This is a genomic window from Streptomyces sp. NPDC060232, from assembly GCF_042726555.1.
GTDB lineage: Bacteria > Actinomycetota > Actinomycetes > Streptomycetales > Streptomycetaceae > Streptomyces.
Map to the genome: position 1 here is coordinate 56,619 of NZ_JBHXAG010000018.1, position 53,886 is coordinate 110,504.

At 71.7% G+C, this 53,886-nt stretch carries 58 protein-coding genes and 1 riboswitch (2 of these 59 running past the window's edge); of the genes, 25 read left to right on the plus strand and 33 right to left on the minus strand.

Annotated features, from left to right (window positions below; genetic code table 11):
* The 11 genes from mpaP to ACFWFZ_RS24490 form a co-directional block, all read right to left on the minus strand.
* A protein-coding gene (mpaP, locus tag ACFWFZ_RS24440; RefSeq protein ID WP_387124977.1) for a daptide biosynthesis intramembrane metalloprotease crosses the window boundary here: on the minus strand, positions 1-552 show its beginning. The gene continues 1,170 nt to the left of window position 1, outside the view; 552 of the gene's 1,722 nt are visible here — the first part of the coding sequence; it begins with the start codon at positions 550-552; its stop codon lies off the left edge, out of view.
* Positions 549-1,292, minus strand: a complete 744-nt coding sequence (locus ACFWFZ_RS24445; protein ID WP_387124978.1) for an ABC transporter permease — start codon at positions 1,290-1,292, stop codon at positions 549-551. Before ACFWFZ_RS24445 ends, mpaP begins: the two co-directional genes overlap by 4 nt.
* Positions 1,285-2,019: an ABC transporter ATP-binding protein gene (locus tag ACFWFZ_RS24450; RefSeq protein ID WP_060180045.1), complete on the minus strand. Its 735-nt coding sequence runs from the start codon at positions 2,017-2,019 to the stop codon at positions 1,285-1,287. Before ACFWFZ_RS24450 ends, ACFWFZ_RS24445 begins: the two co-directional genes overlap by 8 nt.
* Positions 2,016-2,210 (minus strand): hypothetical protein, encoded by a 195-nt coding sequence (locus tag ACFWFZ_RS24455; RefSeq protein WP_060180046.1) that lies wholly within the window; start codon positions 2,208-2,210, stop codon positions 2,016-2,018. Before ACFWFZ_RS24455 ends, ACFWFZ_RS24450 begins: the two co-directional genes overlap by 4 nt.
* Positions 2,211-2,336: 126 nt before the next feature.
* The gene (locus ACFWFZ_RS24460) at positions 2,337-2,513 is read right to left on the minus strand and encodes a daptide-type RiPP (RefSeq protein ID WP_167389242.1); all 177 of its coding nucleotides are present in this window, start codon (positions 2,511-2,513) and stop codon (positions 2,337-2,339) included.
* Between the two features lie 56 nt (positions 2,514-2,569).
* Entirely contained in the window at positions 2,570-2,758 is a 189-nt protein-coding gene (locus tag ACFWFZ_RS24465) for a daptide-type RiPP (RefSeq protein ID WP_387124979.1), read from the minus strand.
* A 96-nt stretch (positions 2,759-2,854) separates the two neighbouring features.
* Positions 2,855-4,057 (minus strand): daptide-type RiPP biosynthesis dehydogenase, encoded by a 1,203-nt coding sequence (gene mpaC, locus ACFWFZ_RS24470; protein WP_387124980.1) that lies wholly within the window; start codon positions 4,055-4,057, stop codon positions 2,855-2,857.
* Complete coding sequence (gene mpaD, locus ACFWFZ_RS24475) at positions 4,054-5,337, minus strand: daptide-type RiPP biosynthesis aminotransferase (RefSeq protein ID WP_387124982.1); 1,284 nt, start codon at positions 5,335-5,337, stop codon at positions 4,054-4,056. The genes mpaC and mpaD overlap by 4 nt, the downstream gene beginning before the upstream one ends.
* Complete coding sequence (gene mpaM / locus ACFWFZ_RS24480; protein ID WP_387124984.1) at positions 5,334-6,155, minus strand: daptide-type RiPP biosynthesis methyltransferase; 822 nt, start codon at positions 6,153-6,155, stop codon at positions 5,334-5,336. The genes mpaD and mpaM overlap by 4 nt, the downstream gene beginning before the upstream one ends.
* Entirely contained in the window at positions 6,152-7,261 is a 1,110-nt protein-coding gene (gene mpaB, locus ACFWFZ_RS24485) for a daptide biosynthesis RiPP recognition protein (protein WP_387124986.1), read from the minus strand. The genes mpaM and mpaB overlap by 4 nt, the downstream gene beginning before the upstream one ends.
* A gap of 17 nt (positions 7,262-7,278) precedes the next feature.
* On the minus strand, positions 7,279-8,283 hold the full coding sequence (locus ACFWFZ_RS24490; protein ID WP_387125108.1) for an LLM class flavin-dependent oxidoreductase: 1,005 nt from the start codon (positions 8,281-8,283) through the stop codon (positions 7,279-7,281).
* A 465-nt stretch (positions 8,284-8,748) separates the two neighbouring features.
* On the opposite strand from ACFWFZ_RS24490, the gene ACFWFZ_RS24495 reads away from it, so the two are divergent.
* From ACFWFZ_RS24495 to ACFWFZ_RS24525, 7 genes are all read left to right on the plus strand, one after another.
* Entirely contained in the window at positions 8,749-9,795 is a 1,047-nt protein-coding gene (locus ACFWFZ_RS24495; protein WP_387124988.1) for a glycosyltransferase family 2 protein, read from the plus strand.
* The gene (locus ACFWFZ_RS24500) at positions 9,792-11,171 is read left to right on the plus strand and encodes an NDP-hexose 2,3-dehydratase family protein (protein ID WP_387124989.1); all 1,380 of its coding nucleotides are present in this window, start codon (positions 9,792-9,794) and stop codon (positions 11,169-11,171) included. Before ACFWFZ_RS24495 ends, ACFWFZ_RS24500 begins: the two co-directional genes overlap by 4 nt.
* Positions 11,171-12,202, plus strand: a complete 1,032-nt coding sequence (locus ACFWFZ_RS24505) for an NAD-dependent epimerase/dehydratase family protein (protein WP_387124991.1) — start codon at positions 11,171-11,173, stop codon at positions 12,200-12,202. Before ACFWFZ_RS24500 ends, ACFWFZ_RS24505 begins: the two co-directional genes overlap by 1 nt.
* Positions 12,199-13,311, plus strand: a complete 1,113-nt coding sequence (locus ACFWFZ_RS24510; RefSeq protein ID WP_387124992.1) for a DegT/DnrJ/EryC1/StrS family aminotransferase — start codon at positions 12,199-12,201, stop codon at positions 13,309-13,311. Before ACFWFZ_RS24505 ends, ACFWFZ_RS24510 begins: the two co-directional genes overlap by 4 nt.
* A complete protein-coding gene (locus tag ACFWFZ_RS24515) occupies positions 13,308-13,880 on the plus strand; it encodes a dTDP-4-dehydrorhamnose 3,5-epimerase family protein (RefSeq protein WP_387124993.1) in 573 nt (190 codons plus the stop codon). The genes ACFWFZ_RS24510 and ACFWFZ_RS24515 overlap by 4 nt, the downstream gene beginning before the upstream one ends.
* Positions 13,877-15,094 (plus strand): methyltransferase domain-containing protein, encoded by a 1,218-nt coding sequence (locus tag ACFWFZ_RS24520; protein WP_387124994.1) that lies wholly within the window; start codon positions 13,877-13,879, stop codon positions 15,092-15,094. Before ACFWFZ_RS24515 ends, ACFWFZ_RS24520 begins: the two co-directional genes overlap by 4 nt.
* Before the next feature lie 272 nt (positions 15,095-15,366).
* On the plus strand, positions 15,367-17,010 hold the full coding sequence (locus ACFWFZ_RS24525; RefSeq protein ID WP_387124995.1) for a DNA repair helicase XPB: 1,644 nt from the start codon (positions 15,367-15,369) through the stop codon (positions 17,008-17,010).
* On the opposite strand, the gene ACFWFZ_RS24530 is transcribed toward ACFWFZ_RS24525, so the two are convergent.
* A complete protein-coding gene (locus ACFWFZ_RS24530) occupies positions 16,976-17,749 on the minus strand; it encodes a glycosyltransferase 87 family protein (RefSeq protein WP_387124997.1) in 774 nt (257 codons plus the stop codon). The two genes, ACFWFZ_RS24525 and ACFWFZ_RS24530, sit on opposite strands and share 35 nt — an antisense overlap.
* A 54-nt stretch (positions 17,750-17,803) precedes the next feature.
* On the opposite strand from ACFWFZ_RS24530, the gene ACFWFZ_RS24535 reads away from it, so the two are divergent.
* Positions 17,804-18,244 (plus strand): serine hydrolase domain-containing protein, encoded by a 441-nt coding sequence (locus ACFWFZ_RS24535; protein ID WP_387124999.1) that lies wholly within the window; start codon positions 17,804-17,806, stop codon positions 18,242-18,244.
* Positions 18,245-18,263: 19 nt separating this feature from the next.
* Here the strand turns inward: ACFWFZ_RS24535 and ACFWFZ_RS24540 are convergent, their stop codons facing one another.
* Entirely contained in the window at positions 18,264-18,449 is a 186-nt protein-coding gene (locus ACFWFZ_RS24540; protein WP_387125000.1) for a hypothetical protein, read from the minus strand.
* A 310-nt stretch (positions 18,450-18,759) separates the two neighbouring features.
* Here ACFWFZ_RS24540 and ACFWFZ_RS24545 point away from each other — a divergent pair, with 310 nt between their 5' ends.
* Entirely contained in the window at positions 18,760-20,841 is a 2,082-nt protein-coding gene (locus ACFWFZ_RS24545; protein ID WP_387125001.1) for a HelD family protein, read from the plus strand.
* Between the two features lie 239 nt (positions 20,842-21,080).
* Here the strand turns inward: ACFWFZ_RS24545 and ACFWFZ_RS24550 are convergent, their stop codons facing one another.
* Positions 21,081-21,767, minus strand: coding sequence for a copper homeostasis protein CutC (locus ACFWFZ_RS24550; RefSeq protein ID WP_387125002.1), 687 nt, complete (start codon positions 21,765-21,767; stop codon positions 21,081-21,083).
* A gap of 110 nt (positions 21,768-21,877) precedes the next feature.
* Here ACFWFZ_RS24550 and ACFWFZ_RS24555 point away from each other — a divergent pair, with 110 nt between their 5' ends.
* Together ACFWFZ_RS24555 and ACFWFZ_RS24560 are read left to right on the plus strand one after the other, a co-directional pair.
* The gene (locus ACFWFZ_RS24555; protein WP_387125004.1) at positions 21,878-22,552 is read left to right on the plus strand and encodes a hypothetical protein; all 675 of its coding nucleotides are present in this window, start codon (positions 21,878-21,880) and stop codon (positions 22,550-22,552) included.
* A gap of 73 nt (positions 22,553-22,625) precedes the next feature.
* Positions 22,626-23,843, plus strand: coding sequence for a Cmx/CmrA family chloramphenicol efflux MFS transporter (locus ACFWFZ_RS24560; protein ID WP_387125110.1), 1,218 nt, complete (start codon positions 22,626-22,628; stop codon positions 23,841-23,843).
* Positions 23,844-23,852: 9 nt separating this feature from the next.
* On the opposite strand, the gene ACFWFZ_RS24565 is transcribed toward ACFWFZ_RS24560, so the two are convergent.
* From ACFWFZ_RS24565 to ACFWFZ_RS24575, 3 genes are all read right to left on the minus strand, one after another.
* Complete coding sequence (locus ACFWFZ_RS24565) at positions 23,853-24,116, minus strand: hypothetical protein (RefSeq protein WP_387125005.1); 264 nt, start codon at positions 24,114-24,116, stop codon at positions 23,853-23,855.
* 38 nt (positions 24,117-24,154) lie between these two features.
* On the minus strand, positions 24,155-25,027 hold the full coding sequence (locus ACFWFZ_RS24570) for a hypothetical protein (protein WP_387125006.1): 873 nt from the start codon (positions 25,025-25,027) through the stop codon (positions 24,155-24,157).
* A 153-nt stretch (positions 25,028-25,180) separates the two neighbouring features.
* Positions 25,181-26,080, minus strand: coding sequence for a helix-turn-helix domain-containing protein (locus ACFWFZ_RS24575; RefSeq protein ID WP_387125008.1), 900 nt, complete (start codon positions 26,078-26,080; stop codon positions 25,181-25,183).
* Positions 26,081-26,444: 364 nt separating this feature from the next.
* On the opposite strand from ACFWFZ_RS24575, the gene ACFWFZ_RS24580 reads away from it, so the two are divergent.
* Positions 26,445-27,671 (plus strand): serine hydrolase domain-containing protein, encoded by a 1,227-nt coding sequence (locus tag ACFWFZ_RS24580; protein WP_387125009.1) that lies wholly within the window; start codon positions 26,445-26,447, stop codon positions 27,669-27,671.
* A gap of 74 nt (positions 27,672-27,745) precedes the next feature.
* Here the strand turns inward: ACFWFZ_RS24580 and ACFWFZ_RS24585 are convergent, their stop codons facing one another.
* Both ACFWFZ_RS24585 and ACFWFZ_RS24590 read right to left on the minus strand, forming a co-directional pair.
* Positions 27,746-28,015 carry a DUF4031 domain-containing protein gene (locus ACFWFZ_RS24585; protein ID WP_030037438.1) on the minus strand — a complete coding sequence of 90 codons (270 nt, stop codon included), beginning with the start codon at positions 28,013-28,015 and terminating at the stop codon, positions 27,746-27,748.
* A gap of 7 nt (positions 28,016-28,022) precedes the next feature.
* A complete protein-coding gene (locus ACFWFZ_RS24590; RefSeq protein WP_387125010.1) occupies positions 28,023-28,397 on the minus strand; it encodes a hypothetical protein in 375 nt (124 codons plus the stop codon).
* Positions 28,398-28,896: 499 nt separating this feature from the next.
* Here ACFWFZ_RS24590 and murQ point away from each other — a divergent pair, with 499 nt between their 5' ends.
* From murQ to ACFWFZ_RS24605, 3 genes are read left to right on the plus strand one after another with little or no spacing between them, the layout of a single operon-like run.
* On the plus strand, positions 28,897-29,826 hold the full coding sequence (gene murQ / locus ACFWFZ_RS24595) for an N-acetylmuramic acid 6-phosphate etherase (protein WP_387125011.1): 930 nt from the start codon (positions 28,897-28,899) through the stop codon (positions 29,824-29,826).
* 31 nt (positions 29,827-29,857) lie between these two features.
* On the plus strand, positions 29,858-31,441 hold the full coding sequence (locus ACFWFZ_RS24600; protein ID WP_387125012.1) for a PTS transporter subunit EIIC: 1,584 nt from the start codon (positions 29,858-29,860) through the stop codon (positions 31,439-31,441).
* A gap of 60 nt (positions 31,442-31,501) precedes the next feature.
* Positions 31,502-32,086 carry a GNAT family N-acetyltransferase gene (locus tag ACFWFZ_RS24605; protein ID WP_387125013.1) on the plus strand — a complete coding sequence of 195 codons (585 nt, stop codon included), beginning with the start codon at positions 31,502-31,504 and terminating at the stop codon, positions 32,084-32,086.
* Between the two features lie 21 nt (positions 32,087-32,107).
* Here the strand turns inward: ACFWFZ_RS24605 and ACFWFZ_RS24610 are convergent, their stop codons facing one another.
* Positions 32,108-32,617 (minus strand): hypothetical protein, encoded by a 510-nt coding sequence (locus ACFWFZ_RS24610; RefSeq protein ID WP_387125015.1) that lies wholly within the window; start codon positions 32,615-32,617, stop codon positions 32,108-32,110.
* Between the two features lie 176 nt (positions 32,618-32,793).
* On the opposite strand from ACFWFZ_RS24610, the gene ACFWFZ_RS24615 reads away from it, so the two are divergent.
* Positions 32,794-33,873, plus strand: coding sequence for an ArsR/SmtB family transcription factor (locus ACFWFZ_RS24615; protein ID WP_387125016.1), 1,080 nt, complete (start codon positions 32,794-32,796; stop codon positions 33,871-33,873).
* 38 nt (positions 33,874-33,911) lie between these two features.
* Here ACFWFZ_RS24615 and ACFWFZ_RS24620 read toward each other — a convergent pair whose 3' ends face one another.
* Positions 33,912-34,436, minus strand: a complete 525-nt coding sequence (locus ACFWFZ_RS24620) for a hypothetical protein (protein WP_387125017.1) — start codon at positions 34,434-34,436, stop codon at positions 33,912-33,914.
* Positions 34,433-34,651 (minus strand): hypothetical protein, encoded by a 219-nt coding sequence (locus tag ACFWFZ_RS24625; protein WP_387125019.1) that lies wholly within the window; start codon positions 34,649-34,651, stop codon positions 34,433-34,435. The genes ACFWFZ_RS24620 and ACFWFZ_RS24625 overlap by 4 nt, the downstream gene beginning before the upstream one ends.
* 115 nt (positions 34,652-34,766) lie before the next feature.
* Between ACFWFZ_RS24625 and ACFWFZ_RS24630 the strand changes: the two genes are divergently transcribed.
* The gene (locus tag ACFWFZ_RS24630) at positions 34,767-35,603 is read left to right on the plus strand and encodes a Scr1 family TA system antitoxin-like transcriptional regulator (RefSeq protein ID WP_387125021.1); all 837 of its coding nucleotides are present in this window, start codon (positions 34,767-34,769) and stop codon (positions 35,601-35,603) included.
* A complete protein-coding gene (locus ACFWFZ_RS24635) occupies positions 35,587-35,841 on the plus strand; it encodes a DUF397 domain-containing protein (RefSeq protein WP_387125022.1) in 255 nt (84 codons plus the stop codon). Before ACFWFZ_RS24630 ends, ACFWFZ_RS24635 begins: the two co-directional genes overlap by 17 nt.
* On the opposite strand, the gene ACFWFZ_RS24640 is transcribed toward ACFWFZ_RS24635, so the two are convergent.
* A complete protein-coding gene (locus ACFWFZ_RS24640) occupies positions 35,828-37,228 on the minus strand; it encodes a PQQ-binding-like beta-propeller repeat protein (RefSeq protein WP_387125024.1) in 1,401 nt (466 codons plus the stop codon). The two genes, ACFWFZ_RS24635 and ACFWFZ_RS24640, sit on opposite strands and share 14 nt — an antisense overlap.
* A 154-nt stretch (positions 37,229-37,382) precedes the next feature.
* Between ACFWFZ_RS24640 and ACFWFZ_RS24645 the strand changes: the two genes are divergently transcribed.
* Both ACFWFZ_RS24645 and ACFWFZ_RS24650 read left to right on the plus strand, forming a co-directional pair.
* The gene (locus tag ACFWFZ_RS24645) at positions 37,383-37,748 is read left to right on the plus strand and encodes a protease inhibitor I9 family protein (RefSeq protein WP_387125025.1); all 366 of its coding nucleotides are present in this window, start codon (positions 37,383-37,385) and stop codon (positions 37,746-37,748) included.
* Between the two features lie 123 nt (positions 37,749-37,871).
* Positions 37,872-39,590, plus strand: coding sequence for a serine/threonine-protein kinase (locus ACFWFZ_RS24650; protein WP_387125026.1), 1,719 nt, complete (start codon positions 37,872-37,874; stop codon positions 39,588-39,590).
* A gap of 9 nt (positions 39,591-39,599) precedes the next feature.
* On the opposite strand, the gene ACFWFZ_RS24655 is transcribed toward ACFWFZ_RS24650, so the two are convergent.
* The 3 genes from ACFWFZ_RS24655 to ACFWFZ_RS24665 all read right to left on the minus strand — a co-directional run bounded on the left by ACFWFZ_RS24655 (position 39,600) and on the right by ACFWFZ_RS24665 (position 41,051).
* A complete protein-coding gene (locus ACFWFZ_RS24655) occupies positions 39,600-39,782 on the minus strand; it encodes a hypothetical protein (protein ID WP_051893959.1) in 183 nt (60 codons plus the stop codon).
* 142 nt (positions 39,783-39,924) lie between these two features.
* Positions 39,925-40,533: a phosphoribosylanthranilate isomerase gene (locus ACFWFZ_RS24660; RefSeq protein WP_387125027.1), complete on the minus strand. Its 609-nt coding sequence runs from the start codon at positions 40,531-40,533 to the stop codon at positions 39,925-39,927.
* Between the two features lie 38 nt (positions 40,534-40,571).
* Positions 40,572-41,051 (minus strand): hypothetical protein, encoded by a 480-nt coding sequence (locus ACFWFZ_RS24665; protein ID WP_387125028.1) that lies wholly within the window; start codon positions 41,049-41,051, stop codon positions 40,572-40,574.
* A gap of 442 nt (positions 41,052-41,493) precedes the next feature.
* On the opposite strand from ACFWFZ_RS24665, the gene ACFWFZ_RS24670 reads away from it, so the two are divergent.
* Positions 41,494-41,991: a Uma2 family endonuclease gene (locus tag ACFWFZ_RS24670; protein ID WP_387125030.1), complete on the plus strand. Its 498-nt coding sequence runs from the start codon at positions 41,494-41,496 to the stop codon at positions 41,989-41,991.
* 89 nt (positions 41,992-42,080) lie between these two features.
* Here the strand turns inward: ACFWFZ_RS24670 and groL are convergent, their stop codons facing one another.
* The 4 genes from groL to thrC form a co-directional block, all read right to left on the minus strand.
* A complete protein-coding gene (gene groL, locus ACFWFZ_RS24675) occupies positions 42,081-43,703 on the minus strand; it encodes a chaperonin GroEL (protein ID WP_030766353.1) in 1,623 nt (540 codons plus the stop codon).
* 317 nt (positions 43,704-44,020) lie between these two features.
* A complete protein-coding gene (locus ACFWFZ_RS24680) occupies positions 44,021-44,227 on the minus strand; it encodes a cold-shock protein (RefSeq protein WP_030009783.1) in 207 nt (68 codons plus the stop codon).
* A 395-nt stretch (positions 44,228-44,622) separates the two neighbouring features.
* Entirely contained in the window at positions 44,623-44,901 is a 279-nt protein-coding gene (locus ACFWFZ_RS24685; RefSeq protein ID WP_030027575.1) for a MoaD/ThiS family protein, read from the minus strand.
* Positions 44,902-44,937: 36 nt separating this feature from the next.
* The gene (gene thrC / locus ACFWFZ_RS24690; RefSeq protein WP_387125032.1) at positions 44,938-46,212 is read right to left on the minus strand and encodes a threonine synthase; all 1,275 of its coding nucleotides are present in this window, start codon (positions 46,210-46,212) and stop codon (positions 44,938-44,940) included.
* Between the two features lie 17 nt (positions 46,213-46,229).
* Positions 46,230-46,387: riboswitch (SAM riboswitch) on the minus strand.
* Positions 46,388-46,572: 185 nt separating this feature from the next.
* Between thrC and ACFWFZ_RS24695 the strand changes: the two genes are divergently transcribed.
* On the plus strand, positions 46,573-47,550 hold the full coding sequence (locus ACFWFZ_RS24695) for a glucosyl-3-phosphoglycerate synthase (RefSeq protein WP_387125112.1): 978 nt from the start codon (positions 46,573-46,575) through the stop codon (positions 47,548-47,550).
* Between the two features lie 47 nt (positions 47,551-47,597).
* Positions 47,598-49,052 carry a trehalose-6-phosphate synthase gene (locus ACFWFZ_RS24700; protein WP_387125033.1) on the plus strand — a complete coding sequence of 485 codons (1,455 nt, stop codon included), beginning with the start codon at positions 47,598-47,600 and terminating at the stop codon, positions 49,050-49,052.
* A gap of 134 nt (positions 49,053-49,186) precedes the next feature.
* Here ACFWFZ_RS24700 and otsB read toward each other — a convergent pair whose 3' ends face one another.
* From otsB to ACFWFZ_RS24715, 3 genes are all read right to left on the minus strand, one after another.
* Positions 49,187-50,035 carry a trehalose-phosphatase gene (gene otsB / locus ACFWFZ_RS24705; protein WP_387125034.1) on the minus strand — a complete coding sequence of 283 codons (849 nt, stop codon included), beginning with the start codon at positions 50,033-50,035 and terminating at the stop codon, positions 49,187-49,189.
* A 111-nt stretch (positions 50,036-50,146) separates the two neighbouring features.
* Positions 50,147-50,383, minus strand: coding sequence for a DUF3263 domain-containing protein (locus tag ACFWFZ_RS24710; RefSeq protein ID WP_387125035.1), 237 nt, complete (start codon positions 50,381-50,383; stop codon positions 50,147-50,149).
* Positions 50,384-50,426: 43 nt separating this feature from the next.
* Positions 50,427-51,725 carry an extracellular solute-binding protein gene (locus ACFWFZ_RS24715; RefSeq protein WP_387125036.1) on the minus strand — a complete coding sequence of 433 codons (1,299 nt, stop codon included), beginning with the start codon at positions 51,723-51,725 and terminating at the stop codon, positions 50,427-50,429.
* Positions 51,726-51,901: 176 nt separating this feature from the next.
* Between ACFWFZ_RS24715 and ACFWFZ_RS24720 the strand changes: the two genes are divergently transcribed.
* A complete protein-coding gene (locus ACFWFZ_RS24720; protein WP_387125114.1) occupies positions 51,902-52,834 on the plus strand; it encodes an ROK family protein in 933 nt (310 codons plus the stop codon).
* A protein-coding gene (gene nagA, locus ACFWFZ_RS24725) for an N-acetylglucosamine-6-phosphate deacetylase (protein WP_387125037.1) crosses the window boundary here: on the plus strand, positions 52,834-53,886 show its 5' portion. 99 nt of this gene lie beyond the right edge of the window; the window shows 1,053 of its 1,152 coding nt (coding positions 1-1,053); it begins with the start codon at positions 52,834-52,836; its stop codon lies beyond the right edge, outside the window. The genes ACFWFZ_RS24720 and nagA overlap by 1 nt, the downstream gene beginning before the upstream one ends.

The following is a 53,886-nucleotide window of genomic DNA, read 5'->3' on the forward strand; positions in this document are numbered from 1 at the left end:
CGGGGCCTGCACGGTGAGCGCCAGCAGTCCGCCCAGGACGAGTATCGCGGCGACCACGGCCGCGGCCCGGTTCGCCAGCAGCCTGATGAGGGGCACCAGCCGGTTCAGTAGCCGCTGCGGCTTCAGGACGGTGAACTGCAGTGTCAGGGGTGGTACGTACTTGAACCAGGTGCCGCTGTGCCGGTGGATCCTCCCGTCCTCCAGCAGCCGCATCTCCTGGAGGTTGTGGACGGCGGTGGCGACGGCGTTCTCCGTCCAGGGTCCGCCCAGCGTGCTCACCAGAGCCGCGTGGTCGCGTTCTCCGTCCATCGCCCGCATCAGCCTGGCCATGTCCGCACCGACCCGGATGTACTGCTGCCCGGACTGCACGATCCACAGGGAACCCTCTGCCGTCGGCTCGTGCACCTGGACCCGCGGGGCGAGCCGGGGCCGGCGGGTCAGTTCGGCCGTCTCGGCCGCCGAGGGTTCTGCGTCGGCCCGCTTGCGGCGACGCCGGGGCCGACCGGCCGGTCCCGGAGCGGTCGGCGCGGTCCGCTCGTCGGTCAGGGTCATTTGACGTCCCGGGTGACGAGCAGTCTGCGGGCCGTCCAACCGGCGAGGACGAGCCAGCCGGCGATGACGAGCAGGGCCAGGGGGATCGACAGCATCTCGGGCTTGGCGTCGCGGTAGACCGCACCCATGGCGATCCCCATCGTGAACTTGCCGACGGCGGGCAGCACCCGGAAGAGCGTCTCGTCGACGAAGAGTGTCACCACCAGCACGAGCGTCACGCTCGCCGCCTGGTTGCGGATGATCCAGCCGAGCAGGACCCCCCACGGCACGGCCAGCGTGACCACGGTGAGCACGCCGAGCAGCGTCAGGGTCGCTTCGCCGCTCCACTGGACGTCCATGCCGAACAGGGTGAAGAAACCCCACAGGGAGAGGGGGGCGAGGACCGCCGCCAGCAGTGCGAAGACCACTCCCATGGCCGTTCCGACGATCGTCTTGGCCGCGAGCAGCCGCGTCCGGCTGCCACACAGCAGGACGGACCGGCTGATGGCTCCGGTGTTGTACTCCCGGCTCACGAAGAGGGCGCCGAAGAGGACGGAGGCCAGGAGAACGGAGAACCAGGAGCGGATGAGCTCGGCGGTGGCCGCGGCGGCATCGGTCGCGCCGGAGTCGATCTGCTGGTCGGCCACGGCTGCGGCTCCGCTGCTGCCCAGCAGGCCCAGGAACACACCGAGTGCGCCCATGATCCACCAGGTGCGTCCGCTCCATGCCTTGAGCCATTCGGCGTTCAGCACCTCACGCATCGACGTGCCTTTCCGCTTCTGTGCCGACCAACTCGAAGAATCGTTCCTCCAGGCTGGTTCCGCTGCCTGGGACCAGCTCGGATATGGGACCGCTGTACCGCAGGGTGCGCTGAAGGATCACCACGTCGTCCACTGTCTGTTCCACCTCGGAGAGCAGGTGACTGGAGAGCAGGATGGTGCGTCCCTCGTCGGCCAGTGAGCGCAGGAAGGTCCTCAGCCACCGGATGCCGTCCGGGTCGAGCCCGTTGGCGGGCTCGTCGAGCACCAGCAGTTCCGGGTCGGCGAGCAGCGCCACCGCCAGGGCGTGCCGCTGCCGCATGCCGGTGGAGTAGCCCTTGATCTTCCGGTCGGCGCTGTCGGTCAGCCCGACCTTGTCCAGCACCTCGTCGACACGCGTCGCGGGCAGTCCGAGCATCCGGGCCCAGATCCGCAGATCGCGGCGTCCACTGGTGCCGGGCATCGGGGCGATGCCGTCCATGCTGACCCCGACCCGGCGCGCGGCGTCGGGCAGGTCGGCGTAGGGGCGCCCGAAGACGGTGGCAGTGCCGGAGCTGGGGCGTGAGAGCCCGAGCAGCATGCGCAACGAGGTGGTCTTCCCCGCGCCGTTGCGGCCGAGCAGCCCCACGATGCGGCCCGGCCGGACCTCGAACGTCACGTCCTCCACCGCGGTGACCTCACCGAACCGCTTGGTCAGGCCGCGGACGGAGACCGCTGCGGTGTCGCTCATCCCCTGCCCGCCCGCCTGTTCGCGTTCATCTGGTAGGCGCAGATGAAGATGAAGACGGTCGCGGCACCGATCAGGACCCACTGCGCGGTCCCGTCCAGCGCGGCGCCGACAGGCATGAGGATCAGTGCGAGCAGCCCCGTCATCATGGTGAGCGACTTGCTCGACGGATACCGGTTTCCGGTGTTCGACATGAGATTCTCCCTTTTTCCTTCTGCGGATGTTTACGCTCCGCACGCCCGGCCCGGGACGGCCGAGGCCGTCCCGGGCCGGGCGTCACCGCTGTTGACACCGCGAGGGGCTCGCGCCCCCGGCAGGCATCAGGTAGAGGCAGCCACGCTGAGCGCACCCACTGCGATGCTGAACATCAGGCCGTCCTTGAAACCGGTGTAGAAGCCCGGCGCCTCCATGGCTTCAAGCTCCTGCATCCCCAGCTCCAGAGCCGGACCATTATCCTTCAGGTCAAAGCCCGTCTTGGGCTCGAAGACCGCCTGCATTTCGATACCTCTTCTCGATGGTTACTCGGAGAATCCGGCGGTTGGTGCAGGCCGCTCTAGGTGATCGCCGCGCCGCTGACGGCCACGTAGACGCTGCCGTAGGCGATGGCGCTGGTGACAACAGTGCCCGTGCCGAAACCGGCCCACGTGGACCAGCCCGGGGCCTCCATGGCCTCAAGCTCCTGCATGCCGAGCTCAAGTGCCGGCACAGACAGGTCCTGCGAGAAGTCGATAACTCCCTGCATGGTGTTTCCCTCCCTCTGAAATCGGATTTTCTGTGTGTTCCCCCGTTCTCGCGCCGTGATCACGGCGCGAGAACGGAAGTCTTTGGTGACGTCGGGTCAGCTCAGGGCTGGTTCCGCGTCAAGTACGGCGCCGTCGAGCAGGCCGCGTACGTCGGCGGCCCGCAGCCCGCCGAGCATCGGCAGCCCGGCCCCCCAGGCGCGCACGGTCCGGGCCGTCACCGTGTCCAGCCGGGCGGCGTCGGCGCTGATCCGCCGGTCCACCAGCCAGGAATCGGTCAGTGCGCCGATCCCCTCCGCCGGATCCTCGGGCAGGGCGTCCGGGGCGGTGGCACGCAGCAGCGCCCAGATCCGGGACAGCCGCCGGGCCGACCCCAGCCGCTGGTCGCCGTCGGCGATGGCCCGCCACAGCGGTTCCAGCAGCGCTGCCACGGCGGTCATCTTGCGCAGCCCGAGCACGGACGACAGCTCGTTGGCGAGATACCAGCCCTTGGCCCCGTACCGGTCGCGTCCGATGTACGTCCAGCCGAGGTGGGTCAGTCCGCTCACCTTGGCGATCTCCAGCCGGATCCGGTCGTCGCTGCGCCCACCGCCCAGCCGTACGTCACGCAGCTGATGCCCGAGCTGGGCCAGCCGCGTGGCCAGGGTCTCGGCCAGCGCGTCCTCGGTCGGCAGGTCCCGGTGGTCGCCCGCGTACAGGCTCACCACCCGGAACAGGGCCTCCAGCACGCCCTCGGCGATCAGCTCGTCCGGCAGTGTGCTGGTGGCCAGCGGGTCCAGTACGGCGACCTCGGGCTGCAGCGACTCCCCCAGGATCAGCCGCCTGCCCTGTGGGAAGGCCAGGCATGCCGCCGCGCTCACCTCCGCCCCCGTACCGACGGTGGTGGGCACCGCAACCAGGGGAAGGCCGCGCTGGATCCCGGGCGGTAGCAGGATCAGCCCGCTGCGCTGCGGCAGGGTCAGCCGCGTGCGGGCGGCCGGGTTGTTCCGCGCCAGGGCCGCCAGCTTGGCCTGGTCCAGCAGGGCGCCGCCGCCGACGGCGACGATCACGTCCGTGCCGTGGAGGTTGTCCCCCAGCGCGAGGACGCCTTCCGCGTCGCCGGCCCCTTCCAGCGCCAGGACGAGCACGTCACGGCCCGATCCTGCGACCGAGGTCCGCACCCGGGAGACGATCGGGCTGTCGGCGACGGCTGCGTCGACCAGCACGGTGATGTGCCGGACGGCAGGCCGTGCGTCAAGCCATCCGGCGATCCCGTCGGCGCCGAACAGCGTCAGCGTCGGGCAGTGCCAGCTGAGGTTCATCCGGCCACCCCGGCCACCCGGGCCGTCGCCTGCCGCGTGTACGCCGTGAGTCCGGTCCGCACCCGGTCGAGCAGCTCGGCCAGTTCGGCATCACTGTAGGTCAGCGCGGGGAAGAGCTGGATGCCGTGCGGTCCGGGATGCACGATCGCACCCGCCGCTCTGATCGCCGCGACCACGGCGGGGACCTCGGTCTGCGGCAGGGGCGTCCCGTCCCGGCCGCACAGTCGCAGGGCCCGGAAGCAGCCGACGCCGCTGGTGCCGGTCACGTCGGGCCGCTCGGCGACCAGCCGGTCCAGCTCGGTGTCCAGGAGTACGGCCAGGTTCCGGCCGGCGGCGATCGCGTCGAGCCGGCGCATCTCCTCAAGGGTGGCGAGGATCGCGGCGCAGGTCGCCGGGGTTCCCGCTTGGGTCTCGCCGTGCGCAAGCACAGCTCCCGCGTCGTTGAACACCCGGGCCACCTCGGTCGAGACGACGACCGCGGCGGCGGGCATGGTGCCGTTCGTGAGCCCCTTGGAGACGACCAGCAGATCGGGCTGCCCGGCCCACCTCTGCGAGGCGAGGAAGGAACCGGTACGGCCGAAGCCGGTGGCCACCTCGTCTGCGACCAGCAGGAATCCGTGCTCGTCGCGCAACCGCAGCAGAGCGTTCACGTACTCCTCGGTGAGCGGTACCGCACCGTTGCCGAGGACGGGCTCGACGACGACGGCCGCGATCTGGCTCCCCTGCCTGCCGAGCAGCGTCACCAGCTCGGCCGGGTCGTTCGGGGCCACGTGCCGCACCAGCCTCTGATCGACGCCGTACACCGACTGGCCCAGATCATCACCGGTCAGCGCAAAGCTGCCGAAGGTCAGGCCGTGGTAGCTGCCGCGCAGACCGACCACCACCTTGCGCCGGGCGTCGCCGCGCAGCGCGTGGTGCAGCCTGGCGATCTTCATCACCAGGTCGTTGGCGGCGCCGCCGGAGGTGGAGAACAGCACCCGGCCGTAGTGGTCGGCGCCGCAGAGGTCGACGAGAGCCGACGCGGCCTTGCGGGCGTAGCTGTTCTCGTACCGGAAGACGGAGAGGTAGGAAGCGTCACGCAGGGCCGCCGCCACCGCCTCGGCGATGACGCGATTGCCGTAGCCGATGTTGGTGTTCCACAACCCGCTGGTGCCACAGAGCAGTTCACGGCCGTCGGCGAAGCGGACGCGGACGCCTTCGGCGGAGACCGCGCACAGCGTGTCGTCGCCCTGCTGCGCGGGCGGCAACAGCGAGGGCCACAGGGCCTGTCCGTCGTTCATCGGGGCTCCACCTCTGCTTCCAGCAGTACGGATTCGTGTCGGTCGCCACCGGTGCGCAGCGTGTGGCGGGTGTTCACCCGGAAACCGGCGGCGGCCAGTTCGTTCTCCAACAGGTCGGCCGGGAGGGCCGCGACCGTCGAGGTGCACACGTGGACCGGGCCCTCGGAGAGATCGGCCGCGTGGAGGGTGACGGTGCGCGTGCCCGTCTGCGGGGACCAGTGCTCGTGCAGGTGGTAGAGCCGGCCGCTGGCACCGGCCATGTCGATGCGTATCTCGTCCTGGGTGGATCCGGCGGTGGGATACGTGGTGGAGAGCAGGAACGCCCCGCCGGGAGCCAGATGGTCGCGCACCGTGCGATAGAGCGCGGCACGGCCCTCTTCGTCGAGTAGCGAGATCGAGGTCGTCCCGAGGACGACCGCCCCGAACCGGCGGTCCAGTGTGAAGGACGCCATGTCCCCCTCGACGGTGGTGCAGCGTTCACGCAGCCGCTCGGGGGCCTCCTGGAGGCGGGCCAGGAGCAGGTCCAGCATGGGGCGTGCCAGTTCGAGTGCCGTGACGTCCCTGCCGGCGGCGAGCAGCGGCATCGTCAACCGGCCCGTTCCGGCGGCGAGTTCCAGGACCGGTCCGGGGCGTCGGCGGACGAGACCGATCAGTTCACGGACCTCATGGGTGTCGTTCCTGCTCAGGTCGTCGTAGATCAGTGAGCCGACCTCGTCGTAGATCCCGCACATGACCACCCGGTCCCCGAGCTCGGCCAGCGCGCGGCCGGCCCGTCCGGGGACCGACCGCGGCGTTCCGCCGACGGCCGTCGCCGTCATCGGGCGGCCGCCGTCGGGACGGTGAGCCGGGCACCGGCGGAGGCGAAGAGGGTCTCGACCTGAGTCAGCGCGGCACGGTCCGCGTGGGCGGCGGCGGCCTCGACCGATCCGTGGACCAGCAGGGTTTCGGCCAGCTCCGCGGCAGCACGGCCGAGAGAGAAGAACCGGCCGGTTCGGGCACTGTGCACCACGGCCTGCTCCCCGGTCCACAGCAGCAGTGGAGCGTCGACGTCATCGCGGTCGGCGGCGCTGTCCCCGAGTTCCGCCAGGCCGGGCACCAGACGGGCGCCGAATCCGGAGACTTCGAGGCCGGTGATCCCCCGGGAACGGAGCTCCCGGACGGCGTCGAGTGCGGCCAGATACCGGCCGAGCCACGGCCGTGCGGTCAGCGCGTCCGTACGTGCCCGGTCGGGCACGACGAGGCCCAGGGAGACCGCGCAGGGGTGTGCGCTCCCGGAGTTGAGCCTGGTCCACTCCGCCGCCAGAGCGGCGCCGCCGTCGGCGACGGTGCCCAGGGGCAGGGACACGGGTGAGAGGGACACCTCGCCGGTGGACCGCACGTACAGGCGGGTGAACGGGCCGTCGCCGACCGGGCCCGCGCCCAGCGCGGAGAGGTCGCCGATCCGCACGGCGGGGTCGGTCGCGAAGTCGGCGAACGTGCCCTGGTTCCGGGCGCGGTCCGCGTCCGCCAGGTACCCGTCGAAGTCGGCCTCTTCGGTGATCCTGATCAGCGTGGGACCGATCACCGACATGTACTCGCTGGTGGCGTAGTCCTGGGTCTGCAGGAAGAAGGAGTCTCCGACCGACATCTCGTCGCCGGGCTCGGCCAGGGACCCTTCGTACGGGACGACGAGGGGCCCGACCGCACCCGGGGCCTGCGGATCCGCCTGGCGTACCGGGCCGCCGTCCTGGCCGTCCGGTACGAAGACGACAGTCCGGGCGCCGACGAAGTCCGAGGCCAGCACCGGAGGGAGCTGTGCGGCGCTCTCCAGTACAACGGTCGCGGTGCGGGTCCCCTGGGCCGGGCCGTCGTCCCCCGGGCCGGTGCGGCCTGTTCCCCAGGACGCCAACTGCCGCTTGGCCCGCTTGAGCTGACTGTGTTCCATGTCCCCCGTGCCCTTCATTACGCGACAGCCGCCAGAATCGTCTTGAGGTCCGCCATGGCCGCATGATGGCCGTGCAGGTTGAACACTCCGGTCGTGTTCAACACGACTTCGTCCACCCCCGCCTCCCGGTACTCGGCGAGCTGTTCGACCAGTCCGTCGATGTCCCCGTGGAGGAAACCGCGGCCTTCCACGAGTCGCCGGGCGCTCAGTGCCGTATCGCCCTCGTCCACCGCGATGCCGGCGCGCTGGAGCATGTCGATGTAGTGCGGTGCCGCGAGGTGTGGAGCGTTGCTGGCCAGCGCGACCTCTGCCGGGTCGCGGTCCGGCCGGCGCAGGGCCAGCGGCACCATGGCCACGATCCGGGGCACCGGCCTGCCTGCCGCCGCGGCACCCTCCCGCAGGGCGGGCAGCACCGTGTCGCGCAGGTACGACGCCGGGGTCAGCCAAGTGATGGCGCAGTCCGCGACCGCACCGGCGACCCGTGCCATGCCGGGACGCAGCACACCGAGTCCGAGTTCCACCGCAGGAGCCGGGCTCGGCGCGAGGGCGCCGTGGCACGAGAAGTAATCCCCCTCGGCCTGCACGGTTTCGCCGTTCAGCAGACCGCGGACGATGCCGAGGTACTCACGGGCCGCAGTCAGCGGGCTGGCGTACGGGGCGCCGACGAGACTCTGCTGGAACGAGGCACCACCGGGCCCGAACCCTGCCACCACCGGATGGCCGGTGGCCATGGCCAGCGATCTGACCTGGTGCGCCGCCTCGAAAGGATGCCTCAACGGCATGAGCGTGACACCGAACCCCACCGGGACCCGGAACCCGGACCCCGCCGCGGCGGCGAAGCCCTGGAAGGGATCGACGAGCATCGACTGGCCCTGCCACAGCCGTTCCGCCGCCGTCCAGTCCACCAGAGCGGCATACGGCAGCAGCTGTTCCGGCCTGCGCGGCAGGAACGGAACAAGAACTGAATACTTGGTCATCTGTCCCCCCGAATCGCGCACATCGACATTGCGCACAATCGACATCGCGCACATCGACGGTCGGTTCGAGTGCAACGAGAATCCTTGCGACTACGGCGACATATTATGTCTGGTCGCCGCAGAATTCTCCCGCCAAGACCCCTTGCGGGAATCTCGTCGGCGACATGGATAAACGTAGACCCGCGGGAGGGCCGACGCCCCCGTCGCGAGGCTAGTATCGCCCCCTCCGCAGACCGGGATGTCCCCCACCTGGCCTTCTTCGGGGCGCCTGCCCAGTGACGTACAGATCCACATCGCCGGGGACAGCCTGCGGGAACGCAGCGTGTTGACACCTGCCCGCCTTTCTGTTCAACCTATTCCCTGGCATTCCATTACGGCTGGTGCGGGCCGCGGAATCCTTCAAGGACCGATGGCTCGGCGCGAGGGCGGAAACAACGCCCTTCATTGCGGAAACAATGCGATCCAAAGGGCCCCTCGCGCCTGTCGACCGACGAACGGAAGGAGTCGCCGATGCCCCGCGTCTCCGTTATCTGCCCGACCTACAACCGCAGCCGGGCCATCCTGCCCACGCTGGACTCCGTCCGAGCGCAGTCGATGCGTGACTGGGAGATGATCGTCGTATCCGACGGCAGCGACGACGACACGGACGAGGTCGTGGCCGAGGTCGCGGCGCAGGACGACCGGATCCGGCTGCGGCGGGTCCCGCACTTCGGCTTCCAGGCCGGCCCCACCAACCTCGTTCTGCCCGAGGCGAAGGGCGAGTACATCGCCTACCTGGACCACGACGACCGCTGGGAGAGCGGCCATCTCGGGCTCCTGACAGCCGCCTTCGACGACGGCGCGCAGTTCGTGGCCACCCGGGCGAGGAAGGTGACCGCGTCCGGCACGGTCACCACCACCGCCGATCCGCTGACCATGTGCTGGGCACCCGAACTCCAGCTGATGAATCCCCTGTTCGAGAACTCGTGCGCCGCGCACAGGGCAGGCCTCGCGGAGTCGGTGGGCGGCTGGCGCGAGTCCCCGGTCGGCCTTGAGGACTGGGACCTGTGGCTGCGCATGACCGACGCGGGGGTCCGTTGCACGACGCTCCTCGACGTCACGGTGAACATGCTGGACGACCCCGGCACCCGGCAGCACAGCCTTCCGTGCGACTACGACCATGAGATCGCGCGGTTCGAGGATGCCCGTGCCGCCCGCGCCGCGTACCGGGCCCTCACCCATCCCCGGCACTTCCGAGCGGGGCTCGAAGCCAGCCGCGCAGATCTCCATCACTGGTACGGCTCCCTGGCCGCTTCCGGCGAGCTGGTGCTGCCCCTCGGCTGGGAAGGCGGTACCGACGCCCTGACCGACGCCGTCGACCGGCATGTGGAAGCCGTCCGGATGGTGTGGAACAACCTGATCATCGAGCCCAAGGACGGCTACGTCGCCCTCGCGATGGTGCTGGGCACCATGACCGCCGAGCACGCGGAGCGCTACAGCGCCCACTTCCGCACCACGATGGCCCACCAGCAGGCGTTTTTCGAGGACGTCCTGCCCGCGGGAAGTGTGGTGCGGTGACGTCCTCGGAGGGGTTCTACCGCGCGCTCGACGACGCCCGGGACCGCATGTTCACCACGGTTCGAAGGGTGCCGCTCGACGCCCTCGCCGGATGGACCGCGGACCCGGCCACCGGGACCATCCGCCATCACGCCGGCCGCTTCTTCACCGTGGAGGGAGTGCGCGTCGACCGCCCGGGGCGCCCGGTCGACCACTGGTCCCAGCCGATCATCGACCAGCCGGAGATCGGCATCCTGGGCATCCTGGTCAAGGAGTTCGACGGCGTTCCGCACTATCTGATGCAGCTGAAGGCCGAGCCCGGCAACTGCGACGGCATCCAGGTCTCCCCGACCGTCCAGGCGACCCGGAGCAACTATCTCCGGGTGCACGGCGGCAAACCCGTCCCCTACCTCGACTACTTCAGGGACCCGTCCCGGCACCGGGTGGTGGCCGATGTCCGCCAGTCCGAACAAGGTGCCTGGTTCCTGCGCAAGCGCAATCGCAACATGGTGGTCGAGGTCCGGGGCGAGGTGGAACTCCACGACGGGTTCCACTGGCTGTCGCTGCCCCAACTGCACCGGCTGCTGGCCCAGGACGATCTGGTCAACATGGACACCCGTTCGGTGCTGGCCTGCCTGCCCCTCACGGAGCCGGAGCAGGAGCCGGAACCCGGCGGGGAGCGGGACGAGTTCACCATGGCCCTGCTCCGGTCGTGCCGTGCGGGCTCGCCCACGCATCACACGGAGCGCAGTCTCCTCAGCTGGATCACTGACACGCGGGTGCGCGCCGACCTCGCCGTCAGCCGGGTACCGCTGACCGGACTCCCCGGATGGCGGCGGACGGAAGGCCGGATCTCCCACGAGAGCGGCCGGTTCTTCGACGTCATCGGTGTACAGGTGACAGCGGCGGGCCGCGAGGTCGCCCGCTGGGACCAGCCGATGATCGCGCCGCACGGCATGGGGGTCGTGGGCCTCCTCGTCACCCGTATCGACGGCGTCCTGCACGCTCTCGTCCAACTGCGTGCGGAGGTCGGGTACGTGGACGCCGTGGAACTCGCCCCGACCCTGCAGTGCGTGCCGGAGAACTACGACGTCCTTCCCGCCGCCGCCCGGCCGCCGCTCCTCGACGAGGTGCTGGGGGCGCCCGCCTCCGCCGTCAGGTTCGACACGGTCCAGTCGGAGGAGGGCGGCCGCTTCTACCATGCACGAACCCGACACCTCATCGTCGAGACGCCGTACCGCCCGGAGCTGGCCGAGCACCCGGACTTCCGCTGGATGACGCCTCACCAGCTGTCCGGCCTGCTGCGTCACAGCCACTACGTGAGCATGGAGACCCGCAGCCTGCTCGCCTGTCTGCGCTCCCTGGCCACGGCGCCCCGTCCCGTCGGAGTACGGTGATGGCCGGGTCCCGGACGCCGGCCGCCCGCCCTCTGGTCACCGTGCTCGGTGCGTCGGGTTACATCGGTTCGGCCGTCGTCGCACTCCTGCGCAGCCGGCCGGTCCGGTTGCGTACGGTGTCGCGCCGCCCTTGCCCCGTGACCGGTGACGGCCTCGCGGAACTGGACGTCCGCACGGCCGACCTCACCGACCCCGGCGCGGTCGCCGACGCGGTGGCGGGTTCGGACGCCGTGATCCATCTGGTCACCCACCGTTCGGCCACGGGCGACTGGCGGACACGGGACGGCGACCCGGAAGGCGAACACGCCAACGTCACCGTGACGCTCGACCTCGTCGAGAGCCTCGGGTCCGGCCGGACCGCAGGGCCGCCACCCGCGGTGATCTACGCCAGTACGGTCCTCCCGCCCGGCGGCCCGGCCCCGGCGAACACCTACGAACGGCAGAAGCTGGCCTCCGAGCGCATCCTGCGCGCGGCCTGCGCGGCGGGCTCGCTCCGTGGCGTGGTCCTGCGCCTGCCGACCGTCTACGGCCACGGCCCCGTGCCGGGAGATCTCGGCCGGGGCGTAGTGGCGGCCATGGTCCGCCGAGGCTTCGCCTGTGAGCCGCTGACCATGTGGCACGACGGCACGATCGAGCGCGACCTCCTCCACGTCGACGACGCGGCCCGCGCCTTCCTGTCGGCGCTGGACCACGCGGATGCCCTCACCGGCCGGCACTGGGACGTCGGCTGCGGCCTCGGCCACGGCCTCGGGGACGTGTTCCGGACGATCGCCGAGATCATCGGTCGGCACACCGGGCGGCCACCGGTACCTGTACTGCGAGTGGACCCGCCGGACGGTGCCACCGGTCTGGACTTCCGCAGCGTACGAGCCGATTCGTCCGCCTTCCGGTCGGTCACCGGGTGGGCGCCCAGGGCAGTTCTGCGCGACGCACTGGAGCAGGTCGTCGCCGCTCACGCCGCGTCCACGGCACACGCACCCACGCCCACACCTCACACCGGTCCATCGGCCAAGGAAGGGATCCACCTGTGACCACGTATGTCTGGGACTACCTGGAGGAGTACGCGAAGGAGCGTACGGACCTCCTGGACGCCGTCGAAACGGTCTTCGGTTCCGGGCAGCTCGTGCTCGGCAAGAGCGTGCGCGGCTTCGAGACGGAGTTCGCCGCCTACCACGGTGTGGACCACTGCGTGGGCCTGGACAACGGCACCAACGCGATCAAGCTCGCGCTCCAGGCACTGGGCGTCGGTCCGGGCGACGAGGTGATCACCGTGTCGAACACGGCAGCCCCCACCGTGCTGGCGATCGACGCGGTCGGCGCCACCCCGGTCTTCGTCGATGTGCGTGAGGAGGACTTCCTCATGGACACCGACCAGGTCGCCGCGGCGATCACCCCCCGGACGCGCTGCATCCTTCCGGTCCACCTCTACGGCCAGTGCGCCGACATGGAGGTGCTGAAGGACATCGCCACGGCACACGGCCTGGTCCTCCTTGAGGACTGTGCCCAGGCGCACGGCGCCCGACGACACGGCCGGCAGGCGGGCACCACCGGCGACGCCGCCGCGTTCTCCTTCTACCCGACGAAGGTGCTCGGGGCGTACGGCGACGGCGGCGCGGCGATCACCTCCGACGCGGCCGTGGCCGACCGGTTGCGCCGACTGCGGTACTACGGCATGGAGGAGCGGTACTACGTCGTCCAGACACCCGGGCACAACAGCCGGCTCGACGAACTCCAGGCCGAGATCCTGCGCCGCAAACTCGGTCGCCTCGACGCCTACATCGAGGGGCGTCGCGCCGTCGCCCGGCGCTACGCCGAGGGACTGAAGGACACCGGGCTGATCCTGCCGGCCACCGCCCCCGGCAACGACCACGTCTACTACGTCTACGTGGTCCGCCACCCCCAACGGGACTGCATCATCGAGGCGTTGAAGTCGCGCGGGATCTCCCTCAACATCAGCTATCCGTGGCCGGTGCACACCATGTCCGGCTTCGCCCACCTCGGCTACTCCCGCGGCGCGCTTCCGGTCACGGAGGCCCTCGCGGGCGAGATCTTCTCGCTCCCCATGTACCCCTCACTGCCGCGCGATGTGCAGGACCGGGTGATCGGCGCGCTGCTCGACGTACTGGCGGAACTGTCGTGAAGGCACGCGAGCTCTCCGTTCCCGGCGCGGTGGAGTTCACCCCCACCCGCTACCCGGACGATCGGGGCCTGTTCGTCTCCACCTTCGAGGAGCGGTCCGCGGGGCCGCTCTTCCCGGTGAGGCAGGCCAGTCAGAGTCGTTCCCGCAGGGGCGTGGTACGGGGTGTGCACTACACCGCCGTGTCCCCGGGCACCGAGAAGTACGTCCACTGCCCGCGCGGTTCGGCCCTGGACATCGTCGTCGACCTCCGCGTCGGTTCGCCGGCGTTCGGCACCTGGGACTCCGTCGTACTGGACGACCGGACCTTCCGCGCCGTATACATCCCACCCGGCGTGGGGCACGCCTTCGTGGCCCTGGAGGACGACACGGTCATGTCCTACCTGCTCTCGACCGGCTACGTCGCGGAGCACGAGCTCGCCGTGTCCGTACTGGACCCGGAACTCGGCCTACCCATTCCGCATGACATCACCCCGGTCCTCTCGGAGCGGGACCGGCTGGCGCTCACCCTCGCGGAAGCGGCCGCCGAGGGCATGCTCCCGCTCTTCGCACACCCTCAGGAGAACCGATGACCATCTGCCGCATCTGCGCGGGCCCGCTGACCGAGTTCCTCGATCTGGGAGCGCAGCCCAACTCCGACGCCTTCCCCAAGCCCGGGGAGACCGACGGCGAGTTCTTCTTCCGGCTCGCCGTCGGGCGGTGCGGTTCCTGCACGATGGTGCAGCTGATGGAGGAGGTTCCGCGCGAGCGGATGTTCCACGAGGACTACCCGTACCACTCCTCGGGATCCTCGGTGATGCGGGAGCACTTCGAGGCCACGGCCCGGGGCATTCTCGCCACCGTGGCCGACGACCCGGACCCGTTCGTCGTCGAGATCGGCTGCAACGACGGCGTCATGCTGGCCACCGTCGCCGGGGCCGGGGTGCGTCATCTGGGTGTCGACCCCTCAGCAGGCGTGGCCGACCGGGCGCGGGCCAAGGGAGTGCGGGTCCGTACCGCGTTCTTCGAGGAGGAGACGGCGCTCGCCATCGCCGCGGCCGAGGGCCGGGCGGATGTCGTCTACGCCGCCAACACCCTGTGCCATCTCCCGTACCTGGAATCGATCTTCCGCGGCTTGGACGCGCTGCTCAAGCCGGAGGGGGTGTTCGTCTTCGAGGACCCCTACCTCGGCGATATCGTCGAGCGGACCTCGTTCGACCAGATCTACGACGAGCACTTCTACTTCTTCACGGCCCGTTCGGTGCAGAGCATGGCCCACCACTACGGCTTCGAGCTGGTCGACGTCCTCCGCCTGCCCGTGCACGGCGGCGAGGTCCGCTACACCCTCGCCCGCCGGGGTACGCGGGTGCCCACGGCGTCCGTGGCCGAGCTGCTGGCCGACGAGGACAGCAAGGACCTCGCCGAGCCGGTCACGCTGGAGCGCTTCGCCGCCGAGGTCCGGCGCACCCGCGACGAGCTGACCGCTCTGCTCACCCGGTTGCGGGCGGAGGGCCGCCGGGTCGTCGCCTACGGTGCCACGGCCAAGAGCGCCACCGTCGCCAACTACTGCGGCATCGGACCCGAGCTGATCTCCTTCGTCTGCGACAGCACCCCCGCCAAGCAGGGCCGGCTCACTCCCGGCTCCCACATCCCGGTCCGGACCCCGGATGCCTTCGGCGACCCCTACCCCGAATACGCGCTGCTCTTCGCCTGGAACCACGCGGAGGAGATCATGGCGAAGGAGCAGAAGTTCCGCGAGCGGGGCGGCAAGTGGATCCTCTACACCCCGGACGTGCACATGGTCTGAACAGCTTCGACAGAGGGTGCGAGCGGACTGCGGGGTGTCAGGACGACGGCCAGGCGCACCCCCTCCACCTCCCGGCCCGGGTCGCCCCGTATCCGGGCCGCCGGAGTTCCGTCCGCCGCCGGCCGCTCGCTCACCCCGGACCGCGAGTTCCAGGGCGGCCTCGCGCTGCTCCTGGACGGGCTGGGTCGCTGACCCGCCGAAGCGCCGTGTTCCCAGCCCCCGCCCCGTACGGCACACTGGAGGTTTGACCTGAGTGAAACGGGGCGCCGCGCGTGAATGGTCCACTAATCGTCCAGAGCGACAAGACCCTCCTGCTTGAGGTCGACCACGAGCTGGCCGGCGCGGCGCGCCGCGCCATCGCTCCGTTCGCCGAGCTGGAGCGGGCGCCCGAGCACATCCACACCTACCGGATCACCCCGCTCGGGCTGTGGAACGCCCGGGCCGCCGGGCACGACGCCGAGCAGGTCGTCGACGCGCTCGTGGAGTACTCCCGCTACCCGGTGCCGCACGCGCTGCTCGTCGACGTCGCCGAGACCATGGCCCGCTACGGCCGGCTCACCCTTTCCAAGCACCCCGTGCACGGTCTGGTGCTGACCAGCACCGACCGGCCGGTGCTGGAGGAGATCCTGCGGTCGAAGAAGATCGCTCCGCTCGTCGGGGCGCGGCTCGACCCCGACACCGTGGCCGTGCACCCCTCCGAGCGCGGGCAGATCAAGCAGACGCTGCTCAAGCTGGGCTGGCCGGCCGAGGACCTCGCCGGGTACGTCGACGGCGAGGCGCACCCGATCGACCTGGCCGAGGACGGCTGGGCGCTGCGCCCGTACCAGCAGCAGGCCGTCGAGGGTTTCTGGCACGGCGGCTCCGGGGTGGTCGTGCTGCCCTGCGGCGCCGGGAAGACGCTGGTCGGCGCGGGCGCGATGGCGAAGGCCAGGGCGACCACGCTGATCCTGGTGACGAACACCGTCTCGGCCCGCCAGTGGAAGCACGAGCTGGTCAGGCGGACCTCTCTGACGGAGGACGAGATCGGCGAGTACTCCGGCACCCGCAAGGAGATCCGGCCGGTCACGATCGCCACGTACCAGGTCCTGACGACGAAGCGGAAGGGCGTCTACCCGCACCTGGAGCTGTTCGACTCCCGGGACTGGGGCCTGATCGTCTACGACGAGGTGCACCTGCTGCCCGCGCCGGTCTTCAAGTTCACCGCGGACCTGCAGGCGCGGCGCCGGCTGGGCCTGACGGCGACGCTGGTGCGTGAGGACGGCCGGGAGTCGGACGTCTTCTCGCTGATCGGGCCGAAGCGGTTCGACGCCCCGTGGAAGGAGATCGAGGCGCAGGGCTACATCGCGCCCGCCGACTGCGTGGAGGTCCGGGTCAACCTGACCGAGGCGGAGCGGCTCGCGTACGCGACCGCCGAGACGGAGGAGAAGTACCGCTTCTGCGCGACGACGGCGACGAAGCGGAAGGTCACCGAGGCGCTGGTGCGCAAGCACAAGGGTGAGCAGACCCTCGTCATCGGCCAGTACATCGACCAGCTCGACGAGCTCGGCGAGCACCTCGACGCGCCCGTCATCAAGGGCGAGACCTCCAACGCGCAGCGCGAGAAGCTCTTCGGCGCCTTCCGCGAGGGCGAGATCAGCGTGCTGGTCGTGTCGAAGGTCGCGAACTTCTCCATCGACCTGCCGGAGGCAACCGTCGCCATCCAGGTGTCGGGCACCTTCGGTTCGCGCCAGGAGGAGGCGCAGCGCCTGGGCCGTGTCCTGCGCCCGAAGGCGGACGGCCACGAGGCGCGCTTCTACTCGGTCGTCGCGCGCGACACGATCGACCAGGACTTCGCGGCCCACCGCCAGCGGTTCCTCGCCGAGCAGGGCTACGCCTACCGGATCATGGACGCCGACGAGCTGCTGGCCAACGACTGACCGACCGGCCGCTGATCGCCCGGACCCGGGCGATCAGCACGGTGAGCAGCGGGACGCACCACACCCACAGCCCGGCCCCGTCCAGTACGAGGGCGCGGCCGGTGGCGGCGAGGTGCCGGGACCAGAACGCGGCGGATTCCTCGGGGAGGACCAGCCGTCCGAGCAGGGCGGTGCCGGCGAGCGCGGCCAGCGCCGTGAGCCCGGCCACCACCCGGCGGGTGGCCAGCAGGTAGGGGACGAGGACCGCCGGGGTCAGGGTGATCCCGGCGGCGACGCCCATCGCGAAGCCCTTGCCGACGGCGGCACCGGAGCGGCCGAGGTCCCACAGGACCAGGCAGGCGAGGGCGAGGTTGATCTGGCCGGGCAGCGGGGCCTGGAAGAGCGGCTCCAGCCACAGCCCGGCGATGGTGGCGGCCAGGAGGGGCCCGGTCCTGGCGGGCAGGCCCGAGAGGCGGCAGGACAGGGCGATCAGCAGGGCGATCAGGCAGGCGTTGCCGAGGACGAGCACGGCCTTCATTAACCCGGTCGGCAGCCAGGCGGCCGGCGTGAACAGGATCGCCGCGAACGGCGGATAGCCGGCGGGCGGGTGCCATTCGGCGGCGGAGAAGCCCTCGGCGAGGGCGTCGGCCGTCGGGACGCGCAGGGCGATGCACAGGACGCCGAGCACGAGCAGCGAGCCCGTCACCAGCACCCCGGCGAGGGACGACGGCGAGCGGCTGGGGGCGGGGCTCAAGGTCACGCGCGTGACCTTAGTGGATCAGTCAATGCGCCGTCGGCGCTCACCCTCAGGTCATTGCAACGAACCCATCGCCCTCCCTTTGCATTCAGTTCCATATTCATTGCAACGCACGCGGGCCGGCCGTTCGAGACGCTCCTTCGCGAACGCGTCCTCGATCCGCTCGGGATGAAGGACACCGCCTTCCACGTGCCCGCCGGCAAGATCGACCGGCTGCCGCCCAGCCGGTCGGCCCTCGCGCGGGGCGCCGTCCACGTGTCGTTCGGCCAGGGACAGCAGGGCGGCTGGGGCTTCGGAATGGCGGTGCGCACCTACCGCGGCGACTACGCGCCCATCGGCCAGTTCGGCTGGGACGGCGGAACCGGCACCTCGGCGTACGCCGACCCGGAGAACGGGATCACCGGCATCCTGCTCACGCAGGTCGGGCTGACCACTGCGGCTCCGGCTCAGCTCATCCACGACTTCTGGACCACCGTCTACCAGGCGGTCGACGCCTGACATCGGGGGCGGGCCGGCGTCAGCGACGTATGACGCCCGCGTCCTCGGCGTACTCGCCCAGCACCACGACGCTCACGGCGGCCGCCGCGAACACCTTCACGGCGTGCAGCATGCTGCCGAGGCGGTGACGGGGAGTGGAGTCGGAGATGGCGGTGGCGCCGCTCGGGCGGCCGCCCTGAATCGGGGTGAAGGTTGCGGTGCTCATGAGTCCATGGTGCGCCGCCGCCATCCGATGCACATCGCTCTGCGGGGCCAATCCCCCGGCCCCGCGCCTCCTCCTCCCGTCGCATGCCGCCCCCGGGTACCCCTACCGGAGGTCTGACACTCCCGGGTACGACACCCGTACGGAGGTCCCGTACGGGACGGACTTCCGGCCCGGTGAATCCGTTCGCACGGGCGCGCCCCGCTGGCTACAATCTCCGCTCTTGCCGCCTCCCACCGCCTCATCGGGGAGAGCCGCCCGCCGGCCGGAAACCGGGGGCATCTGTTCCGTACCAGCAGCTGGAGGCAGACCCGTGCCCGCGCACGCCCCCGACACCACCCCCGACGCCGCGACCCCGCCCGCCGACCCGCTGGGCCGCGAACGGGCCCACCTCGCCGCCTCGCGCTCCGCCCTGCGCGCCATGCGCGAGGACGTCGAGGCCCTCGACATCCGCGACGTCACCGCGAACTGGGTCAACGCGATCGTCCTCCAGGCCCAGATCGACGACCGCATCAAGGCCCTCGCCGACCTCGCCCACACGCCCCTCTTCTTCGGCCGCCTCGACTACCTCCACGCCCCCGGAGCCGAACTCGCCGAGGGCGCGGAGGGCGAGCAGTTCTACATCGGCCGCCGCCACGTCCACGACGCCGACGGCGACCCGATGGTCATCGACTGGCGCGCACCCGTCTCCCAGCCGTTCTACCGGGCCTCCAAGAAGGACCCCCAGGACGTCTCCCTGCGCCGCCGCTTCGGCTACACCGGCGGCGAACTCACCGCGTACGAGGACGAGCACCTCTGCGACCCCGCCGAGGCGGCCGCGGTCAGCAAGCTGCTCCAGCAGGAGATCGAGCGCCCGCGCGTCGGCCCCATGCGCGACATCGTCGCGACGATCCAGCCCGAGCAGGACGAGATCGTCCGCTCCGGACTGTCCGGCTCCGTCTGCGTGCAGGGAGGCCCCGGCACCGGGAAGACGGCCGTCGGCCTGCACCGGGTGGCGTACCTGCTGTACGCGCACCGCGAGCGGCTCGCCCGCACCGGCACCCTCGTCATCGGACCGAACCGCTCCTTCCTGCACTACATCGAGCAGGTCCTGCCGGCCCTGGGTGAGCTGGAGGTCAAGCAGGCCACCGTCGACGACCTCGTCTCCCGCGAAGGCCTGGAGGTACGCGGCACCGACCCGGCCGAGACCGCCGTCGTCAAGGGCGACGCCCGCATGGCGGAGGTCCTGCGCCGCGCGGTCCGCTCGCACGTCGGCCGCCCCGCGGAGCCGCTGATGGTCGTCCGCGGCTCGCGCCGCTGGCGCGTGCCGGCGTACGAGCTGGAGGAGATGGTCGAGGAACTCCAGAAGCGCGACATCCGCTACGGCGCCGCCCGCGACGCCCTCCCCCAGCGCATCGCGCACGCCGTCCTGGTCCGGATGGAACAGGCCGGCGAGGCCCCGGACGACCGCGTACAGGACGCGGTCGCGCGCAACGCGGCCGTGAAGGCGGCGGTCAAAGAGATCTGGCCGCCCGTCGAACCGGCGAAGCTGGTCCTGCGCCTGCTCTCCGACCCGGACTTCCTCGCCGCCCACGCGCAGGACGTCCTGACGGCGGACGAACAGAAGCTCCTGCTGTGGCCCAAGCCGTTCCGGAGCGTGAAGTCGGCGAAGTGGTCGGCGGCGGACCTGGTCCTCATCGACGAGGCCGCCGACCTGGTGGAACGCACCCATTCGCTCGGCCATGTCGTCCTCGACGAGGCGCAGGACCTCTCCCCCATGCAGTACCGGGCGGTGGGACGGCGCTGCACGACCGGCTCGGCGACGGTCCTGGGCGACCTCGCGCAGGGCACCACGCCGTGGGCCACGCGCAGCTGGGACGAGGCGCTGGCGCACCTGGGCAAGCCGCAGGCGGTGCTGGAGGAACTGACGGCGGGCTTCCGCGTGCCGCGCGAGGTGATCGCCTACGCCTCCCGCCTGCTGCCGGAGATCTCCCCGGGCCTGGCCCCGGTCTCCTCGGTCCGTGAGACGCCGGGTTCCCTGCGGGTGACGCCGACGGACGACCTGACCGCATCGGTGGTGGAGGCGTGCCGCGAGTCCCTGGCCCACGAGGGCTCGATCGGCCTGATCGCGGCGGACGCCCGCATCCCGGCCCTGGCCGAGGCCCTGCTGGCGGCGGACCTGCCGTATCTGTCCCCCGGCGAGGAGACGACCGCGCGGTCCCGCCTGACGCTGGTCCCGGCGTCGCTGGCGAAGGGCCTGGAGTACGACTACGTCGTGCTCGACGAGCCGGCGGCGATCGTCGACGGCGAACCGGACGAACGGACCGGCCTGCGCCGCCTGTACGTCTGCCTCACCCGAGCCGTCTCAGGCCTGACGGCCCTCCACTCGGCCCCCCTCCCGGAAGCCCTTGCCTGACCGGCGGCCCTTGCCTGACCGGCGGCCCTGGCCTGACCCGGCGGCCCTGGCCTGACCGGCAGCCCTGGCCTGACCGGCGGCCCTGACCGAGGGAACGCCTGCGGCGCCGCTGCGCAAGCGCCCCGCGGCATCCGGTCAGCCTCCCGGGGCTCGCCCCGGACCCCCGCGCCTCGCACGCCGGCCAGGCTGGATGTTCCAGCCCGTCCGGCGTTCGAGGACCGGGTCCGGGCAGAGCCCGGTCAGTCCAGTACCGCCCGCCACTCGGCGACGGCCGCCGCCGAGACCGGCCCCGCCCAGCCGCCGGGACGCGCCGCGCCGCCGATGTGGAACGCGTCCACCCCGCCCGCGCGCAGCACCGGCAGGTGGGCGAGCGTCAGGCCGCCGCCGACCAGGATCCGCGGCCCGTACCCCGGCTCGCCGCCCCGCCCCGCCTCCGCGAGCAGCACCGCCAGCCCCTCGTCGACCCCGGCCGCCGAGCCCGCCGTCAGGTAGGTGTCCAGGCCGGGAAGGTCGGCCAGCGCCTTGCGCAGCTGGTCCCGGTCCGCCGCGCGGTCGACGGCCCGGTGGAAGGTCCACGGGCAGCCGTCCAGCTCCGCGACGACCGCCTCGACGGCGGCCAGGTCGGGGCTGCCGTCCGCGTTCAGGAAGCCGAGGACGAACTCCCGCGCCCCCTCCGCCCGCAGCTGACGCGCCGTCGCGGCCAGGACGGACACGTCCCCCGCGGCGAAGCCGTCCGCCTTGCGGATCATCACGCGCAGCGGGATGTCGACCGCCGCCCGGATCGCCGCGAACGTCTCGCGCGCCGGGGTGAGCCCGTCGGCGGCCATGTCGGTGACCAGCTCCAGTCGGTCGGCCCCACCGGCCTGGGCCGCGACCGCGTCCTCCGCGTCGAGGGCGATCACCTCCAGGAGCGCACGGTTGCTCATTCGATCCCATCCTTCGGAAGAACTCTCACAATAGGTCTAGTCCAATATCCAGGGTACGGGCTTCCGGCCGCGCTCCACCAGCACCATCACGCCACCACCACAATGTGCGCATGGACATAGGCATCCCGAGCACCGACACCACGGATCTCCGGGCCCGCTGGCGAGCCACCGTCGCCGACGCCGGCGCCCCCGCCGACCGCGATCCCGAGCCCTACGCCGACCGCCTCCTCGCCGCCTGGGCGGAGCCGCAGCGCCGCTACCACACCACCGCGCACCTGGCCGACGTACTCGCACGGATCGACGTACTGGCCCCGTACGCCGCCGACCCCGCCGCCGTCCGGCTCGCCGCCTGGTTCCACGACGCCGTCTACCGTCCCGACCGCTCCGAGAACGAGGAGCGCAGCGCCGCCCTGGCCGAGCGCGCCCTCCCCGAGCTGGGCATCGACGCCGCGCGCACCGCCGAGGTGGCCCGCCTGGTCCGGCTCACCGTCACCCACGACCCCGCCCCCGGCGACACCGACGGCGAGGTGCTCTGCGACGCCGACCTGGCCGTCCTGGCCGGCTCCGCACAGGCGTACGCCGCCTACACCGCCGCCGTCCGCGACGAGTACGGCTTCGTCCCCGACGACGCCTTCCGCACCGGCCGTGCCGCCGTACTGCGCCAGCTCCTCGACCTGCCGCGGCTCTTCCGCACGCCCTACGGCACGGCGCACTGGGAGGCCCCGGCCCGCGCGAACCTCGCCGCCGAGCTGGCCGCCCTGACGTCCGGGGATGCACACGACTGACACGCCGGGGGGAATTCGATCGCGTTCACACGGGTTGGTGACAGTCATGCCCGCAGTCGCCGTACGCCCCCGCATGCCCGTCGCCGTCTACGTCCTCGGACTGTCCGTCTTCGCACTCGGCACCAGCGAGTTCATGCTCTCCGGGCTGCTGCCGCCGATCGCCGACGACATGGGCGTCAGCATCCCGCAGGCGGGCCTGCTCATATCCGCGTTCGCGATCGGCATGGTCGTCGGCGCGCCCCTGCTGGCCGTCGCCACCCTGCGCCTGCCCCGCCGCACCACCCTCATCGCCCTGATCAGCATCTTCGGCCTCGGGCAGGTCGCGGGCGCGCTGGCCCCCTCATACGAGCTCCTCTTCGCCTCCCGCGTGGTCGCGGCCTTCGCCTGCGCCGGCTTCTGGGCCGTCGGCGCGGCCGTCGCCATCGCCATGGTCGACAAGGACCAGCGGGCCCGCGCGATGGCCGTCATGATCGGCGGCCTGTCCATCGCCAACGTCCTCGGCGTCCCGGCCGGAGCGTTCCTCGGCGAGCAGCTGGGCTGGCGCTCCGCGTTCTGGTCGGTCGCCGCGGCCTCCGCGGTCTCCCTCGTCGGCATCCTCGCCCTGATCCCCCGGATCCCGCTGCCCGCCGAGAGGCCGACGCTCCGCCGCGAGCTGCGCATCTACGGCGACCGCCAGGTGTGGCTCGCGATCGGCGTCACCGCACTGGGCGCGGGCGGCGTCTTCTGCGCGTTCAGCTACCTGTCGCCGCTGCTCACGGACGTGGCAGGGCTGGACTCGCGGTGGGTGCCGTGGGTCCTCGGCCTCTTCGGGATCGGTGCGCTCGTCGGCACGACCATCGGCGGCCGGGTCGCCGACGCGCACCTGTTCGGCGTGATGATCTGGGGCATCACCGCCTCCACCGTCTTCCTGACCGTGCTCGCCCTGCTGGCCCCGGTCGCCGTCGCGGCGATCGCGCTGTCCTTCCTGCTGGGCGTCTCGGCGTTCTTCACCGCCCCCGCGCTCAACGCCCGCATGTTCAACGTGGCCGGCGCCGCCCCGACCCTGGCCGGGGCGACCACCACGGCCGCCTTCAACCTCGGCAATACCGGCGGCCCCTGGCTGGGCGGCACCGTCATCGACGCCGGCCTGGGCTTCTCCGCGACCGCCTGGGCGGGCGCCGCCATGACGGTGACCGCCATCGCCCTCGCCGTGACCGCCCTGCGCCTGGACCGCCGTCCGCCGCCGCGCGCGACCCGCGTGGTCGCCGGGAGCGCCGCCCCCGTCCCCGCCGAGGCCCCCGCCCACGCCTGACGGCGCCCGCTATTCGCCGCCGAAGACCGCCTCGGCCGAGGGCGCGGTCACGGCCCGCCGGAGCCAGCGGCCCAGGATCTCGGCGTCACCGCAGCCGGTGATCCGCTCACGAACCGCCTCGGGAACATCGATACCCCGCTCCGCCAGAACGGCCAGAACGTCCTCGGCAGCACGCCGCGCCTCACCCTCGGCCCGGCCCTCGGCCCGGCCCTCGGCCCGGCCCTCGTCGCGGAGTTCTTCGGAGAGGGGCGACTTGTAGAAAGAGAGGTCCACGGCCGGGCGGGCCGGGGTCGGCCACATCGCCTCCAGGGCTACTCGCCCCCGAAGATCTCGTCGGCCGAGGGCGCGGTCACGGCCCGCCGGAGCCAGCGGCCCAGGATCTCGGCGTCACCGCAGCCGGTGATCCGCTCACGAACCGCCTCGGGAATATCGATACCCCGCTCCGCCAGAACGGCCAGAACGTCCTCGGCAGCACGCCGTACTGCGCCCTCGTCGCGGAGTTCTTCGGAGAGGGGCGACTTGTAGAAAGAGAGGTCCACGGCCACCAGCTTCCTCCAGAGTGCTGCGGATGGGTGCTTGCCCATGCCTTGTGCGATGAATTCGATGATCGGGTTGGCGAGCGCCGCGGGCGTGTCCCGCAGCACGTTGGTCATGGCTTTGAGTATGGCCCCGACGTCCGGATTCGTGGCATGGGTGATAGCGGCCAGGGTAGCCAGCGCCAGGTCCTTCCGGACTTCGGCGGGGCTGGTGATCAGCGGCATGTTGTGCGGACCCGCCACCAGCGGGCACAGGGTGAGCAGGGGCCACTGGGGAGGCCCGAAGCGGACCGGGCGAGCGGCCCATTCGGCGGTCGAGCGGTCCTGGCAGACGACCAGCAGCATCGGCTGCAGCCGGTACTTGGTGAGGAGGTAGGAGGCGTAGTACGCCCAACTGGCGGGCTTGTCCGGGTCCTTCTTGCCCTGGGCCTCGACGGCGAGGAGGAAGGACCCCTCGCCCTCCGTGTCGAACCGCAGCAGGGTGTCGACGCGGCGCTCCAGGGGCTGGGTCTCCGTGAGGTCGTTGGGCAGGACGGTGAACGACGTGGGCGGGGCGAAGTCGACGCCGAGCACCTCCGACACCCGGGAGAAGAGCTCCGGGTGTTCCTGGAAGATGCGGTGCATCGCCTCGTGGGGCGAGCTGACCATCGGGGTTCCTGGGGTAGGGGGCCGCACGGACAAGGGAATTGCCTCCGGCATATGCCTTGGCTGTGCCTTGCGCCGAACCTAGGGCGCGGTGCCGTGCGGAACGGGCCGGTTCGGCGATGGTTCACCCGGAGGGGTGAGACCCGGGGGGTTCGGTCAGGCGGGCGTGGCTGCCGGTCGTCCGGATTCGCGGCAGTCGCGGCAGCGGCCGGGTTCGGCCGCGCGGAAGGCGTGGTCGCAGGCGTCGCAGTTGCGGAGCGGATGTCTGACGGCCTCAGGTGCTGCCGGGGCGCTGAACGGCGGCACGGGAGGGAGCTGGGCGGCGAGGCGGTGGGCCAGGAGGGCGGCCGGGCGGTGCAGGGGCTCCCCCGGCAGGTCGGCCGTCAGGGCGTGGTGCACGGCGCTCGGCGGCAGGTCGCGCTCCAGCCAGGCCGCGACTCCGGGGGCGAGGTGCTCGACGTCCGTGACGGAGAGCAGCAGCCGGGGATCCCCGCGGCGCAGGCCGGCGAGGACCTCGGTGGCGGACCGGAGGAGGTCGGGGGCCGGGTACGCGGGCTGCGGCACGGCGGGAAGGGCGCGGCGCGGCGGCTCGCCCTCCCGGCGGGCGGGGCGCCGGGCCCTCGGCTTCGGCTCCGACTCCGGCCCGTCCGCGGCGCCGGACCGGCCCGGCTGGTTGCAGGAGACGGTGCGGGTGACGACGCGGCCGCTGCTGGTGCGTTCGCAGGTGCGGCGCAGGTAGCCGTGGGTCTCCAGTTCGCGCAGGGCCGCGGCGATCCGCGTCTTCCCCTCGGGGAACCGGGCCGCGAGGGTCCTGATGTCGATGAGCGCACCGCCGGGCAGGGACTGGATGTGGACGGCCAGGCCGATGGCCAGCAGCGACAGCTCGGCATGCTGGGCGAGGTGGTTGCCGATCACCGTGAAGCGGCTGGTGTGGCGGGAGTTGTCGTGGATGACGCCGCCGGAGCGGGTGGTCGCGCGGGTACCCCGGGAAGGGTGGTTTTCCCCGCCGTTACGGGACGGGGCGTACAGGCGCACGCTAGTGTTCTGGGTATCCATCCGGAAGGTGCTTCTTCCTCGGTGGTCAGGCCCCCGCACTGGGATTCGCAGTCCCGGCGGGGGCCGACGCATGTCAGCGGTGAAGTGGTCTGTCGCGCTGAGCGTAGATCAGGCAACCCGCCCCGAAGCCAGTCAAGTTGGCCTTTTTCACTCAAGCGAGTGAGCGTGCGCCACGGGCGGGAGGGGTGGGGCTTGGTGGGGTCCTTTCCTCTCGTGTCTTGAGTCCTGGGGCCGTCCCCGCCACCGGCGTCCCAGCGCACGGGCTCCGGTCCCGGTCGCCGCGCCCGACCCGCCTTCCTACGATGGGAAGGTCGGCTCGGGGATCCGGATACCGCTCGGGGACGTGCCTCAGAGGAGATCCCGCATGGGCCGGTACCGCACGCCCACCGTCCTGGCCGCCGCCTCCCTCCTGCTGACGGCGCTGTGCGCGGGCCAGGCCCCCGCCGCCGCCCCGCCCGGCCGGGTCGGCATCGACGACGTGATCGCCGAGAAGCTCGACGGCGCGATCACCGCGGCCATGCGCGAGGCCGGCATCCCCGGTGTGGGCGTCGGCCTGTGGATCGACGGCGACGAAGCCTACGTGCGCTCCTTCGGCACCGCCGACAAAACCACCGGCATCCCCGTCAAGACCGACATGCACACCCGCATCGGCAGCGTCACCAAGACCTTCGCCGTCACCGGCGTCCTCCAGCTCGTCGACGACGGGAAGGTACGGCTCGACGCGCCGATCTCGACGTATCTCGACGGGGTGCCCGGCGGCGACCGCATCACCGTGCGGCAGCTCGCCGAGATGCGCAGCGGCCTCTACAACTACACCGAGGACCCGCGCTGGATGGCCGCCTTCCAGGCCGACCCGTACCGCGCCTGGACCCCGCAGCAGCTGCTGGACATCGCCTTCCGGCACCCCGCCGACTTCCCGCCGGACGCGCGGTGGGAGTACTCCAACACCAACACCATCCTGCTCGGGCTGCTGGTGGAGAAGGTCAGCGGCCAGCCCCTGCACACCTACCTTGAGCAGCACGTCTTCGCCCCGGCCGGCCTGGACGCGACGTCACTGCCGACCGGGGCCGAGATCACCAGCCCGTACGTGCACGGCTACACGAACTTCACCCCGGACGGCGCGACCGTCGACGCCTCCCAGTGGAACCCGTCCTGGGGCTGGGCGGCCGGCGCGATGATCTCCACCATCGACGACCTGCGCAGCTGGGTCCCGACCCTGGTCAGCGGCCGGCTGCCGGACGGCGGCCGGCTGCTGGAACCGGGCACCCAGGCCCAGCGGCTGCGCATGCGGCCCACCGGTCACCCGGACGTGGACTACGGACTCGGCATCGCCGCCATCAAGGGCTGGATCGGCCACAACGGCGAGCTGCCCGGCTACGAGACCATCGCCGTCCGCCTCCCGCAGGACCGCGCCACCCTGGTGATCATCGTGAACTCCGACGTCGACGGGAAGTACGGCAGCCTGAGCTCCCTCATCGCCAACAGGATCACAAACATCGTGACCCCCAAGCACGTCTGGTCCCTCCCGGAGCCCGCCCAGCCGAACCCGGTCCCGCAGCCGTCCACCCCGCCCGCGTCCCCGAAGCCGTAGCGCGCCGTGGGGCGGGGGCCGCAGGGCCGGGGATCCTGCGGGCAGGGGCCCGGCCTTGATCCGCCGGACACCCCCTAAGCCGCCGGCCGGCCCTTCGGGCGGCGCAGGCCGGCCGCGGTGAGGCGGCGGACGAGTTCCTTGCTGCCGACCTCCACCGCACCCGCCCCGACGGCGTCGGCGTATCGGTACGAGGGCACGTCGTAGTGGTCCCGCTCGAAGGCCCGCGGCGGACAGCCGATGCCCGCCGCGAAGGCGTGCAGCTCCTCGTACGAGACGTCGCTGACCAGGTGCGACCACATACGGCCGTGGCCCGGCCAGGTCGGCGGGTCGATGTAGACGGTCACCGGCGGCTCACCTCAGGCCGAAGACCGGGCCGAGGCCGCCGACGGCAGCCACTCTCACGCCCGCCTCCGAGCACACCCAGTGCGGGTCGGGTCCCAGCTCCGGCTCCACGTCCAGTGCGTGCGGATCGCCGTGGGTGCAGACCGGGCACAGCGGCCAGCGCCCGTACTTCTCCAGCAGCGAGTCCTGTACGTCCTGGGCGACGAGCCCCGGCAGGTAGTCGACGCCCTCCGGCCACTGCTCCACCCACCACCGACGGTGCGTGACCGAGTCCTCGACGAGGGAGACGACATCGGCGTCGGCGACCTCACCGGCGGCGAGATCGGCGAGCACGAGTGCGCGGGCGACGTGCAGCGCCTGTTCCAGGGGGGTCGTTCGGTCCATGGGCCCATTGTGGACCTGCCGGGAGCCGCTGATGAAGGGCCTCTTCTCCTGCTCACCCGTGGGCCCAATGGCGGATTGACCCCCACCCCGCCTGAAAATAGCTTTCAGGCGTGACCAAGGAGCCGAAAGGAACTCCCGGCCGCCCGCCCGGAGGCCCACCCCGGGCTCCCTCCCACGCCCGCAGCGCCCCCGCCGACGACACTCGGTCGGGCCCGCGCGACCCCTCCTCCGGCTACCGCGGGGAGGTGCCCCCGGCCTCGGTCACCTCCGCCCCGCAATCGCAGGCCCTCCGGGCGGCCGAGGGGCCCCGCGAAGCCCCGCCGCGCACCCACGCGGCAACCGCCGCAGGCACCGGCACGGCGCCCGCCCTGCCAACCCACCCCGCTCCGCTCCGCGCCTCGCCCCTGCCCCGCCGCACTTCGTCGCCGTAGCACCACAGCAACCGAAGCCCGCACCCACTCCCGAACCCCCGAACCGCCGAACCGCCGGAGGCCGCCCCATGACCGCGTACGCCGAACTCCGCGCCCAGCTGGAGACGCTCACCACCGAGGCATTCCGTCCCGAACTCGCCGAGATCGACCGGCTGTCCACCCTCGACATCGCCCGCACCATGAACGCCGAGGACGCCACCGTCCCGGCCGCCGTCGCCGCGCAGCTGCCGCAGATCGCCGCCGCCATCGACTCGATCGCGGAGCGGATGGCCCGCGGCGGCCGCCTCGTCTACGCCGGCGCCGGCACCGCCGGCCGGATGGGCGTCCTGGACGCCAGCGAGTGCCCGCCCACCTTCAACACCGACCCGGCCGACGTCGTCGGCCTCATCGCGGGCGGCCCCTCCGCCATGGTCAAGGCCGTCGAGGGCGCCGAGGACTCCCCGGAGCTGGCCGCCGAGGACCTCGCCGCGCTGCGCATCGGGCCGGACGACACCGTCATCGGCATCTCCGCCTCCGGCCGCACCCCGTACGCGATCGGCGCCGTCGAGTCCGCCCGCGGCCGCGGCGCCCTCACCGTCGGCCTGTCCTGCAACGCCGGCTCCGCGCTCGCCGCCGCGGCCGACCACGGCATCGAGGTCGTCGTCGGCCCCGAACTCCTCACCGGCTCCACCCGCCTGAAAGCCGGCACCGCGCAGAAGCTCGTCCTCAACCTCATCTCGACGATCACCATGATCCGCCTGGGCAAGACCTACGGAAACCTCATGGTCGACATGCGCTCCTCCAACGACAAGCTGCGCGCCCGCGCCCGCCGCATCGTGGCCCTGGCCACAGGCGCACCCGACGAGGAGATCGAGGCCGCGCTGACCGCCACCGGCGGCGAGGTCAAGGACGCCATCCTCGTCGTCCTCGGCGAGGTCGACGGCCCGGCCGCCGCCGAACTCCTCGCCGCCTCCCGCGGCCACCTCCGCGCGGCCCTCGCCCACGCCCGGACCCGCTGACCCCACCCCCTACGGCAAGGCGACCACCACCATGTCCACAGATCCCACCGCGTCCACCCCGTCCACCTCGTCCACCCCGTCCACCCCGTCCACCCCGTCCACCGACAAGAACCGCGCCACGGCCGCCGCGATCCTTCCCCTGGTCGGCGGCCCGGACAACGTCACCTCGATCGCGCACTGCATGACCCGCCTGCGCATCTCGCTGCGCGACCGCTCCCTCGTACAGGACGAGGCCCTCAGGGCCCTCCCGGCGGTGCTGGGCGTCGTCGAGGACGACACGTATCAGATCGTGCTCGGCCCGGGCGCCGTCGCCCGCGTCACCCCGGAGTTCGAGGCGCTCGTCGAGGAGGGCCGCTCGGCGCCGGCCGCACCCGCCACCGTCCTCCGGCCCGTCACCGCCGACGAACTCGCCGCGCAGGGCGCGGCCCTGAAGGAAGCCCGGAAGGCGCGCAACGCCACCCCCTTCAAACTGATGCTGCGCCGCATCGCGAACATCTTCGTGCCGCTGATCCCGGCCCTCATCGGCTGCGGGATCATCGCCGGCCTCAACGGCCTGCTCACGAACCTCGGCTGGCTGCCCTCCGTCGCCCCGGCGCTCGCCGCGATCGGGTCCGGCTTCATGTCTCTGATCGCGGTGTTCGTCGGCTACAACACCGCCAAGGAGTTCGGCGGCACCCCGATCCTGGGCGGAGCGGTCGCCGCGATCATCGTCTTCCCGGGCGTCGCGAAGGTCACCGCCTTCGGGACGGAGCTCCGGCCGGGCCAGGGCGGCGTCCTCGGCGCGCTCGCGGCCGCCCTGCTCGCCGTGTACGTGGAGAAGCGCTGCCGGCGCCTGGTCCCGGAGGCCCTGGACGTCCTGGTCACCCCCACCCTCACCGTGCTGATCTCGGGCCTGGTCACCCTCTTCGGCCTGATGTTCCTCGCCGGTGAGGCCTCCGCCGCCATCGGCGCCTTCGCCGACCGGCTGCTCGCCGCCGGCGGCGCGTTCGCGGGCCTGGTCCTGGGCGGGCTCTTCCTTCCGCTGGTGATGCTCGGCCTGCACCAGGCCCTGATCCCCATCCACACCACCCTCATCGAGCAGTCCGGACACACCGTCCTGCTGCCGATCCTCGCCATGGCGGGGGCGGGCCAGGTCGGTGCGGCCATCGCCGTCCACTGCCGACTCCCGCGCAACGGCTCGCTCCGCGCCACCATCAAGTCGGCCCTCCCGGCGGGCTTCCTCGGCGTCGGCGAACCGCTGATCTACGGCGTCTCCCTGCCGCTCGGCCGCCCCTTCGTCACCGCGTGCGTCGGCGGCGCGGCCGGCGGCGCCTTCGTCGGCCTCTTCAACCAGCTGGGCACCGCCTTCGGCTCCACCGCCATCGGCCCCTCAGGCTGGGCCCTCTTCCCCCTGCTGGACGGCAGTTCGAGTCTGGGCGTGACCGTCGCGGTCTACGCGGGCGGCCTGCTGACCGGCTACCTCGTCGGCTTCGCCGCCACCTACTTCTTCGGCTTCACCCGCCAGATGCTGACCGACCTCAACACCGACCCCGACCCGGCCGCGGCGGCCCCCGCCCCCGCAGGCCCCGCCGACCCGGCCCGAGAACCGATGACCGGCGCCGTGGTATCCCGGTGACTCCGCCCACGCCCCGTACCTTCTGCCGCGTTCCCGCGAAGCGACCGGCATGATCGGAGCATGATCGAGTCCATACCGCCCGTGGTCCCGGCCGGCCGGATGCGCGCAATCGCCCAGCCGGAGCTCGCCCTCCCCGGCGGGATGCTGCTGCGCCCCTGGACCCCGTACGACGCCCCCACGCTCGTCGCGGCCCACCTCGACCCGGACATCCGGCACTGGAACCGCCCGAGCCGACTCGACCTGGCCGGGGCCGAGGCCCGGATCGCCCGCTGGCACGAGCGCTGGCAGGCCGAGAAGGCCGGGACCTGGGCCATCGCCCCCGAGGGCGGACGAGCCGTCGGCCTGATCGGCCTGGCCGACATCGACCTGGCGGGCGGCAGCGGCGAGATCCTGTACTGGCTGCTGCCCGCCGGGCGCGGCGCCGGCGTCACGGTGCAGGCCACCGACCGCCTGACCCGCTGGGCCTTCGACGACCTCGGCCTGCACCGCGTACGCATCACCCACTCCGTGGCGAACCCGGCCTCCTGCGCCGTCGCGACGAAGGCCGGGTTCCCCCTGGAGGGCACCATGCGCGGCGCCCTCCTCCACGCGGACGGCTGGCACGACGAACACCTTCACGCCCGCCTCCGCACGGACCCTTGCTGAACCCCCGTACCGGCCAGGGGGTCAGACGCGGCCGTCGATGCCGAGCCACGCGCTGAAGCGGCGCGGGACCGGATAGACGTACAGGCCCGTGTCACCGTCGTAACGGAAGGCCTCCATCCTGATCTTCTTGTCCTCGGCGAAGTCGAAGTTGCACTTCACCCACTTGTTGTGGCCCGCCTTGTTGCGGCACCCCTCGTAGCGGCCGTAGTTGGTGTGGCCGCCGCCGACCGCCGACAGGCCGTCGGCCTTGGTGTCCTTGACCCAGATGATGTCGCCGCTGTGCTCGAAGCAGACGCGGGCGCCTTCGGTCTCCACACACGGGTCCGGCTGCGCCGCAGGGTTGAAGGCCGTCCGCTTCTCGCCCTCGTCGTAGTCCGCCGTCGTGCCTTCGGCCACGATGAGCCCGCCGCCCGCCAAGGGGTACGTCTCCTCCGCTCCGGCGGGGGCCGCGAAGGCCGCGGACAGGACGACGGCCGCGGCGGTGGCGGCCATGAGCACAGCCGGCTTGCGGCGAAGGATTGTTTTGGACATGCGAGGTAAGCCCCCTCAAGTATCGAAGACTGAAACGTGGACTGTTTACGGGAGGTGGCGCGGATGCCGTGCCCGCGCATTCCCTTCAGTCCCGGACCTGGATTGAGCCAACCATGTCGCTGCGCAATGCAGCACACCTTTCGAGCAACTTCGAAACGTGCTGAACTGACCGAACGATGATTGAGATCTCTTTGACGGCAGCCTCGTTGGCCCAATGCCGCTTCTCGGTATCGCCCTCGATGCAGGCGGCCGCCGTCCTGCATCCGCACCACCCCGGCACGGCCGGCGACCGGCTCACTGCGCGCCAGGCGGTCGATTGCGCACTCAAGGACAAGCACCTGCCCGTGCTTTCCGCCATCCGTGCCGGCATCCGCACCTATGCACCCGACTTCCTCACCCCCGCCCTGGGAGGAGCGGTTGCTCCGACCCTCGACGACGAGCTCCATCGCGTCGCCTGCACGCCGACGGAGACCGTCTCGCGGCAGATGAACAGGCTGATCGCCGACCAGCGCGGGCACGCCGGGAACACGCCAGGACAGCCACTCCCGTCCTTACGGCAGTTACTCGACGGCGGCGAACGGGCATTCGCACAACGGGCCGCGGGCGAAATGGAAGTGCTCTGGAGATCCCTCATCGCCCCGCAATGGCCGTCGCTCAGTTCACGGGCCGAGGACGACCTCGATCACAGGGCACGCACTCTTGCGCGATGCGGCCTGACCACCGTCCTGAATGCGCTGCATCCGGCCATCAGTTGCGGGACCACCACCTTGAACATATCGAGCTTGCGCCAGATCGATGTCGTGGCGGACGGGAGGATCACCCTCTTCCCCTCACCGCTCGCCACGAAATGGCTCCTCAGCATCGACCCCTGGGGACAACGCGGCCCCTACCTCATCTACCCCGTTCCGGCGGAGGGCGCCGCGCCCCGCACCTCCACCGGCCCGGCCCATCCGCTGGCTGAGGTCATCGGGGCGTCGCGCTTCGTGCTGCTGACCGCCCTGGAAGCCCCTCGGACGACCACCGAGCTGGCCGAACGGCACCACTTCAGCGCATCCACCGTGTCCTACCATCTCGCCCATCTGCACCGGACGGGACTGGTCACGAGAGAGAGGGCGGGCAAGCGCGTGTACTACCGGCGCACCGCCAAGGCCGCGACGTTGCTCGATCAGGTCTTCCGGCCCGGCGCGCTACGGGAATCCGGCCGTCGCACCGTCGCCGCGTCGGCCGCCGAGCGGGAGGGCATCGTGTCGACGTGACCACCGCCGGATGCCGCAGGCGCCCGCCGGGCGGCTCCTCACGCTCCGGCATCGTCCGCTCCGCCTGCCGCCCGCAGGAAGCGGGCCAGGTCGTCCACCGAGTAGCCGACGTGCCGCCCCCGGTCGGCCGCCATCAGCAGCCGCCGCCCGACGTTCAACGCGCCCCGTTCGCCGGGGCCGTCGGCGCCCAGCCCGGACATCATCAGCCCGTGCTCGTCCCGGATCTCGGCGCACGTCGCGGCGACGACGTCCAGCAGCCGCCCGCCGGGCCGTTCGCAGTGCAGCGTGAAGCACCCGTCGGACTCGTCCACCTCGCAGCCCTGCGGCGGCCGCGCCCGGATCGCGTCGTGGCGCGGATCGTCCTCACCACTGTGGACCAGCGTGAAGCGCTGCCACCCCGGCGGCGGAGGGTCCGGCGGCCCGCCCTTCCACCCGGCGTCGGCGAAGTCCTTCTCCAGCCAGCACAGCTTCCAGGCCAGCTCGAACTCCCAGCTCTGCGCCACCTCGAAGAAGCCCTCCAGGGCGGCCTCGCACCGAGCCCGCTCCCGGTCGCACCCGCTCACGGGTGGGCCCGCTCGTGGAGTACGGCGGCCAGCCGGAGTGCGGTGTCCAGGTTGCAGCGGCCGAGGTCGACCAGCGGCAGCCCGTACGTACCGGCCGCCGAGACCTGTTCCACGCCCAGGGAGGGGAACACGACGCCCACCCCGTCGAGGGCCTCTTTCAGCTCCCGTACGGCCTCCTCGACCGCCTGCATCCGTTCCGTGGGCGTGAGCACCATGACATGTCACCATTCTACTCTGAGTAATGAGATTCTGCACACAGAGTGGCGATGGGCTGGCTAGCCTTTCAAGGAAGCACCGAGAACAACCCCACCTGTTGGCCTTGGAGTTGCCATGGCAGGTAAGAACCTCGACCCGTCCTCCTCACCCCGCGCCCTGCTCGGCGCCGAACTGCGCGTCGCGCGCGAAGCCGCGGGACTGAGCCAGGCCGAGCTCGGCGAACCGCTCTTCGTGAGCGGTTCGTTCATCGGCCAACTCGAAGCGGGCACCCGCCGGATGCACATCGAGTTCGCGCGCCAGATAGACGACATCCTCAGCACGAACGGGTTCTTCGCCCGCAACTGCGGTGCCTTGGCCAAGTCCAAGTACCCGGACCACTTCGCCGCCGCGGCCGAGGCGGAGGCTCTGGCGAAGGCCATCCGCGAGTACGCACCCCTGATCATCCCGGGGTTGCTCCAGACCGAACCGTACGCGCGCGCCGTCTTCCGGGCGTACCAGCCGACGGCCACGGAAGAGGCCATCGACGAGCTGGTCACGAACCGAATGGCTCGCGCCGCCCTGCTGGAGGATCCAACAACCCCGCTGTTGTGGACCGTCCTTGACGAGGCAGTTCTCCGGCGTGAGGTCGGCAGCCGACAGGTGATGGCAGACGCTCTGCGTCATCTCGCGGCCCTGGCGCGGTCGCACCGGATCATCCTCCAGGTGGTCCCCTTCACCGCCGGGGCACATGCCGTCCTGGGCGGCCCGCTCAGGCTGATGGCGTTCGATGACGCTCCGCCCCTGGTCTACGTTGAAGGCCTGGAGACGGGACTGTTGCTGGACGATCCAGCGACCGTCAACCAGCGCACGCTGACCTACGATCTGCTGACGGCCAGCTCGCTACCACCTCGGGAATCACTGGCCCTGATCGAGTCCGTGGCGGAGGATTACGACCATGATGAGCACGCCTGAGTACGACCTCGCAGCGGCCACCTGGCACAAATCGAGCTACAGCGCCGGGGACGGTGGCAACTGCCTGGAGATGGCAACCTGGCGGAAGTCCACCCACAGCGGCGGAAGTGGTGGCGACTGCGTCGAGGTCTGCGACGCTCACCCCGACCTCGTCCCGGTCCGGGACTCAAAGGTGCCGGACGGGCCCCACCTCACCTTCCGCGGGCCCGCCTGGAAGGCGTTCGTCACCAGCCTCTGACCCGCCTCAGGGCCACGTACGACGGCAGTTCCCCCGACGGGTCGAGGTTGACGAACGTGTAGCCCTCGGCGCCCGCCGGGTAGATCTCGAACCGTCGACCCAGCGGGACGTCCCGCAGGATCGTGGGCTCGGCCTTCCTCCGGCCCGTGGTCCCGTCCAGGTGCCACAGATGCGTCCGTGCGGCGGTCGACGTCACCACGTCGACCCCGCCCGGCGCGCGGCCCTGCGCGAGGCCGAGGACCGTGGCCCCGTCGAGCCCTGCGTGCCATACGCGGCGGCCGTCCAGCAGGGAGTACGCCGAGACCCCCGGGACCTTGCCCTTCACCGGGAGGACCAGGAGGTCACCGCTGACCAGCGGGCCCGGCTCCGTCAGGAGGTCCTCCCGTGGACCCGCCACCGGTACCGTGCCGCGCTCGCGCCCGGCGTCGTCGAACAACCGCACCGCATCCCCCGCGCGCAGCGCGATCGGTCGCGCCGACAGCATCCGCAGCTCCGCCGACGGGCCGACCCGCAGCGGGGTCTGCCAGGCCGGGGTGCCGGTCCGCGCATCCAGGGACGTCAGCCGCACCGTGCCGGCGCCGGGGCAGTTCTCCACGTACAGGACCCGGTCGGCGGCCCCGTCGAGCGCGCGGGCCCGGCAACCGGACGGGACCGGCATCCGCCAGCGTTCCTCGCCGCCGCGCAGGTCCAGGCCGAGGACGGCGCCGTCCGTGACGACGGCGGCCGTGCCGCCCACCACCGCCACCGGCGGCGAGTCCCCATCGGCGGAGGGGGTCGCCGGGAGGTCCTTGGCCCACAGTTCGTCGTACCGCCGCAGGTCGACGGCCGACACCCGCGTGCCGCAGCCGCCCGGGGCCCGCGCGGCCGCGACCAGTCCGACGTCGTGCGCGACGGTCCGGCTCAGCGCGCAGAAGGCGGTGCCCGCGGGGGCGGCCTGCCCTCCGGCCGTGCGGCCCCCACTGTCGTAGATGCGCAGGCCGTCCGTGCGGGCCCGCACGAGGCCCGACGACGGGAGCTGCCAGGCGCCGACGGGTTGGGCCGACTCCGGGTTCTCCGCCTGCCACCACGTCCACGCGTACGCCTGCGGGCCGCGCATCCACTCGTACCCCTGCCAGGCCGGCCACAACGCGGCCAGCGCGACCGTCGCCGCCAGCCAGCGGACCGGCGCGCCCCGGCTGCCGCCGCGCCCGCGCGCCAGCAGGACGTACGCGAGGACGCCCAGAGCGGGGGTGATCAGGAGCAGCCGGCCCCTGCCCCGCGTCCAGTCGACGAAGGCCATCCGGCCGAGCAGCAGCAGGTAGAGCACGGTCACGGCGGCTACGGCCGTGCCGGCGACGAACAGGGCGCGCGGCAGCCGACGCATGCCCTGAGATGTGCGGTCGTCCATGATCCCCCCTGGCGGCGAAGCCTAATCGGCCGCGCCGCCAGGGGGTGTTCAACGGGACCCGCCTCAGGGGGCGCACGGCCGGTGCGCCGCCCGTGCGCCCGCCACACCCGGGGAGGTCTTTGACCGGCCCGGCCGTGCGTGATGCCCTCCACCCATGCGCATCCTCCTGAGCCGAGCGCGCCGGGCCCTGCCCGCCGCCGTCGTCCTGCCCGCCGCCGTCACCGTCCTCGCCGCCGTCACCGCCCTGCCCGTGGCCGCGGCCACCGCCGCCGTGGCCGCGCCCGTGTCCCACACGGCCGCCGCCGACGAAGACCCGTACATCGTCACCGTCCACAAGGACGTCGATCCGGCGAGGGTCGCCCGGATGGTGGGGGCCTCCCCGGACTACGTCTTCAGCACCGCCCTGCACGGCTTCTCCGCCCGGCTGAGCCCCGGCCAGGTCATGGCCCTGCGCGTCATCCCCGGGGTGGAGTCCGTCCACGAGGACGGCGGCGTGTCCTCCTTCGACACGGCCGGCTGACCCGTACGCGACGTGGGCCGGGGCTCGCCCCCCGGCTCCCCGGCATCGCCCCGTACCCGCCCGGCGCTTAGGGTTACGTGGATCAACTCATCGGTTGGTCCGGTAGGGATCGGGGGGAGACCGATGAACAGCGCGACCGAGGCGTTCCAGCCGCTGCGGGCTGACGATCCGCAGACCGTGGGCGGATACCGCCTCGCCGCCCGGCTCGGGTCGGGGGGCATGGGCCGGGTCTACCTGTCGCACACCCAGGGCGGCCGCCCCGTCGCACTCAAGGTGGTACATCCCGAGCTGGCCGAGGACCCGACCTTCCGGCGGCGCTTCCGCCGGGAGGTGGAGGCCGCGCGGCGGGTCCGGGGGGCGTACACCGCCGAGCTGATCGACGCCGACGCGGAGGCGACACCGCCCTGGCTGGCCACCGTGTACGTGCCCGGCCCCTCGCTGTCGGAGGCCGTCGCCCGGCGCGGGCCGCTGCCGGACGCAGCGGTGGTGTGGCTGATGGCGGGCGTGGCCGAGGCCCTCGTGGCCGTCCACGGTGCGGGCGTCGTGCACCGCGACCTGAAACCGTCGAACGTACTGCTGGCCGCCGACGGGCCCCGCGTCATCGACTTCGGCATCTCGCAGGCCTCCGGCCTCACGGCCACCGCGACGGGCAGCACCATAGGCACGCCTCAGTACATGGCCCCCGAGCAGGGGCTGGCGGGCGAGACCACGCCGGCCACCGACGTCTTCGCGCTGGGCCAGACGGCGGCGTTCGCGGCGCTCGGCAAGCCGCTGTACGGGGACGGCCCTTCCATGACCGTGCTGTTCCGGATCGTGCACTCCCAACCCGACCTGACCCGACTGCCGCAGCCGCTGCGGCCGCTGTTCGCGCTGTGCCTGGCCACCGCCCCCGAGGAGCGGGCCACTCCGGCGGAGGTCCTGGCGTGGTGCCGCGAGTACCTGGGCGAGGAGGCCATCGCGGGCGGCGGACCGGCCGTCTGGCGGGAGGTCGCGGGCCCGGAGGCGCAGACACCGGGTCCGGTGGCACGGCCTGGCGCGGCGGAGACGGCCTCGCCGGACGGGGCGCCGGAGAGTGACGGGGCGCCGGAGGGCGGCGAGGGCCAGGTGACGGCCGCCCCGGCGGGAGCCGCGGCACGGGAGCCGGGGCACGTGACGTCCGCAGCGGCGGGAGCGCCGGCCGGGGCCGGGGCGGCGCGCTCGGACGCGCAGGCGGGGGCGGACGCTCCGGTGGCGTCGGCGGCGGTGCGCAAGCGGCGGCGGGCCGCGCGGGTCGCGGGCGTGGTGGCGATGACCGGAGCGCTGACACTGGCGGGCCTGGGCTGGAAGCTCATGGACGGGAGGGACCGGGCGGCCGGACGGGAGGCCGCCGCGGACACGTCGTCCGGCCCGACGACGACGCCGACCGGCACCACCCCCACCCCCACTCCGACGCCGAGCGCGTCACAGCCGCCCAAGCCCGTCCCGTACCCCGGGCTGAAGCTGAACGAGAAGAACTCGATCAGCTTCAAGGAGCCCGTCCAGCACGAGGACGGCGACCGCACCGGGGACATCCGCATGAAGTGCGGGCTGGCCAGCGGCTGCGAGATGGAGAGCGACACAAGCGTGTTCTCCATGCCACGCAAAGCCGGCACCGGCAACCTCGAAACGTGCCGCGAACAGCTGAAGAACGCGCGGGAACACGACCTGACGCTCCACGTCATGGCGGCCGGCAGCGAGGTCTGCGTCCGGCACGCCTCCGGGGACATCGCGCTGTTCGTCATCGGAATCAAGTCGGCGCCGGGCCTGTCGAAGGACCCCAGCTGGCTCAGGGCCGACATGACGATCTGGCGCGCGGCCTCCTGACGCAGGGCGTCACGCCGCCCGCTGCGGCGCGTCCGCGTCGAGGGCCACGACGAGGAAGGCGTCCCGGTCGAGGTCCATCACGACGGTCGCCCGCTGGCCGCGCTCCCGGCACCTGGCCGCGTACTCCTCGGCGGGCCAACTGCCGTAAGGGTCACCGGCGGGAAAGGAGTTCAGCACCTTCGTACGGCGCACGGCTTCCACCTCCTGAACGACGTGGCGTCCTCGCCCCTCTGGTGCCCCGTCCACCGCATCGCATGCGGGGTGCCGGTCCTCCGGGGGCGAGGACATCGCCTACACCCTGCAGGTGCACGGCCGCGGCAGCCTCGGCGGCCGTCTAGCCTCGGGCTTGGCGCGCCGCCTCGACGAAGGCGCGGATCAGTTCCGGCGACTTCACGCCGCGCTCCCGCTCGACGCCGCTGGACACGTCCACGCCCCAGGCTCCGGTGGCGGCGAGCGCCTCGCGCACGTTGCCCGGGTTCAGCCCGCCGGCCAGCAGCCACCGGCCGTCGGGCGCGGTGAAGTCCGCCGCCCCCCAGTTCCACGGCTTGCCGGAGCCGGGGTCGGGGGCGTCGAGCAGCAGCAGGTCCTCGCCGTACTCACCGCAGCGCTCCACCCGCTCGGCGGTGGCCCGCAACAGGGTGCGGCCCTCGGCGCGCAGCGCCGCGAAGTCGCCGGGACCCTCCTCGCCGTGCAGCTGCACGCCCCGTACGCCGCTCTCCTCGGCCAAGCGGCGCACCTCCTCGACGGACTGCCCGCGGAACACCCCGACGGTCAGCACCGATGTTGGTACCCGGGCGGCCAGCTCGCGCGCGGTCGCGGCGTCGACCGTACGGGGGCTGCCGGGCGCGAACACGAACCCGACGGCATCGGCCCCGGCCGCCACCGCGGCGTCGACGTCCGGCGCGGTCCTGAGCCCGCAGATCTTGACGAAGAGGTCAGCCATACGGCCAGCCTATGCCGACCGGACCGGCCCGGACCCCGTCACCGCCCCACCTGCACGGGACCGAGCACGGCCCCGCCGACGAAGGCCGCGAGATGGGCGGCGCCCACCTCGTCGGCGGCGGCGAAGTGCACGTAGACGGTGTGCCGCCCGTCGGGATGCTCCTCGTTGAGATCCAGCTCCACCCGCTGGTTCGTCGGGTCGGCCGACGAGGACGGTATCCCGGGCACGTCCGGCCAGACCCCCCGCCACAGCATCGTGGCCGCCCCGCCGCGCAGCGCCCGCAGGAACCCCTGTTCCACCGGTCCCGGAGCCGCGTACGCGTCGACGGTCAGCGGCAGCGCCGCCGCCAGTTCCCGGTCGTCGCGCGGCAGTTCGGCACCCAGGTACCAGGTGTCCGCCGCGGCCCAGTAGTCCGACGGATCGAACATGCCCGCCGGCAGCAGCGCCGCCATCCCCCGGGCCTCGGCGACGCTCTCCGTCCGCGCGCACAGCCACATCTCCGGTTCGAGCGGCCTCATCCGCCCGCACAGCAGCCGGGCCCGCCGATGGGCCTCCCCGAGATCATCGGTCCGGAACACGGGATAGGCCCGCGAACTCCCCACCCCGTCCTCATCCCTGCCCGTCGCGCCGGGGAGGCGGTACGGACGGATGGCGCACCTTCGCGTACGCCTCGGCGGAATCGGCGGTGCGCAGCACGGGATGAGCGACGGAGTTCCCCATGGCCGTACGGTCACACGCCCCCACCCACCCCGGCCAGCGGTTTTCACCGCCCGATCGGGGGAGACCACTCCGAGGGCCGGGCGGGGCCCCGGCCGCGGCACTAGCCTGAAACGAGGCACGGGCTCAGCGCTGCACGCCATCCGGAGGAATACGGTGACGATCATGATCGAGCGGGCCACACCCATAGATGCGTTGTCGGCGCCACCAGCCTTCGAGGACCTTCTGCGCACGGTCGCGGAGATGGACACGCCAGACGGCTTCAAGGCCGAGCTCATCCGGGGGAAGATCGTCGTGTCACCGTTTTCCAGGCTCCGATACTCCCGCCCCATGCGCCTGCTGCGTGAGCAGCTCCAGTCACATGTACCCGACGGCTGTTTCGCGGACACCTCCCCCTTCCTCTTCCGGTTCCCATCGGCAGAGCGCGGCTACGGACCCGATCTGTACGTCGCGGAGGAGGAAGCCTTCGAAGGGGACGGGCTGCACGCGGATGGAGCGGCGCTCTCCCTGGTGGGAGAGTTCACGTCCGTCTCCACCAAGGACGCCGACTGGAACGAGAAGCTCGACGTCTACGGGCGCCTCGTCCCCGTCTACCTGGTCGTCGACATGCAGGACTCGGAGATCACCTGTTTCCACGACCCGTCGCCCCACGGGTACCGCGCCCGCACGACGGTGTCCTTCGGTGAGCCGCTGCACGTCCCGGCGCCGTTCGACTTCGCGATCGACACCACCGGATTCTGAGGGTCAGGAGGGCCCGGGAACGCCCGAGGGCGGCACCCCCGCGGGGGTGCCGCCCTCGTTCGAGAACAGCCGATCGACTAACAGGTCGATCAGAAGTCCATGTCACCGCCCGGCATGCCGCCGCCCGCGGGGGCACCGGCCTTCTCGGGCTTGTCGGCGATGACGGCCTCGGTGGTCAGGAACAGCGCGGCGATCGACGCGGCGTTCTGCAGCGCGGAGCGCGTGACCTTCGCCGGGTCGATGATGCCCTCGGCGATCATGTCGACGTACTCGCCGGTCGCGGCGTTCAGGCCGTGGCCGATCGGAAGGTTGCGCACCTTCTCGACGACGACGCCGCCCTCAAGACCACCGTTGACGGCGATCTGCTTGAGCGGGGCCTCCAGGGCGAGCTTCACGGCGTTGGCGCCGGTCGCCTCGTCACCCTCGAGCTCCAGCTTCTCGAAGACCGCGGAGGCCTGCAGCAGGGCCACGCCACCACCGGCGACGATGCCCTCCTCGACGGCCGCCTTCGCGTTGCGAACGGCGTCCTCGATGCGGTGCTTGCGCTCCTTGAGCTCGACCTCGGTCGCGGCACCGGCCTTGATGACGGCCACGCCGCCGGCCAGCTTCGCGAGGCGCTCCTGGAGCTTCTCGCGGTCGTAGTCCGAGTCGGAGTTCTCGATCTCGGCGCGGATCTGGTTGACGCGACCCTGGACCTGGTCGCTGTCACCGGCACCGTCGACGATGGTGGTCTCGTCCTTGGTGATGACGACCTTGCGGGCGCGGCCGAGCAGGTCGAGACCGGCGTTCTCCAGCTTGAGGCCGACCTCCTCGGAGATGACCGTGCCGCCCGTGAGGATGGCGATGTCACCGAGCATGGCCTTGCGGCGGTCGCCGAAGCCCGGGGCCTTGACGGCGACGGACTTGAAGGTGCCGCGGATCTTGTTGACGACCAGGGTCGACAGTGCCTCGCCCTCGACGTCCTCGGCGATGATCAGCAGCGGCTTGCCGGACTGCATGACCTTCTCCAGGAGCGGCAGCAGGTCCTTGACCGAGCCGATCTTGGAGTTGACGATCAGGATGTACGGGTCGTCGAGGGACGACTCCATGCGCTCCATGTCGGTGGCGAAGTACGCCGAGATGTAGCCCTTGTCGAAGCGCATACCCTCGGTGAGCTCCAGCTCCAGACCGAAGGTCTGGGACTCCTCGACGGTGATGACGCCTTCCTTGCCGACCTTGTCCATGGCCTCGGCGATGAGCTCGCCGATCTGGGTGTCGGCGGCGGAGATGGAGGCCGTCGAAGCGATCTGCTCCTTGGTCTCGACATCCTTGGCCTGGGCGAGCAGGGCGGCGGAGACGGCCTCGACGGCCTTCTCGATACCACGCTTGAGGGCCATCGGGTTGGCACCGGCGGCCACGTTGCGCAGGCCCTCGCGGACGAGTGCCTGGGCCAGGACCGTGGCGGTGGTCGTACCGTCGCCGGCGACGTCGTCCGTCTTCTTGGCGACTTCCTTGACCAGCTCGGCGCCGATCTTCTCGTACGGGTCCTCGAGCTCGATCTCCTTGGCGATGGACACACCATCGTTGGTGATCGTGGGGGCGCCCCACTTCTTCTCAAGGACGACGTTGCGACCCTTGGGGCCAAGGGTGACCTTGACGGCGTCGGCGAGCTGGTTCATGCCTCGCTCGAGGCCGCGGCGGGCCTCCTCGTCGAACGCAATGATCTTGGCCATCTGAAGTGGTCCTCCCGGACAGCGGTGGATTGCTCCCAGGACCGCGCCCGCGCCCGCGACGGACGGCCTGCGTGCCCGGTGGTTCCTTCCCACCGGACCCTGCGGGCCTCACCGACCCGGTCCTCGTTTCAGTAGCACTCTCACTCGTAGAGTGCTAACGCCAATGATTAGCACTCGACCCCCGAGAGTGCAAGCGGCTTCACCAAAGGCCCTGGTGACACGCGAGGGGCCCACATCCCGTGTCCGGGATGTGGGCCCCTCGTAGGCCTTCCGGGTCTTCGACGGAAGACCGAGCGTCGGTGGTCGATGCTCCGGGACTAGCCGAGCGCGAGCTTGACCATGTCCGCCTGCGGACCCTTCTGGCCCTGCGAGATCTCGAACTCGACCCGCTGACCCTCTTCAAGGGTGCGGTACCCGTCCATCTGGATGGCGCTGTAGTGGACGAACACATCCGCACCACCGTCGACCGCGATGAAGCCGTAGCCCTTCTCCGCGTTGAACCACTTGACGGTGCCCTGAGCCATGCCTAACTCCCCTATTACCGGCCCTTGCGCGGGAACGCACTTCGCGTTCCCGGGTCAGAACTTGCGTCGGAACGCATCGACCGAGGCTGAATGTATCTGCGCGAGTGCTGTCTGCAACAGGTCAATCCGACGAGAAATCTGGACACCGAGAAACATTGAAATAGAGTGAAAATTTGGCATGTTCCAGGGCAACTCGGGCCTGACATATCTCGCCAAAGCCCCATACCGCACCCGCACATTGGCCCGATGTCGACCCTCACGCGACCCGTTCATATGCAGCGGGCAAGTCCAGCGGAGGGGACTTCCCCAACTCTACCGTGCCCAATCAAGCAGAATTCCCCCCTCCGCTTTTAGTGGAGGGGGGAATTACGCTTTCTCGCCCGGGGTCAGCCGGGTCAGCAGCCGCCCGCGACCGCCGGGATGATCGAGACGCCGGCGCCGTCCGGCGTCACCGCCTCCAGCCCGCCCTCGAAGCGCACGTCGTCGTCGTTGACGTAGACGTTCACGAAGCGGCGGAGCTTGCCCTGGTCGTCCAGGACGCGCGCGGCGATGCCCGGGTGGTTCTTCTCCAGGGACTCGATGACCTCGGCGAGGGTCGCACCCTCGGCCGGGACCTCGGCCTGACCGCCGGTGTAGGTGCGCAGGATGGTGGGGATGCGGACGTTGACGCTCATGGCGCTACTGCCTTTCCGGTAGTGCGGGGAGGGTGGTCAGGCCAGGCCGGCGGCGCGGAACGCGTCCAGGCTGGGGCGGATGGTGGCGGTCTGTCCGCTGTCCGCGGCCACCGCCTCCAGGGTCTTGAGGCCGTCGCCGGTGTTGAGGACGACGGTGGTCAGCGCCGGGTCGAGCTGCCCGTTCTCGATGAGCTTCTTCGTCACGCCGACGGTCACGCCGCCCGCGGTCTCGGCGAAGATGCCCTCGGTCTGCGCGAGGATCTTGATGGCCTCGACGACCTGCTCGTCGTTGACGTCCTCGACGAAGCCGCCGGTGCGGCGCGCGATGTCCAGGACGTACGGGCCGTCCGCCGGGTTGCCGATGGCCAGCGACTTGGCGATGGTGTTCGGCTTCTGCGGGCGGACCACGTCGTGACCGGCCTTGAAGGCGGTCGACACCGGCGAGCAGCCCTCGGCCTGGGCACCGAAGATCTTGTACGGCCTGTCCTCGACGAGACCGAGCCTGATCAGCTCCTGCAGACCCTTGTCGATCTTCGTCAGCTGCGAGCCGGACGCGATCGGGATGACGATCTGGTCGGGCAGCTGCCAGCCGAGCTGCTCGCAGATCTCGTACGCCAGGGTCTTGGAGCCCTCGCCGTAGTACGGGCGCAGGTTGACGTTGACGAAGCCCCAGCCCTCGCCCAGCGGGTCGCCGATGAGCTCGGAGCAGAAGCGGTTGACGTCGTCGTAGTTGCCCTCGATGCCGACGAGGTCGCCGCCGTACACACCGGCCATGACGACCTTGCCCTGCTCCAGGTCGTGCGGGATGAACACGCAGGAGCGGAAGCCGGCCCGGGCGGCCGCGGCGCCGACGGCGCCGGCCAGGTTGCCGGTGGAGGAGCAGGACAGGGTGGTGAAGCCGAAGGCGCGGGCGGCCTCGACGGCGATGGCCACGACGCGGTCCTTGAAGGAGTGCGTCGGGTTGCCGGAGTCGTCCTTGACGTAGAGCTTGCCGGTGACGCCCAGCTCCTTGGCCAGGTTCGCCGCGTCGACGAGCTTGGTGAAGCCGGGGTTCAGGCTGGGCTTGGACGCCACGTCGGCGGGGACGGGCAGCAGCGGCGCGTAACGCCAGATGTTGGCGGGGCCGGCCTCGATCGCGGCGCGCAGGGCCTCGGCGTCGCCGGTCGGGAGCTCGTAGGCGACTTCCAGCGGTCCGAAGCACTCGGCGCACGCGAAGATGGGACCGAGTTCGAAGCGGGTACCGCACTCGCGACAGGAAAGGCCGGTGGCAGGTCCGAGATCGACAGAGGTGGCGACAGTCTGTGCAGCCATGATGGCGAGGCCCTTTCTCCTCATCTTCCCCATGGCGCATTTCGCCATGAGACGGAATTGGCACCTTCCCTAGCCGGGGACCTCGCTGACGAGCGCTGCTGCGCAATCGCGAGAACCGACTGGAGGGTTGCCGGGGCTTCAACGGGCCGTGTCCCTCTGCCCCTCTGGATGAGCGGTATGGCACCGGCACACGCGCTCTGCGGCGCGCCGGTGCGTTTGTACGCGGGGGACCCCGGCATGCGGTGGTCCTTCGCGTTGTTCAAGACTGTAACCGAAGGGCCGGGCGGTTGAGACAGCCGTCCGAACCGCGAGATGGATCACATAAAGGCCGATATCGCCGACACGCAGGGAGTGCTGAGAGTGCTGGAAGAGGTGGAGCGCTGGCTGGCCGACCGCTCCTGGTCCGCCGCCGACCGACCGCTCGACCAGCTGCTCGACCTCAAACGGGCGGCCGGGACCACGGTCAGCGTGGTGCTGCCCGCGCTGGACGAGGAGGCGACGGTCGGCGCGATCGTCGAGGTGATCCGGCGTGAGCTGATCGAGGGACTTCCGGTCCCCCTCGTGGACGAGCTGGTCGTGGTCGACTCGGGCTCGGCCGACCGGACCGCCGAGGTCGCGGCGAAGGCCGGCGCCCGGGTGGTGCACCGCGACGAGATCCTGCCGCGGATCCCGGCGCTGCCCGGCAAGGGCGAGGTGCTGTGGCGCTCGCTGCTGGTCACCGGCGGGGACGTCGTCTGCTTCGTCGACGCCGACCTGCGGGACTTCTCCGCCTCCTTCGTCTCCGGCATCGTCGGCCCGCTCCTGACCGACCCCGGCGTGCAGTTCGTCAAGGCGATGTACGACCGCCCGCTCGGCACGGAGTTCGACGGGCTCGCCTCCGGCAAGACCCCCGGCCAGGGCGGCCGGGTCACCGAGCTGGTCGCCCGCCCGCTGCTGAACCTCCACTGGCCGCAGCTGGCCGGCTTCGTCCAGCCGCTGGGCGGCGAGTACGCCGTACGGCGCTCCCTGCTGGAGCGGCTGCCCTTCCCCGTCGGCTACGGCGTCGAGCTGGGCCTGCTGGTCGACGCGCTGCACACCGTCGGACTGGACGCACTGGCCCAGGTGGACGTGGGCGTACGGCTGCACCGGCACCAGGACGGCCAGGCGCTCGGCCGGATGGCCGCGGCGATCTATCGGACGGCGCAGGTACGGCTCTCGCGCGGGCACCTCGTACGGCCGGAGCTGACGCAGTTCGAGCGCGGGCCGGAGGGCTTCGTACCGCGGACGTACGCGGTGGACACCGAGGAGCGGCCGCCGATGCTGGGCGTGCAGGAGTACGGCCGGCGCCACGTCGCGTGACCGTGTCCACACGTTTGAGCGAGCGCGGGCCGGGCTAGGTTCGCGGCATGGCTTCTCAGGTACTCGTCGCGGCGAACCGCGGCCCGCTCTCCTACGCCCTCTCCGACGACGGCACCCTCAGCGCCCGGCGCGGCGGGGGCGGTCTCGTCTCCGGACTCTCGGCGGCCCTCGCGGAGCAGCCGGGTGCGCTGTGGATCTGCGCGGCGCTGTCGGACGCGGACCGGGAGGCGGTCCGGCGGGACGTCTCCGAGCCGGGCGTCCGGATGCTGGACATCGATCCCACGATGTACGACGACGCGTACAACGGCATCGCGAACTCGGTGCTGTGGTTCACCCACCACCACCTGTACGACGTGCCGCGCGAGCCGGTCTTCGACGCGGAGTTCCGGCGCCGGTGGGACGCGTACGTGGCGTACAACGGGGCCTTCACGCGCGCCCTCGCCGAGGAGGCGGCGCAGGGGGCCCGCGTACTGGTGCAGGACTACCACCTGGCGCTGGTCCCGGGGCAGCTGCGGGAACTGCGTCCGGACCTGCGGATCGCGCATTTCACGCACACCCCGTGGGCGTCGCGGGAGTTCCTGGACATGCTGCCCGACGACATCCGCAGCGAGCTGGTGTGGGGGATGCTCGGCGCGGACGTGGTCGGCTTCCACACCTGGTCCTGGGCGCAGGCCTTCCTGGACGGCACGCACCTGGACGACGAACGGGGCATCGCCGAGCCGAAGTTCGCGACCGGGGTGGAGCCGTCGAAGGCGAGGTACGTCCAGAAGAACCCGGCGGGTCCGGTGCGGCACAAGCGGACCGAGGTGGCCGTGTACCCGCTGGGCGTGGACGCCGACGATCTGCGGGCGCTCGCGCAACGGCCGGAGGTGGACGCGAAGCTGGCGGAGCTGCGGGCGGAGGTCGCGGGCCGCAAGACGATCGCCCGCGTGGACCGCACGGAGCTGTCGAAGAACATCCTGAGGGGCCTGCTGGCCTACCGGGAGCTGCTGACGGTCCACCCCGAGTGGCGCGGCCGGGTGGTGCATCTGGCCTCGGCGTACCCGTCCCGGCAGGATCTGAAGGTGTACAGGGACTACACGGCGGCCGTCTCGGAGCTGGCGGCGGAGATCAACGCGGAGTTCGCCGCGGAGGACTGGCAGCCGGTGCTGGTGTCGGTGAAGGACGACTTCGCGCGGTCGCTGGCGGTCTACCGGATGGCGGACGTGGCGCTGGTGAATCCGGTGCGGGACGGGATGAACCTGGTGGCGAAGGAGATCCCGGTGGTGTCGGAGGCGGGGTGCGCGGTGGTGCTGTCGAGGGGGGCGGGGGCGTACGAGGAGCTCCGCGAGGACGCGTTGACGGTGAACCCGTACGACGTGTCGCAGACGGCGGAGGCGCTGCACGCGGCGCTGTCCATGCCGGACGCCGAGCGTGCGCAACGCACCAAGCGCCTGGCGGCGGCCGCGACGGCCCTTCCCCCGTCGGCCTGGTTCAAGGCCCAGCTCGCAGCCTTGGCCTGATCCCCTGCCGGGGCGCTGCCCCGGACCCCGCGCCTCGATCGCCGGCGGGGCTGGGATCTTCCAGCCGTCCGGCGCTTGAGGACCGGGTCCTGGGACGGCGTCCCGGCAACGGCGCCGCGCCCGGCAGCGGGCGGTCAGCCCCGCAGGGCGGAGGCCAGGGAGGCCAGGAAGGCGGCGACGGCGCCCGGTCCGGGCAGGACCAGATCGGCTCGGGCGGCGAGTTCGGGGACCTCCGCCGAGCCGCTGCACACCAGCAGCCCCGGCAGCCCCTCGGCCCTGCGCTTCTCGACGGCCGAGTAGGCGGCGAGGTCGCCCAGGTCGTCCCCGGCGTAGAGCACCGTCTCGGCGTCCCGCTCCGCCAGGAACTCCGTCAGGGCGACGCCCTTGTCCATGCCCGGGGGCCGCAGCTCCAGGACCGCCCGTCCCGGCTCGACCATCAGCCCGTGCCGGGCGGCCAGCTCGGTCAGGGGCTCCCGCAGCGCAGCGAAGGCCGCCGCCGGGTCCTCGGCGCGCCGGGTGTGGACGGCGAGCGCCCGGCCCTTCTCCTCGATCCAGGTGCCGCGCCAGGCCCCGATCGAGTCGAGGAATCCGGGCAGCTCGGCCCGTACGGCCGCCACCCCGGGGTGCTCGGCGGGGGCGCGGACCAGGCCGGTCACGGCGTCCCACCGCTCGGCGCCGTAGTGGCCGAGGACGACGAGGTGTTCCAGTCCGGGCACCCCGGCGAAGCCCCCGTAGCGGACGGCGACGCCCGCGGGCCGCCCGGTGATCACGGCCACCGAGTCCACCGCGGGGGCGAGCGCCGAGAGGGCGGGAACGGCTTCGGGATGTGCCCGTGCCTGGTCCGGGTCCGGGACGATGTCGGCGAGGGTGCCGTCGAAGTCCAGGGCGACCACGGACCGGCGGGGTGCGCGGAGGAGGGCTTCGAGTCCCTCGCGTCCGGCTGCGGTGACGGGCATCGGCAGGTCGTGCGGATGGCTCCCCATACGCACGACCCTAACGGCCCGGCGGGGCGACGGCTACGGCTCCCACCGAGCTGATCGCCGGACTGGACGCCGGACTGGACGCCGGACTGGACGCCGAGCTGATCGCCCTGCTCATCGCCGGGCCCGCTGGGCTTCGCGGATCCTGCGCAGCCGGTTGACGGTGCCCGGGGCGTGGGCCAGCGCCCGCGGGTCGTCCATGAGCGCGTTGAGCAGCTGGTAGTAGCGGACGGGGGTCATCCCCAGCCCTTCCCGTATGGCCCGTTCCTTGGCTCCGGGCCCCGGCCAGGTGCGTGCCTCGTACGCGAGCACCGCGGCCTCCGTGGCCGTCAGCTGCCCCTCGTCCGTCATACCGCCAGATTAACGCCGCCCTCCGACAGAGAGCGGCGCCGGGTCAGCGCGGGTCCGCCGCGCGGGCCGCCGTGGCGATGTCCTCCAGCACCTTGGCGGGCTGTCCGCCGGGCTGGACGGTCTTGCCGATGTTCTGCTTGATGTCCTCGCTGACGCCCGCCCAGGACTTCTTGCCGACCGGGTACAGGCGCGAGCTGGGCAGCGCCGCCAGGAAGGGCCTCAGCTGGAGCGCCGGACCGCTCGTGGCGGCCTGCTTCGCCTGGTAGCCGCTGGTGGTGGCCGGCAGCAGGTCGTACTTGTCGGTGAAGGCCGTCACGTTCTTCGGCTGGTACAGGTAGTCCAGGAACTTGCCGGACTCGGCGCGGTGGCCGTTCTTGAAGGCCATGACCCAGTCCGCGACGCCCATCGCCGGCTGCGGGGAGCCGTCGGAGGTCGGCAGCGCGACCATGCCGTACTTCACGCCCTTGGCCTCGGCCTGCTTCATCAGCGTCGGGTGTCCGTTGAGCATGCCGACCTCGCCCTTGGTGAAGGCTTCGAAGGCGGCCTGGCGGTCCAGCCTGCCCGGCTCGACGGGGCCGGTGAGGCCCTGGCCGACCATCTTGTCGCGCAGGAACTCCAGCGTCTTGACGTTGTCGGCGGCGTCGATGGAGTAGCCCTCTTCGTTGTCGGTGTAGCCGCCGCCGCCCGCGAGCATCCACATCATCGTCTCGGCCTGCGCCTCCTCGCGGCCCAGGGGCAGCGCGAAGGGGGTGGGCACGCCCGCGCCCTTGAGCTTCTTGGCCGCGGCCTCCAGGTCCGCCCAGCTCTTCGGCTGCCAGCCCCTGGCGTCCTTGGCGATCACGCCGGCGTCGGCGAGGAGCTTCTCGTTGTAGAAGAGCAGCCGGGTGCTGGCGACGAAGGGCATGCCGTACTGCGTCTGCTTGACCTTGCCGGCGTCCGCGAGCGGGGCGAGGAAGTCGGCCTCGGTCTTCACCGAGAGCAGCTCGGCCGTGGAGTACAGCTTGCCGGCGGCGGCGTAGTCGGCGTAGGCGCCGATCTGCGCGATGTCGGGGGCCTTGCCGGCCTTGACCATCTCGGCGACCTTGGCGTCGACCTCGGACCACGAGAAGACGTTGACCTCGACCTTGATGCCGGGGTGGTCCTTGTGGAAGCCGTCGGCGAGGTCCTTCCAGTAGGCCGCGGAGGAGTTCTGCGGATTGTCTCCGTAGTCGGCCGCCACGACCCGGAGGGTCACCTCGTTGTCTCCGGTGAGTCCGTCGACGGCTCCGCAGCCCGTCAGCGTCACAGCGGTCAGGCACAGCGCGGCGCCGGACGCGGCCAGGCTCAGGTATCGGCCCTTCACAGGTATCGATCCACCCCTTGTTGTACGTACGATCCGACGTAAGGTCTACACCACTTTGGCGGCTCGTCCACATCGGGCTCCCCACGGCACGCCTGATTTGTATGGCCACTCAACAATCCCCCTCAATGGACTAGACCTTTCCCCGCCGAGCACGCGAGACTGTCTCTGTGAAACCCGTGAAACACGTCATCGCCCTCGATGTGGGCGGCACCGGGATGAAGGCCGCCCTCGTCGCCGCCGACGGCACCCTGCTGCACGAAGCGCGCCGCGCCACCGGCCGCGAGCGGGGCCCCGACGCCGTCGTCGAGACGATCCAGGACTTCGCCGCCGAGCTGCTCGCCACCGGCCGGGAACGCTTCGGACGGGCCGCCTCGGCCGCCGGGGTCGCCGTCCCGGGCATCGTCGACGCCGACCACGGGATCGCCGTCTACGCGGCGAACCTCGGCTGGCGCGACGTACCGCTGCGCGCCCTGCTCACCGCTCACCTCGGCGGCATCCCCGTGGCCCTGGGCCACGACGTGCGCACGGGCGGACTCGCCGAAGGCCGCATCGGCGCCGGCCGGGGCGCCGACCGCTTCCTCTTCGTGCCGCTCGGCACCGGCATCGCCGGCGCCATCGGCATCGCCGGCCGCATCGAGGCCGGCGCCCACGGGTACGCGGGCGAGATCGGGCACATCGTGGTCCGCCCCGGCGGCCCCGACTGCGGCTGCGGGCAGCGCGGCTGCCTGGAGACCCTCGCCTCCGCGGCCGCCGTCAGCCGCGCCTGGGCAGCTGCCTCCGGCGACCCGGCGGCCGACGCCGCCGACTGCGCCAAGGCCGTCGAATCCGGCGACGCGCGCGCCCGCGAGGTCTGGCTGGCCGCCGTCGGAGCCCTCGCCGACGGGCTGGTCACCGCGATCACCCTGCTCGACCCGCGCACGCTGATCATCGGTGGCGGGCTCGCCGAGGCCGGGGAAACCTTGTTCACACCACTACGGAAGGCCGTGGAGGAGCGCGTGACGTTCCAGCGGCTCCCCCACATCGTTCCGGCGGCCCTCGGGGACACCGCCGGCTGCCTGGGCGCAGGGCTGCTCGCCTGGGACCTACTCGCCACGGAGGTACCGGCCTGATGTCCGGAAGCGCACACAGCACTGTTCTCTCCGGCGCCAGGGTGGTGCTGCCCACCGGGACCGTGGCGGGCGGCCGGGTCATCGTCGACGGCGACCGCATCGCCGGCAGCACACGCGAGGGCGCCGAGATCGTCGACCTGACCGGGCACTGGATCGTCCCCGGCTTCGTCGACATGCACAACCACGGCGGCGGCGGCGCCTCCTTCACCTCCGGCACCGCCGAGGACGTGCTCCAGGGCGTACGCACCCACCGCGCGCACGGCACGACCACCCTGGTCGCCTCCACCGTCACCGGAGACCTGGACGAACTGGCCCGGCGGGCCGGCCTGCTGGCCGAGCTGACACAGGCGGGCGAGATCGCCGGCATCCACTTCGAGGGGCCGTTCATCAACCCCTGCCGCAAGGGCGCCCACAAGGAGGACCTGCTCCGCGACCCCGACCCGGCCGAGGTCCGCAAGCTCATCGACGCCGCGCACGGCGCCGCCCGCATGTTCACCCTGGCCACCGAACTCCCGGGCGGCCTGGACTCCGTACGGCTGCTCGCCGAGCACGGGGTCATCGCCGCGATCGGCCACACCGACGCCAACTACGACCAGACGCGCGCCGCCATCGACGCGGGCGCGACCGTGGCCACCCACCTCTTCAACGCGATGCCCGCGCTCGCGCACCGCGAACCCGGCCCGATCGCAGCCCTCCTGGAGGACGAGCGGATCACCGTCGAGCTCATCAACGACGGCACCCACCTGCACCCCGCCGCCCTCGAACTGGCCTTCCACCACGCGGGCGCACACCGCGTGGCGCTGATCACCGACGCCATGGACGCGGCCGGCTTCGGCGACGGGACCTACCACCTCGGCCCGCTGGAGGTCGAGGTGAAGGGCGGGGTGGCCCGCCTCGTCGAGGGCGGCTCCATCGCCGGCTCGACGCTCACCCTGGACACCGCCTTCAAGCGCTCGGTGACCCTCGACAAGCTGCCGGTGGAGTCCGTGGTCCAGGCGATCTCCGCCAACCCGGCCAAGCTGCTCGGCCTGTACGACGAGATCGGCTCGCTG

Coding starts and splice junctions, on each gene's coding strand:
- ACFWFZ_RS24505 (WP_387124991.1), top strand. CDS start 11,171: ATGGCCGGGTCCCGGACGCCGGCCGCCCGCCCTCTGGTCACCGTGCTC.
- ACFWFZ_RS24670 (WP_387125030.1), top strand. CDS start 41,494: ATGGACACGCCAGACGGCTTCAAGGCCGAGCTCATCCGGGGGAAGATC.
- ACFWFZ_RS24615 (WP_387125016.1), top strand. CDS start 32,794: ATGATTGAGATCTCTTTGACGGCAGCCTCGTTGGCCCAATGCCGCTTC.
- ACFWFZ_RS24465 (WP_387124979.1), bottom strand. CDS start 2,758: ATGCAGGGAGTTATCGACTTCTCGCAGGACCTGTCTGTGCCGGCACTT.
- ACFWFZ_RS24450 (WP_060180045.1), bottom strand. CDS start 2,019: ATGAGCGACACCGCAGCGGTCTCCGTCCGCGGCCTGACCAAGCGGTTC.
- ACFWFZ_RS24575 (WP_387125008.1), bottom strand. CDS start 26,080: ATGGATACCCAGAACACTAGCGTGCGCCTGTACGCCCCGTCCCGTAAC.
- ACFWFZ_RS24455 (WP_060180046.1), bottom strand. CDS start 2,210: ATGTCGAACACCGGAAACCGGTATCCGTCGAGCAAGTCGCTCACCATG.
- ACFWFZ_RS24650 (WP_387125026.1), top strand. CDS start 37,872: ATGAACAGCGCGACCGAGGCGTTCCAGCCGCTGCGGGCTGACGATCCG.
- ACFWFZ_RS24460 (WP_167389242.1), bottom strand. CDS start 2,513: ATGCAGGCGGTCTTCGAGCCCAAGACGGGCTTTGACCTGAAGGATAAT.
- ACFWFZ_RS24580 (WP_387125009.1), top strand. CDS start 26,445: ATGGGCCGGTACCGCACGCCCACCGTCCTGGCCGCCGCCTCCCTCCTG.
- ACFWFZ_RS24710 (WP_387125035.1), bottom strand. CDS start 50,383: ATGACGGACGAGGGGCAGCTGACGGCCACGGAGGCCGCGGTGCTCGCG.
- murQ (WP_387125011.1), top strand. CDS start 28,897: ATGACCGCGTACGCCGAACTCCGCGCCCAGCTGGAGACGCTCACCACC.
- ACFWFZ_RS24445 (WP_387124978.1), bottom strand. CDS start 1,292: ATGCGTGAGGTGCTGAACGCCGAATGGCTCAAGGCATGGAGCGGACGC.
- ACFWFZ_RS24495 (WP_387124988.1), top strand. CDS start 8,749: ATGCCCCGCGTCTCCGTTATCTGCCCGACCTACAACCGCAGCCGGGCC.
- ACFWFZ_RS24550 (WP_387125002.1), bottom strand. CDS start 21,767: ATGAGCAACCGTGCGCTCCTGGAGGTGATCGCCCTCGACGCGGAGGAC.
- ACFWFZ_RS24645 (WP_387125025.1), top strand. CDS start 37,383: ATGCGCATCCTCCTGAGCCGAGCGCGCCGGGCCCTGCCCGCCGCCGTC.
- ACFWFZ_RS24665 (WP_387125028.1), bottom strand. CDS start 41,051: ATGAGGCCGCTCGAACCGGAGATGTGGCTGTGCGCGCGGACGGAGAGC.
- ACFWFZ_RS24570 (WP_387125006.1), bottom strand. CDS start 25,027: ATGGTCAGCTCGCCCCACGAGGCGATGCACCGCATCTTCCAGGAACAC.
- ACFWFZ_RS24555 (WP_387125004.1), top strand. CDS start 21,878: ATGGACATAGGCATCCCGAGCACCGACACCACGGATCTCCGGGCCCGC.
- thrC (WP_387125032.1), bottom strand. CDS start 46,212: ATGGCTGCACAGACTGTCGCCACCTCTGTCGATCTCGGACCTGCCACC.
- ACFWFZ_RS24640 (WP_387125024.1), bottom strand. CDS start 37,228: ATGGACGACCGCACATCTCAGGGCATGCGTCGGCTGCCGCGCGCCCTG.
- mpaC (WP_387124980.1), bottom strand. CDS start 4,057: ATGAACCTCAGCTGGCACTGCCCGACGCTGACGCTGTTCGGCGCCGAC.
- groL (WP_030766353.1), bottom strand. CDS start 43,703: ATGGCCAAGATCATTGCGTTCGACGAGGAGGCCCGCCGCGGCCTCGAG.
- ACFWFZ_RS24660 (WP_387125027.1), bottom strand. CDS start 40,533: ATGGCTGACCTCTTCGTCAAGATCTGCGGGCTCAGGACCGCGCCGGAC.
- ACFWFZ_RS24605 (WP_387125013.1), top strand. CDS start 31,502: ATGATCGAGTCCATACCGCCCGTGGTCCCGGCCGGCCGGATGCGCGCA.
- ACFWFZ_RS24560 (WP_387125110.1), top strand. CDS start 22,626: ATGCCCGTCGCCGTCTACGTCCTCGGACTGTCCGTCTTCGCACTCGGC.
- mpaB (WP_387124986.1), bottom strand. CDS start 7,261: ATGGAACACAGTCAGCTCAAGCGGGCCAAGCGGCAGTTGGCGTCCTGG.
- mpaD (WP_387124982.1), bottom strand. CDS start 5,337: ATGAACGACGGACAGGCCCTGTGGCCCTCGCTGTTGCCGCCCGCGCAG.
- ACFWFZ_RS24700 (WP_387125033.1), top strand. CDS start 47,598: ATGGCTTCTCAGGTACTCGTCGCGGCGAACCGCGGCCCGCTCTCCTAC.
- ACFWFZ_RS24630 (WP_387125021.1), top strand. CDS start 34,767: ATGGCAGGTAAGAACCTCGACCCGTCCTCCTCACCCCGCGCCCTGCTC.
- ACFWFZ_RS24520 (WP_387124994.1), top strand. CDS start 13,877: ATGACCATCTGCCGCATCTGCGCGGGCCCGCTGACCGAGTTCCTCGAT.
- ACFWFZ_RS24590 (WP_387125010.1), bottom strand. CDS start 28,397: ATGGACCGAACGACCCCCCTGGAACAGGCGCTGCACGTCGCCCGCGCA.
- ACFWFZ_RS24490 (WP_387125108.1), bottom strand. CDS start 8,283: ATGTCGATTGTGCGCAATGTCGATGTGCGCGATTCGGGGGGACAGATG.
- ACFWFZ_RS24635 (WP_387125022.1), top strand. CDS start 35,587: ATGATGAGCACGCCTGAGTACGACCTCGCAGCGGCCACCTGGCACAAA.
- ACFWFZ_RS24625 (WP_387125019.1), bottom strand. CDS start 34,651: ATGGTGCTCACGCCCACGGAACGGATGCAGGCGGTCGAGGAGGCCGTA.
- mpaM (WP_387124984.1), bottom strand. CDS start 6,155: ATGACGGCGACGGCCGTCGGCGGAACGCCGCGGTCGGTCCCCGGACGG.
- ACFWFZ_RS24600 (WP_387125012.1), top strand. CDS start 29,858: ATGTCCACAGATCCCACCGCGTCCACCCCGTCCACCTCGTCCACCCCG.
- ACFWFZ_RS24540 (WP_387125000.1), bottom strand. CDS start 18,449: ATGAGCACCGCAACCTTCACCCCGATTCAGGGCGGCCGCCCGAGCGGC.
- ACFWFZ_RS24610 (WP_387125015.1), bottom strand. CDS start 32,617: ATGTCCAAAACAATCCTTCGCCGCAAGCCGGCTGTGCTCATGGCCGCC.
- ACFWFZ_RS24680 (WP_030009783.1), bottom strand. CDS start 44,227: ATGGCTCAGGGCACCGTCAAGTGGTTCAACGCGGAGAAGGGCTACGGC.
- otsB (WP_387125034.1), bottom strand. CDS start 50,035: ATGGGGAGCCATCCGCACGACCTGCCGATGCCCGTCACCGCAGCCGGA.
- ACFWFZ_RS24685 (WP_030027575.1), bottom strand. CDS start 44,901: ATGAGCGTCAACGTCCGCATCCCCACCATCCTGCGCACCTACACCGGC.